We start from the raw sequence: 56,027 nt of genomic DNA, 5'->3' as shown, positions 1-56,027 counted from the left end.
CCGGCCACGAGGTTGGCGACCATGCCGCTGGCGCCCCAGAGCACGAGAAGGGCGCTGATCACCAGGGTGTCGTTACCGAGAACCCGGTCGAAGACGACGGCGAAGTAGGTGTAGGTGATGAAGTGACCGGTCTGGTAGACCAGGGTGGTGAGCAGGGTCAGGGCGACCCGCGGGTCACGGACGGGAGCGATCCGCTTCGCGAGGCTGATCGCGGGCGGCAGCGGGATGTGCGACAGCAGCGCCCAAACGCCCAGGCCGGAGACGGCCGCAAGGCCCGACACGAACACCATCGTCCAGCGCCAGTCGCCGAGGCCGCCGATGAGCGCGCCGGCGGGCGTGCCGAGGGCGGTCGAGGTGGTCAGCCCCGTGATCACCACCGCGAGCGCGAAGCCGCGCTTCTCCGGGGACACCATGGTGGCGGCGGCGCCGGTCGCGGTCGGAGCGAACATCGCGGCGCCGATGCCTGCCAGGACCCGCGTGGCGAGGGCGAAGCCGAAGGTCGGCGCAAGTGCGGTGGCCAGGTTGGCGACCACGAAGGTCGCGAGGCTCGCCAGCAGCAGGGCCTTGCGGGGCACATTCGCGGCGACCGCCGCGATGGTGGGCGCCATGAGCGCGTAGGTGATGGCGTAGACCGTCGTGACTTGGCCGGCCACGCCGATGGAAACGTCGAAGCTGCGAGCGATCTCGGGGAGCACCCCGGCCATCACGAAGCTGTCGGTCCCGAGGGCGAACATCCCTAAGGCGAGTACGAGCAAACGCCGATCCATGGAGACCTCCTCTGGCACTGCATCTTGACCCGCGGCCATCGCAGTTGCATGATGCAACTATCAGTGTCAGTTTTATGATGCAACTAATTTTTCGTGAAGGTCGCCATGCAGCGGAAGAGCTTCTCCGGCATGAACTGCTCCATCGCCCGGGCGCTCGACGAGGTCGGCGAGTGGTGGTCGCTGCTCATTGTGCGCGAGTGCACCCAGGGCGCACGCCGCTTCGACGAGTTCCAGCGCGAGCTCGGCATTGCCCGCAACATCCTCACGGCCCGCCTGCAACGCCTGACCGAGCTCGGGATCGTCGAGCGCTTCGAGCTGGAGGAGCGCGCCAACACCGAGGGCTACCGGCTGACCCCGAAGGGCGAGGATCTCTATCCCGTCATCGTCGCCTTGATGCAGTGGGGCGACCGCTGGCTGGCGCCGGACTGCAAGCCCCGGACGGCGCTCGTCGAGGACGCCACGGGCGAGCCGGTCGAGCCGATCGTCGTCCGCGCGAAGGGGGGACGGCCCCTGTCCTATCACGAGGTCCGCTTCGCTCCGGGGCCGGGAGCGACGGCGCATACCCATGAGGTGATCGACGGCAGGAACCGGAAGGTCCTCGGCCACGCCTGATCGGCATCGGGCACGGTCCCGCGGAGGCATGCCTTCAGCTCCCGCGACCTTTGGGATCTTCCACGGCCGGCTCGACCATGACGGGGCCGCGCGAGACGAGGCGTTGCACATGGGCGATCGGCGGAACGTTTGCATCGTCATCTATCCGGGCGTCGCCTCGTATGACGTGGCCGGCCCCGTGCAAGCCCTGCGCGCGACCGGGCTCGGCACGTATGCCGTCACGCTCGCCTCGGTCGGGGGAGGCTTGGTCGGAAGCGACTGTCCCGGCGTCGAATTCGGGAGCGTCCCGGCGGCGTCCGTCGCCGATCCGATCCACACGCTGATCATCCCGGGCGGGAACGCTGCGCTCGAAGCGATCGAGGATCCGGCTCTGGTCGGGTGGGTCGGAGAGCTCGCCCGCCGCGCGTCGCGGCTCGCGTGCGTCTGCACGGGCGCGTTCCTGGCGGCGAAGGCCGACGTTCTCGCGGCCGGACGCGCGGCCACGCACTGGCGCTACTGCGACGAGCTAGAGCGGCGATTCCCACACATCAAGGCCGATCGCGACCAGATATGGATCAAAGACGGTCGGGTCTGGACGTCGGCGGGGATCAGCGCCGGGGTCGACCTGACGCTGGCGCTGATCGAGGAGGATCTCGGCATCGAGGTCGCGCTCGAAGCGGCGCGGGAACTGGTGGTCTTCTTCAAGCGACCTGGCGGCCAGTCCCAATTCAGCACGTTGCTATCGGGCCAGATCGCGGACGCCGGAGGCCCGCTGCGCAAGCTCCTCGGCTGGATCGCCGACAACCTGGCGGCGGACCTGCGCGCCGAGACGCTGGCGGAAAAGGCAGGCATGAGCCTGAGGACGTTGGCCCGCACCTGCGTCTCCAGCACGGGCATGGCTCCGGCGAGGCTCGTCGAGAGCTTGCGTGTCCAGGCCGCCCGCGAGGCGATCGAGAAGAGCGGCACGCGGTTGGAGACGATCGCCGTCCGCTACGGCTTCGGCGACCTGCAACGGATGCGCCGGGCATTCGTCCGGCACCTGCGCGCGACCCCGAACGAGATCAGGAGCCGGTTCGGGCGGACGCCGGTGTCCGAGGAAGGTGCCGGTAGCAATCCGGCGCGCGTCTTGGCCGGCCGGCCGACGGGGTCCGGATCGCTTCGCCTGCGGAGCTCGCGAACCGACCCTAGCCGTCGGTCGGCCGAGAGGACCCGGACGAACCGATCGCCGACGTCCGCCTGCCGTTGGCAGAAATTGATGCGTAACTGGCCTTTGTGCCGTGGCCCTGAGAAGGGACAAACGCCCGGAGGTCGTCGCACGGACGACGCTCGCAGTCATGTCCGGGCCGCGTGCGACGGCCGGCACGCGCCGGACGCCGTCAGGCGCTCAACCGGGCGGGCATGCTTTCGAGACCGGCCCTCGCGATCCTCATGAGCTTCTCGCAGGTGGCGCCGTCGCGGGCCTGGACGGCCAAGCCGCGCAACAGCGTGTGGAGGAAAGCCGCATGACCTTCCACGTCGACATCGGCAGGCACGTCACCCTCCGTGACGCCCTTGCGGATGCGCTCGGCGAACTGGGTCTCCGTCCCCGCGCGGATGTCGACCATCATGTCGCGCAGAGACGTCAGGCTCGCGGATTGGTGCGTGCCGGACAGCGAGACCATGCAGCCGCGCGGCATGTCCTCCCTCGTGAACTGGGTCGCCGCCGCCGCGAACAGGTTCGAGAAGGCCGTGCGCGTGGTCACACCTTCCTCGAACAGGCTTTCGAGGATCCACTTCCGGGCTCCCTCGACGAAGCACTCGGTCGCCTCCCGGTAGAGGCGCTCCTTGCTGCCGAACGCATTGTAGAAGCTCGACGGGCTGATGCTCATCTTGCCGATGAGGTCGTCGAAGGTCGTGCCTTCGTAGCCGTTCTCCCAGAACAGCGTCATCGCGTCCCGCAGGGCCGCCTGCCGGTCGATCTTAGGGGGGCGACCGCGACCCCTCTTCTGCGGCTCGGACATTTTTCTAAGCCTTCGCTCCAAAAATGTGTTGACGGGGCCGTCCGCCTCGCCATATACATGTTTATAGGAGCTTTCGCTCCACAAATAAATACCCCTTGGGGTCCGAGCCTGAAGGATCCTCGGTCATGATCGACGTCGCCCCCAAATCCCTGAAGGACTTCGAGGCCATCCCGTCGAAGGGCACGAGGAAGCGGTCCGCTACGGGCCGGGTGCTGGCGCTGCCGCTGGTCGCCGTCCTCCTCGGTGGCGCCGGGTTCTACGGCTACACCCACTACGAGGCTCCGCACGCGGCGGCCCCGGTGGCGGCGCCGGTGCCGAACGTGACGGTGGCGAGCCCGCTGAGCCGGGAGGTCGACGTCCGCCTCTCCGGCCTCGGCCAGTTCTCGGCGATCAACCGCGTCGAGCTGCGCGCCCAGGTCGGCGGCACGCTGACGGAGATCCACTTCCAGGACGGGCAGATCGTGAAGAAGGGCGAGCTGCTCTTCGTGATCGACCCCCGCCCCTACGAGATCAAGCTCGCCCAGGCCAAGGCGCAGGCCGAGACGGCCAAGGCCCGGCTCGCTCTGGCCGAGAGCCAGCTGGCTCGAAGCCAGTCCCTGGCGCGCAGCCAGTTCGCGACGCAGGAGACCCTCGACCAGCGCTCGAACGAGGTCGCCGCGGCGCGAGCCGCCCTCGATGACGGACAGGCGCGCGTCCGCGATGCCCAGCTCGACCTCGAATACACCCGGGTCACGGCGCCGTTCACGGGCCGCATGAGCGCGCGGCAGGTCTCCCTCGGCGGCCTGATCGCCGGGAGCCGCGCCGCGGCGAGCGCCACGACGCTGCTCGCCACCATCGTCTCGCTCGACCCGATCTATCTCGACTTCGACATGAGCGAGGGGGACTGGCTCAAGTTCCAGCGGGAGCGCCGCGACCAGAACAAGCCGCTCTCGAAATCGGTCACGGCATCGCTCGGCGACGAGGCGGGCTTCGACCGCCAGGGCAAGCTCGACTTCGTCGACAATGTTCTGAATCGCTCCAGCGGGACCATCCACGCCCGCGCCACCTACGCGAACCCGGACCTGTTCCTCTCGCCGGGCCAGTTCGCCCGCGTCCGCCTCGCGCTCTCGGAGCCGGCGCCCGCGCTCCTCGTGCCCGACGCGGCGGTGCTGCCAGACCAGTCGGACTTCGTCGTCATGACGGTCGGTGCCGACGACGTCGTGGCGCCGAAGAAGGTCGAGGTTGGCGATCTCCGCGACGGGCTCCGGGTGATCCGCTCGGGGCTCGCCCCGACCGACCGCGTCATCGTCGACGGCATCGCGCTGGCGCGACCCGGGACGAAGGTCTCGGCGAAGCAAGCCACCGTCGCCGTCGCCCAGAACTGAACCCGGGTCCACGCACCGCCACGGCTTGGGGGCCGCCATGAAACTCGCGCACTTCTTCATCGACCACCCGCGCTTCGCCGTGGTGCTCAACGTCTTCATCGTGGTCTTCGGCTTGGCGACGATGATCTCGCTGCCCATCGCCCAGTATCCGAGCATCGTCCCGCCGACGGTGCAGATCACCGCCACCTATCCCGGTGCGTCCGGCGAAACCATCGCCAAGACCGTCGCGACCCCGCTCGAACAGGCGGTCAACGGCGTCGAGGGCATGGACTACATCTCCAGCCAATCGACCGGCAACGGCGCGCTCACGGTCACGGTGATCTTCAAGATCGGCACCAACGTGAACACGGCGCTGATGCTGACGCGCAATCGCGTCCAGGACGTGCTGAGCAGGCTGCCCCAAGAGGTCCAGCTCCAGGGCGTGCAGGTCAAGAAGACCATCCAGGCCCTGCTTCTCGGGGTCCACGTCTACTCGCCGGACGGGTCCCGCTCGCCCGAGTACATCTCCAACTACATGCTGCGCATCCGGGACGAGATCGCGCGCATCCCGGGCGTCGCCGACTTCCAGATCTACGGCGAGCGGCAATACTCGATGCGGATCTGGGTCGATCCCGACAAGGCGGCCTCCTACGACATCAGCGCCAACGAGATCCTGGCCGCCATCCGGTCGCAGAACGTGCAGGTCTCGGCGGGCGTGCTCAACAAGCCGCCGCTCGCCAGTCCCGCCGCCTACCAGATCAACGTCGAGGCCCTGGGCCGGCTGACCTCGCCCGAGGAATTCGAGAACATCATCGTCAAGTCGGACAACCAGGGCCGCGTCACCCGCATCCGCGACATCGGCCGCGCCGAGATCGGATCCGCCGACTACGGCTCCAAGGCCTACGCCGACCGGTACAATTCCGCCCCGTGGTTCGTGATCGCCACGCCCGACGCCAACGTCTACCAGCTGCACCACGCGATCTGGGACAAGATGGCGGAGCTGAAGAAGAAGTTCCCGCCCGGCATCGACTACATCAAGATCTACGACCCGACGAACTTCGTCGACCAGTCCATCGATGGCGTCATCCATACGATCTTCGAGGCGGTGCTGCTCGTCGTGGCCGTGGTCTTCCTGTTCCTCCAGAGCTGGCGGGCGACGATCATCCCGGTCATCGCCATCCCGATCTCCCTGATCGGCACCTTCACGCTGCTCGCCATTTTCGGCGCCTCGATCAACAACCTGTCGCTGTTCGGCCTCGTCCTGGCGGTCGGCATAGTGGTCGACGACGCGATCGTGGTGGTCGAGAACGTCGAGCGCAACATGGCCGCCGGGCTGTCGCCGCGCGACGCCGCCCATCGGACGATGACCGAGGTCTCGACGGCGCTGATCGCCATCGCGCTCACGCTCTGCGCCGTGTTCGTCCCGACGGCCTTCATCTCCGGCATCTCGGGGCTGTTCTTCAAGCAGTTCGCCATCACCATCGCGGCCTCGACGGTGATCTCCTGCTTCGTCTCGCTGACGCTGAGCCCCGCCCTGTGCGCGGTGCTGCTGAAGCCGCACGACCATCATGCGCGGAAGGGTTTCGTCGGCCGGATCGTCTCGGCCCTGTTCGGCCGCTTCAACGCCGGCTTCGAGTGGCTGTCGTCGGGCTACGGCCGGTTCACGGGACGCCTCATCCGGGCCGCCACCGTCGTCGCCATCGTCTATGTCGGGCTGATCGGCCTGACGGGCTTCCAGATGTCGCGGATGCCCTCCGGCTTCATCCCCGACCAGGACATCGGCTACCAAGCGGTCGTGGTGATGCTGCCGCCGGGCTCCAGCCTGGACCGGACCGACGCGGTGGTCCGTGAGGTCAACGCGATCATCTTGGACACGCCCGAGGTGAAGGGCATCACCCACACCTCGCCGGTCACCGGCTTCGACGTCACCACCAGCACCATCGCCCCGAACGTCGGCACGGTCTTCTACGGCCTCCCCTCGCTCTACGACAAGCACGTCCCGGGCATCAACGCAGCCTCCATGCTGCCGAAGATCCGCGCGCGTCTCGCCGGCATCCAGGGTGCGGTCGTGATCGTGGTCAACCCGCCGCCCGTGCAGGGGCTCGGCGCCGCGGGCGGCTTCAAGCTGATGATCCAGGATCGCGGCGACCATGGGCCCCAGGCGCTGGCCAAGGCGACCAACGACCTCGTCGCGGCGGCCAATAAGTCCGGACACTTCGCGGGCGTCTTCACGCTGTTCAACGCTGGTGCACCCTCGGTCTACGCCGACATCAACCGGCTGAAGGCCGAGAAGGTCGGTCTGACCCCGAGCGACGTGTTCTCGACGCTGCAGCTCTACATCGGCTCGCAATACGTGAACGACTTCAACTTCATCGGGCGGACCTACCCGGTCTTCGTCCAGGCGGACGAGCAGTTCCGCAGGACGGCGGACGACATCGCCCGGCTGAAGGCTAGGAACGCGAGCGGCGAGATGGTGCCGGTCGGCTCGGTGGCGACCTTCAAAAGCCAGACCGCTCCCTACCGCGTGCCCCGCTACAACCTCTATCCGGCCGCCGAGATCTTGGGTGCGGCGGGGCCCGGGGTGTCGTCGGGCACGGCCATCAAGGCGATGTCCGAATTGGCGAAGCAGGTGCTGCCGGCCGGCTTCGACTTCGAGTGGACCGACCTCGCCCACCAGGAGGAGCAGCAGGGCACGCCGACGATCGCGATCTTCGCCGCCGCGGGTCTGTTCGTCTTCCTCGTGCTGGTCGCCCAGTACGAGAGCTGGATGGTGCCGCTCGCCATCGTGCTGATCCTGCCGATGTGCCTGCTCGCCTCGGCGGCGGGCCTCGACCTGCGGGGCATGCCGATCGACATCCTCGCCCAGATCGGCTTCGTCGTCCTGGTCGGCCTCGCCGCCAAGAACGCAATCCTGATCGTCGAGTTCGCCCGGCAGGCCGAGGAGCACGGCGAGACGGCGGTGGAGGCGGCCGTCGAGGCGGCGCGGGTCCGGCTGCGCCCGATCCTGATGACCTCCTTCGCCTTCATTCTCGGCGTCGTGCCGCTGGCGATCGCCACGGGTGCCGGCTCCGAGATGCGGCAATCGCTCGGGACCGCCGTGCTGACGGGCATGCTGGGCGTCACGGTCTTCGGCCTGCTCTTCACGCCGACCTTCTACGTGATCGTGCGCCGGCTCGGTGCGAAGCGCCAGGCGGCGGCTTCGGCAGCGGCGAAGGCGCCCCACGCCGCTTGAGCCTGCCCCGCGGATCGGGCCGGCCGGCCCGATCCGAACACGTCCCCCCACCTGGAACATCAGGAGCTCGTCATGACCCAGGTCGAGAAGGCCAAGCTGTTCGCATCCCTGCACGAAAAGGGCACGCCGCTGATCCTCTACAACGTCTGGGACGCCGGCTCGGCCAAGGCCGTGCAGGACGCCGGCGCGAAGGCGGTCGCGACCAGCAGCTGGGCGGTCGCCGAGGCCCAGGGCTACCGCGACGGGGAGGATCTTCCGTTTTCCAACGTCGAGCAGGTCGCCGCACGCATCGCCGCCGTCGTCGACGTGCCGCTGACGGTCGACTTCGAGGGCGGATACAGTGAGGACGCGGACGAACTCGCCAGGAACGTCTCGCGGCTTCTTGCGCTCGGCGTCGTCGGGATCAACTTCGAGGACCGCGTCGTCAAGGGACCCGGCCTCAACGCCATCGACCGGCAAGCCCGCCGGATCGCGGCCATCCGCGAGGCCGCGGACAACCTCGGCGTCCCGCTCTTCATCAATGCCCGCACCGACCTTTTCCTCGGCCGCGGCCCCGACCCGGCGGTGGCCATCGCGGAGGCGCTGGACCGGGCGAAGGCCTACGGGGAGGCCGGCGCGTCCGGGTTCTTCGTCCCGGGCCTGCGCGACGAGGGCCTGATCCGGCGCGCCGTCGAGGGCGCCGGCCTGCCGGTCAACGTCATGGTCACCGAAGGAATCCCCGCGAAGCTCCGCCTCGCGGAGATCGGGGTCGCGCGCCTCAGCCACGGCGCCAATCCGTACGTCAAGGCGACGGCCACCCTCAAGGAGGCGGCCTGAGGCGCCGGCCGGCACGCGACGGAGACCCTCCGATGTACCCTGCAATCGTCTCCCAATGCACCCGGACGCTGAGGCTCGTCGACGGCCGGCTGGACCGGGCCGAGAGGCATGCTTTCGACCGGAAGTTCGACACCGACGTGTTGGCGTACGCCCGCCTTGGCGCCGCTCTCCTACCAGGTCACGAGCGCCTGCGACGCCGTGAAGGCGGGCGCGCGGCTCGCCGGCCTGACGCCGCCCCGGCACGACGATACCGAGACAACGTTCCCGGAGCCGCGCGCCCGCATCGCGAAGACCTTCTCTTTCATCGAGGGCGTCGCGGCGAACGACTATGCGGGTGAGGCCGAGCGCAAGATCACGCCTCCGTGGACGTCGAGCAAGTTCATCAGACCAAAGACTAGGATCCGCAGATCAGAACACAAACGTCTATTGCCACTTCAAAATTATCGAATATATCCTTTGGAACCACGAGTTTTATATAGGGAATATGGACTTAATTGGAGAAATCAACTTCGAGAGAGCATGACCGGACGGTCCGGAACGAGAATCTGAGACACCCAAACGATAGGAGTACCGACAATGTCGCTTCAAGGAAAACGCGCCCTCGTCACCGGCGCCAGCCGCGGCATCGGGGCGGCGATCGCCAAGGCCCTGGCCGCGGAAGGGGCCGACGTGGCCATCACCTACGAGAAGTCGGCCGACGCCGCCGCGGAGGTGGTCCGTGCCGTCGAGACGCACGGCCGCCGCGGCGTGGCCATCCAGGCCGACAGCGCCGACCCGGAGGCGGTCGGGGCCTCGGTCGAGAAGGCCGCCGCGGCGCTCGGCGGCCTGGATATCCTCGTCAACAACGCGGGCATCATCCGCCTCTCCGAGGTCAAGGACATGGCGCTGACGGACATCGACGCCCTGCTCAACGTCAACGTCCGCGCGCCCGTCCTGGCCAGCAAGGCCGCCATCCCGCACCTCGACGACGGCGGCCGCATCATCAACATCGGCAGCTACTTCGCCGACCGCGTCCCGGGAGGCGCCGGGCTGTCGGTCTATTCGCTGACGAAGTCCGCGCTGACCGCCTTCACCAAGGGCCTCGCCCGCGAGCTCGGGTCCCGCAACATCACCGTCAATGTGGTGCAGCCCGGCTCCATCGACACGGACATGAACCCCGCCCACGGCGACTTCGGCCCGGTGCTCAAGGCGCTGTCGCCCCTCAACCGGTACGGCACTGTCGACGACATCGGCAACGCGGTCGCGTTCCTGGCGAGCGCCAAGGCTCAGTACATCACCGGGACGGCGGTGACGGTCGACGGCGGCGCGAACGCTTGAGGGCGAGCCACGACCGGATACCCGACGAGCGGATCAGGCGGCCGGACCGGTCGTCTGATGTCGCCGGGGTTCCTGCCCCCCTTATCCCGGCGACGGCGGGTCGGGTTGCGCTCCCAAGGGCACCCGACCCGCCTCATCACCGGCGCGACCGGACCCGAGCCGCGGCTCGGTCGCGCCAACCGTCCTGCCCCGAGAGCGGCGTCGACGGAGCATCCCGAACGGAAGGAATCGAGCATGTCCACCAGCCGTCGCGTCGTCTTCGCAGAACCGGTCCGAACGCCGATCGGCACGCTCGGGGGCGCCCTCAGGGAGGTCGAGGCCGTGATCCTCGGCTCGGTGGCGGTGCGGGCCGCGCTGGAGCGGGCGGGCGTCCGTCCCGACGAGGTCGGCACGGCCGTGATGGGCAACGTGATCCAGGCCGGCAACAAGATGAACCCGGCCCGGCAGGCCGCCGTCCGCGGCGGGTTGCCCGTCGAGACGCCGGCGCTCACCGTGAACCGCGTCTGCGGGTCGGGCGCCCAGGCCATCGTCTCCGCCGCGCAAGAGATCCTCCTCGGCGATGTCGACGTCGCTGTCGCCGGCGGCATGGAGAGCATCGACCGCGCGCCGTACCTGATCGGCGGCGGGCGCTGGGGCTACCGGATGGGTGACGCGCAGCTGCACGACAGCGCGCTACGCGACGGCCTGAACGACGCTTTCTCGGATGCCGCGTCGGGCTGGCACACGGAGGATCTCGCGGAGCTGTTCCAGATCAGCCGGGGCGAGCAGGACCAGTGGGCCGCGCGCTCGCAGACCCGGTTCTCCGCCGCGCAGGCCGAGAGCCGCTTCCGGGCCGAGATCGCGCCGGTCGAGGTCGCCGGCCGCAAGGGCATGACTCTCTTCGACAGTGACGAGCACAACCGGCCGGACACGGCGGTGGAGACGCTGGCGCGGCTCAAGCCGGCATTCCGGCCGGACGGCACCATCACGGCGGGCAACGCCCCCGGGTTGAACGACGGGGCCGCCGCGGTGGTCCTGATGGCCGAGGCATGGGCCGAGCGCAGGGCCCTGCGGCCGGTAGCGCGCCTCGTGTCGTACGAGATCGGCGCCGTCGAGCCGGGCATGTTCGGCCTGGGGCCCGTGCCCGCGGTGCGGCAGGCGCTGGACCGTGCGGGCTGGGACATCGCTTCGGTGCAACGCTTCGAGATCAACGAGGCCTTCGCCGCCATCGTCATCGCCATCATGGACGAGCTCGGAATCCCGGAGGACGTCGTCAACGTCGAGGGCGGCGCCATCGCGCACGGGCATCCCATCGGGGCCACGGGAGCGATCCTGGTAACGCGCCTGATCCACTCCATGCGACGGGACGGCCTCGCCCGAGGTGTCGTGACCCTGTGCATTGGCGGCGGTCAGGGGATCGCGCTCGCTATCGAGGTCGCACGGTGACAGCCTTGGGCCCGTCGGCGGGCCGGACGCATTTGTTGCCGACTGCACGAACATAGGAGGAAACAGGCATGGCTCGTCTCGATCTCAGGCCGAATTGCGAATGCTGCGACAGGGATCTGCCGGGGGATTCCCGGGATGCTTTCATGTGCAGCTTCGAGTGCACGTTCTGCCGTGACTGCGCGGAAGGCATTCTCGCCGGCCATTGTCCCAACTGTCTCGGGAACCTGGTCGAGCGCCCCATCCGCCCGAAGGGCGGTCCGACCGGGGGGCTGAGCCGATTCCCCGCATCCCAGAAGCGCGTCCTGAAGGTCGGCGGCTGCCTCACCACGCCGGACCCGAGCAAGGCCGATGAGCTGCCTGTGCCGGCGTAGCCGGCATGGAGGTTGGGCGTCTTCCGACCGGCAGCATGGTCGCGGGCAGCCCGCTTTCGGCAAACCATTGGCCGGACCCGGCGTGGTCCGGCACGGGAGAGATCACATGAGCTATGCCTTCAAGACGGTCGCGTCGCCGGTCGGCGCGTTGAAGGTCGTCGCGAGTGAGCATGGCCTCTCGGCCATCCTCTGGGAGAACGACGACCCGAACCGGGTTCGGCTCGGGCCCCTTATTGAGGACACGTCCCATCCTGTGTTGCTGGAGACGGAGCGCCAGTTGGCGGCCTACTTCGCGGGGACGCTCAAGGCCTTCACGGTGCCGCTCGACTTCCAGGGGACCGAGTTCCAGAAGAGCGTCTGGGCGGCCTTGCTGACCATCCCCTTCGGCGAGACCCGGAGCTACGGCGACATCGCGCGCCAGATCGGGCGGCCGGGTGCCTCGCGGGCGGTGGGAGCCGCGAACGGGAAGAACCCCATCTCGATCATCGCGCCCTGCCACCGCGTCATCGGGGCAGCGGGTGCCCTGACGGGGTTCGCGGGCGGCCTGGATGTCAAGAAGCGTCTGCTCGGCCTCGAACGGTTCGGGGCCGGCGTCTCGCCCGGCCAGCTCTTGTAGACATGAGAGCTCTCACGGCCGGCGCGTCGGTGCGCGTCCTCGTCACGGGGCCGACCGGCTTTCATCGACGCTTCGACACCCCGATGGATTGAGCCGTGACCATCAAGCACAACGACCTCGCCAATATCGACCTGAACCTCCTCGTGGCGTTGGACGCCCTCCTGACCGAGAGCGGGGTGACACGCGCTGCCGTCCAGGTCGGGATCACCCAGTCCGCCATGAGCAACAGCCTTGCTCGCCTGCGGAAGCTCCTGGGTGACGAGCTCCTGACCCGCACGCCGGACGGCATGAGACTGACGCCGCGAGCCGCCGCCTTGGCCGAACCGGTTCGCACGGCGCTGCGCCAGTTCCAGGGCATCGTGCTCCAGGAGGACAGCTTCGACCCGGCAACGGTCGAGCGGTCATTCACGCTTGCCATCCCGAAGCGTCGAGGCGCGCGTGGTCCCCCGCCTCCTGGCCTTTCTCGGGCGTGAGGCGCCCGGCGTGCGCCTGGCCCTGCGCAACCTGGACTACGGCACCGTCCTCGGCGAACTGGATGCCGACCGGATCGACCTGGCCATCGGAGTCATTTCCCAGGGCCAGATGCACCACAAGGTCCGGCCGCTGTACCGGTTCGGCTTCCTCTGCCTTTTCAACCCGACACTGCTCGGCGTTAGCGGTCCGCTCTCGCTCGAGGACTACCTGCGGTTTCCCCACATCTTGACGGGCATGACCGGCACGGGCCCCGGCGTGGTCGACGAGGCCCTCGCCAGGATCGGCCGCAAACGGCGGCTCATGGTGACCACGCCACGCTTCACGACCGTGACCTTTCATGTGCAGGCCGCGCCCTTGATCGCGACGATGGTCGACAAGCTGGCGGTGACTTTCGCTGACCAACTCGGCCTGGCGACGAGCCCGGTTCCCGTGGCGCTTAACGAGTCCGCCATCTCGATGCTCTGGCATTCGTCCTACGACCATGACCCCGCGCATCGGTGGCTGCGCGAGGTCATGGTCGGGTTGGGCCGGGACACCGCGAACGATCTCGCGAGGGCCGCCATGTGACGATCGCCGCGAGCCGCGGCGCCTTCAGAGGGTACCGACCCTGACCCGATGCGACTTGGCTTCGGTCGCGGCCGGGGCGGAAGGCAGCCATCGGACGGCGGTGGCGGTGGCAAGGCCGCCCCGGCGACGCACCTCGGCGGGATTCGTCGCGACGCGGGCATCGTGATAGGCGGCCCCGATCACCGAGGGGACGTCGAAGACGGCGCCCTGAATCGACCGATCGTCCTCAATCCTCCACTGAACCGCGCCGGCCGTGGCGAACCCGCCTTGACGCCGGACCTCGGCCGCGTTCGTCGCGACGCGGGCATCGTGGTATGCGGCCCCGACGACGGTCAGTACATCGAAGCCCTGCCGGGCTCTGTCCGTGGACGAGGCTTCCGCGGCGCCAGCCTGACCAAGGTTCGCGAAGGTCAGGAACAGCGCGGTCGCGATGATTTTCTGGTGCTTGGACATCTTTCGCTCCTCTTTGGCGAAGACGGGTCGTTCCGTCGTCTCGTGAGGATGAGATGCTCCCGAGCGTCGTATTACTCAAACATATGCGGTCCATATTCGACATTGACGTCGTGAATGAGCTCGAGAGCGTTCCCTCTTCCGCGGAGGTCGGGCCACTCGGAGCTTGATGGACGAGGACAGGGAACGATTGCGACGGTGAGGGGCGGCCCCGGGTTGCGACCGATGAGAAGCGTGCCCGCAGCCGCAGGCGGAGCGTCACAAAGGTTTTCGCTGAAGGGCGCCGTTTCCGCAACGCGGAGGCTCTGTAGCCGCTCGCGGGCGCTGTCGGTGATGCGCAAGGCTACGAGCCGCCCCTGACAGCTCGGAAGGACGACAGGCTTCGACACGGAGCAAGGCGCCGGGGGTGGCCCGACGCCTTGGGCTAAATTTGTTGGGGAGGCCGCCTCAGTTCGCCCGCGACACCTCGACGAGGTTGTCCGAGAACGTCGGGGCGTGCCCCATGTCCGAGAAGGCGGCCGAGGAGATGCTGTTCACGGTGCCCTCGTTGAGCTGCCGCCAGTAGCCGAGCGTCGCCACCACGATGCCGTGCTTCACGTCGTCGGTGACGCGCGCCACGCCCTTGAAGGCGCCGCGCGCGTTGCCGACCTGGACGCGGTCGCCGTCCATAATGCCACGCGCTGCCGCGTCACCTGGGCTGATCATCACGAACTGCTCGCCTTGGCCCTTCTGCTTCTGCTCCATGTTCGCGTAGCAGGAGTTCAGGAAGTAGTGGCTCTTCGGCGAGACCATGTTGAGCGGGTAGAGCTTGGCCAGCTCGGGATCGTTCGTGTGCGACTCGCGCGCGCCGACGTAGTCCGGCAGCGGGTCGAGCGCCTCGCCCGGCTGGAACTGCTCGTACATCTGCCGGAAGGGCGGCGCGACGAAGTTCGTGGCGCCCTCGACCTTGAGCATGCACTTGCCGGTCGGCGTCGGGAAGTTGCCCTCCCGGTGCGGAGCCCGGTCGTCGGGCGTACCAACCTTGAGGCGGGCGAAGCCGTGCTCGCGCATGTAGGCCAGATCGTAGCCCTCGCAGGCCGGCGCATTCCAGTCGACGTAGTGCTCCAGGCACTCCGCGTCGGTCCACTTGAAGTTCTCCTCCTCGAAGCCGAGCCGGGCGGCGAGGCGTCGGAAGATCTCGTTGTTCGGGATGGCCTCGCCGGGCGCGTCCGCACACTTGGTGTTGTAGGTCAGGTACAGGTGCCCCCAGGACAGGATCATGTCCTCCATCTCGGCGCCCATCGTGGCCGGCAGAAGGATGTCGGCGTAGGAGGCGGTGTCGGAGATGAAATGCTCGGCCGAGACCATGAACAGGTCTTCGCGCATCAGCCCCGCGACGATCTTGTCCGTCTCGGGTGCCTGCGTGACAGGGTTCGAGTTCCAGCACATCATGGACATGATCGGCGGGTCGAGCCGCATCTCCCCGGTGAGGGCGCGACCGATCTGCAGGTTCGAAACGACGCGGGTCCCCTCCGGAATCAGGTCGGGCCGGCACATCACGTCGAACTTGTAGGGGTGCTCCCAGACCGGGAACTGCGTGACGCCGCCGCCGACATGCCGCCACGCGCCGGTCAGCGCCGGAATGCAGGTGACCGCCCGGATGGTCTGCCCGCCGCCGAAATGGCGCTCGAGCGCCACGCCCATGCGGATGCCGACGGGTTGGGCCGTCGCCATCTCGTAGGCGAGCTTGCGGATGTCCTCGGCCGGAACGCCGGTGATGGCCTCCGCCCATTCGGGCGTGCGGGCGGCCGCCCGCTCCTTCAGCTCCGCGAAGCCGACCGTGTGGTTGTCGACGTAGTCCTGGTCGACGAGGCCCTGCTCGATGATGGAGTTGATCAGCGCCATGGCGAGCGCGCCGTCGGTGCCGGGCTTCGGCGCGATGTGCCAGTCGGCGCCCTTGGCGGTGCGCGAGGCGTAGGCGTCGATGACGACGACCTTGGCGCCCTTCATCTGGGCGTCCTTTACGATGGCCCAATGGTGCAGGTTGGTGCTGACCGAATTGCAGGCCCAGATCACGATGTACTTGGAATGGATGTAGCTCTCAGGATCGAGACCCGCGGTCGGGCCGACGGTGAGGAGCCATGCGGTGCAGGAGCCCTCGCCGCAGAAGGTCCGCTCGCAGACCGTCGCACCGAGCCGGTTGAAGAAGGCGTCACCGCCGTTCAGCCCGTGCACGAGGCCCTGGTTGCCGAGGTAGCTGTAGGGGATGATGGCCTGAGGGCCGTGCTGGTCGATGATGGCCTTCCAGCGAGTCACGATCTCGTCGAGCGCCTCGTCCCAAGTGATTCGCTCGAACTGCTTCGAGCCCTTCGGGCCGACGCGGCGCATCGGGTAGAGCAGCCGATCCGGGTGGTAGTGGCGCTTCTCGTAGTCCTTCAGCTTCACGCAGAGACCGCCCCGGGTCATCGGGTGGTCGGGATTTCCACGGACGCTGAGTAGCTCGCCGCCCTTCACCTCGAACAGCATCGAGCAGGTGTCGGGACAATCGTGCGGGCAGGCCCCGTAGAAGACCTCCGGCTTGACGATCTCGTTCATGTCTTGTCCTTCCCAGTCGAGCGTCTGGCCTCTTGTTTTTGGCGGGCCGGCTCGGTGCTTCCTCCCGAGGTTGCACCGGAGCATAAACAATTCCAATTTTTGGCCCCGCGAAAGGGCCAAGCTGTCGCGGGTGCATGGTACCAAGTTGCCGACAGGCATCCCGGAGGCAAAGCCGCGGATTTCGGGTTTTGGTGTTCCCATCCCCTCGGCATCGGCCGTATCGATGGGGCCAATGAAGCAAACCCTTAGGGAGAGAGTGCGTGGACCTGACACTCTCGTTGGACACCGCGTCCGCCAAGTCCTTGCAGGCCCAGATCTTCGATCAGGTCCGGGAGATCATCCTCGACGGACAGCTGGGCGCCGGGATGGCGCTGCCGCCGAGCCGGCTGTTGGCGGAGCGACTCCAGGTCTCCCGCAATACAGTCCTGACGGCCTACGAGCGCCTCGCCGCGGAGGGTTACGTCAAGGCACGTGGCACGGCGGGCCTGTTCGTCGAGCGCATCCCGCCGGACAGCCTCCTGCTCATCCAGCGCGGAAGCCGGATCAAGACGAACGGGCCGATTCCCGATGCGTCGAGCGAGCCCCTGCTGTGCTTCGCGGGCTCGCCCGGCGGCGGCAGCGACCGGCCTGAGCTCGACTTCTGGGTCGGGCGCTCGGACGTCGAATCCTTCCCGCTGCGCATCTGGCGCCGGATCATCAACCGGCTCCTGGCGCGCGAGACCACCTACCTGACCGACTACTGCGATCCCGCCGGCCTTCCGGAGCTTCGCGCCGCCATCGGCACGCATCTCCGGCGTGCCCGCGGCGTCTCGGTCGCGGAGGACCAGATCATCGTGACCACGGGTGGGCAGGAGGCGCTGAACGTCGTGTTCAACCTGCTCAGGTCGCACACGCGGCAGCTCTGCATCGAGAATCCCTGCTACCTGGGAGCCTCGCTGATCTTCAACGCGACCAACCTGACCGTCCATCCGATCCCGGTCGACCGGGACGGCTTGCAGACGGACCTGCTGCCCAGGGTGCGGGGCAGCCTCCTCTACGTTACGCCCTCTCACCAGTTCCCGACCGGCGCCACCATGCCGCTCGCCCTGCGGCTAGCTCTGCTCCGGTGGGCGGAGGAGACCGACAGCTATGTCATCGAGGACGACTACGACAGCGACTTCCGGTACGACGGGCCGCCGCTGACGGCCTTGGCAGGCCTCGACGGGGGACGGCGGGTCTTCTACGTGGGCACTTTCTCGAAGTCCGTCGGCGCCGGCCTGCGCCTGGGCTTCGCCACCGTCCCGCGCATGTTCTGGGACGAGGCTCGCCTCCTCAAGGCCCGGATGAGCAACGGTCAGGCATGGCTGGAGCAAGCCGCGCTGGCGGCCTTCATCGAGGAAGGGCACTTCGACCGACATCTCCGCAAGCTGCGGCAGGTCTACAAGGCACGTCGCGATTGCTTGGTCGAGGCACTGAGAAGGAGCTTCGACGAACCGGAGCTTCTCGGGTGGGAGAGCGGCCTGCACTTGGTGTGGCGGCTGCCACGCGGTTTCCCGAGCGCGCGGGAGGTCCAGCTCATGGCGCGTGAGTGTGACGTGGGAGTCTATGCCCTTTCGAGCGGGGCGGCGTACGATTTCGATGCCGATGCACCGGACGATGTGCTGGTTTTCGGTTACTCGTCTCTTGCCGAACCCATGATCGAGGCGGCGGTAAGTAAGCTGCGCTTGATGCTTGAAGGCGGCGGCGCAACGTCCGGTCGGTAGTTATTGGTCCGTTGCCCACTTGACGACACCGTGCTTTCAGGAGCGCGGTTCGAGGGGTGGGTCGGTCGCTAATTTACCAACCTGCTGAGGATCTGCCCGCCTGCATGCCGTCTGCGCTCAGCAGCGAAGCGGACCTCCCCGAGCGTCCAGCGTGAGATCCGGAAGGAGTCACTCTGAGGCCTCCACCTGGGCCGCGCCGAATGTCCGCTTGCCGGCAGGTTGAGCCCCGAAGCGGACGGGCCGTTTTCGGCCAACCCCGGTCGGCAGCTATGCGCCCTTTTCGGCCGTTCAGCCGATTCCGGCGCCTCCTCCGAAGCGGACGTTGCGGAAGTTCAGCTTGTAAGTCTGTGTTGCGCCTTCTGCGGACCTTCGGCAGCCTGGTTGCAGGGAACCAGTGCTGCTTCATGAGCAGACGTTCGCAGGCTGGGCGTTATGGAGCGGCCCGGATCGCGTAAGGCCGTTTATGGAAACCGGCAGCCCTTGGACGTGCAGCGCATTCAGCCTTTCATATGGGGTTGAGTTCGCAGGTGCTGCCCACACGCTCCCCAATGGTCGTTAGAGCGTCATCGAGAGAGGCGTGGTGAGCGGGCACGCTGGAGAGGCGGCCTCCGGTTCGCGGCACGATGGTGACCGCGTTCGATCCCGGGATGGTCCGGATCCCGCCGAGAGGATGCCCGCGTCGGTCGGTGAGCCACCAAGCAGGCTCGTCCTCCCCAACCGGCGTGGCGACCACATCCATGAACCATTCTTGGAGGCGGAACAGGCTGCTCATCACGACCTCCCCGGATCAGGTCTGACCGCAGAGAGAGACGCCGCGATGGCCCGCTTATTCCCCAACTCCGCAGAAATTTTTCGCTCACGTTCGAGTGCGCACGGACGTTGGCGAGGCTGAAGCCGGCGAGGCAGTGCTAAATTCGCAGAAGTGTCATTATGGAGCCGAAAATCGGCCCTTCCGGAAGTGTTTGAAAGGTCTGAAGCGGGCCGTGCGGCGCCTCACAGATTAGGGCCAGTCGATCGGCCTCTCGCAGGGCCTCGCGGGCGCCTCGCATTACTCGCGACGACTGAGGGCCGATTCAGCCCCGGAGCCGCGCGTTCGGGACGATGCCAGCGAACGGACTGCGGCCCGACGCCATGTTGCAGGCTGGGTATTACGGAAGCTTCCGATCCTTCTCGGACGTTCGCCAGGACACCACTTCGGGTCCGCTGACGGACCTGTAGCGGACGCCGACGGCCTCGCGATCTCGATGGCCCGATGCGTTCGGCAGTGCATCGGATCTCGATCTACGAGGGCTCGTGATGGCGCGACCCTGACGGCTGCACCGCTGGATAGAACTGCGGGCTCTCGCGCCGGTCGAACATGCCGTAGTCGCGGATGACCCGCACGGTCCGCCTGCGCACGCCGTCTCCGGTCGCGGCCAGGACCGAGGCAGCGGCCTCCGGCCCCGACCAGGACAGGAGCACCAGGGCCTTCCCCTCGTTGTAGATCGAACCGAACACGTCGAATGCCACGAGGCCGTCAGCTCCTGGATCGAGCCCGAGCGACCGAGCCAGGTCACCGGTTTTGGCCGGGAGTGACCGGCCCTCCGCCGGCGTCGCTTCCACGAGTGTGCAGACCTTCGCCTCGCCGACCTCCGTCGCGTCGAAACGTTGCTCGCGCACCGCGTGCCCGGCCGGCGGATGGCTGTCCGCCGTCACCTCGCCGACGCGGAGGTGGTAGTCGGAGAACACCTCGAACCGGCCCTTCTCCTGGATGAGGTGATGGCCGGCATGCGTCCGCCATCGGATCACCGACTTCTCGTCGCGCCAGGTCGAGTGCGACAGTACCCAGCCCGGCCGGCTCCGGCTCGCGAAGCGCTCGTTGTCGATGAAGCCGTCGATGTCCTCCAGCTCCGGCTTCAGCACCTTGGCATGCTCAAGGTAGGCGTCCTTCTGCCCCTGGCCGGGATGGACCTCGAAGATGACCGAGAACATGGTTCCTCCTCCATAGATGGGTCGGTTCAAGCCGAGGTGGTCTCGCCCAGGAAGGCCGCGGATGCCTGCCAGAGCGCCCCGCGCATGGCTTCGAGGTGCATCAGGTGCGTGCCGCGCCCGATCTTGAGGTCGCGCCTGTCGGACGAGCCGGTGAAGGCGTCGAACAGCCAGCGCGCGTCGGTGTCGGTGGCGAGACCGTCCCAGGCCCCGCGGATGATGCACACGGGCGCCCGGACGAGGGCGGGATCGTAGGGCAACTCGCCGTGCCAAGCGCGCAGGATCTCGACGAAGGGACCGGAGGGGACCTTGACGCCCTCCGGCTCCCGCGCCCGGCCATCCGGATCGCTGTCGAGGTAGCGCTCCGCCCAGTCCTCGAACTCGGACCGCGACAGCACCGGTGGCTCGTCCGCGGGCACGTCCTCGACGAAACGGTCCCACTGCGCCTGCGCCGTGATCACCCGCCAGGCCGGCCCGTCCGGGCGCGGCACGTAATGCGGCGGGTCGCGGCTCGCGATGGGACCGAACAGGACGAGCCGGTCGATCAGGTCCGGATGCGTGCCGGCGAGCCGGCAGGCCGGCATGGAGCCCCAGGAGTGGGTGAGTAGGCTGACCCGCTTACCGTCGGTGCTGGCTCGGACGTGGCGGACTGCGGCTTCGAGCTGCCCGGCCGCCTCAGCTGCCAGCAGCAGGGGGCCGTTCGCCTCGGCTGGCTCGGACATGGCCGGCTGGCGGTCCGAGAGGCCAAAGCCCAGGAAGTCGAGCGCCCAGGCGTCGAGGCCGGCCCGGCAGAGCGCATCGCGCCACGAGCCTTCTGGAGAGCGATAGGCCACCGAGAGCGCGGACGGGAATGTCGCTCCGTGCACGTACAGGAACGGACGGCCTGTGCTGCCTGACGGCGAGAGGCGCCGGAGGAATAGGCTGAGCCCGGTCTCGGGGTCCGTGATTCTATGGTGCTCCTCGCGCGGGTCCATCGGTTCGGACGGCACGGTCGCCATGACGTCACCTCCTGCTGGATTGTTAGGATTAGGACGGGAAACGCGCGAGGGCAGAGGCGAACGCTTCGGTCCCGGCCGAAGCGTTCCGGCGTGATCGGCGGGAACGAACAGCCTTATGGTGCTCCGATGACGAACGCCGCAGGCCTGTCCGAACCCGCTGCCCTCGTCGGAGATCCCGCACGGGCCAACATTCTCACGGCCCTTCTCGACGGCCGCGCCCTGACGGCGACGGAGCTCGCCCGCACGGCAGGCGTCACGGCGCAGACCGCGAGCGGCCATCTCCGGAAGCTGGTCGAGGGGCACCTGCTGAGCGTCGCCGTTCAGGGTCGTCACCGCTACTTCCGGCTTGCCTCGCCCGAAGTCGCCCGAATGCTGGAAGCCATCTTGGTGGTGGCAGCGGCGCAGGAGGCAGGCGCGCCACGGGCAACGCCGCGGGTCAGTCCGGCCTTGAAGGAGGCCCGAACCTGCTACGACCACCTTGCTGGACGCCTCGGCGTCGGCATCGCCGATGCGCTCACATCGCGCGGCCTGATCGTGCTGGATGAGGAGGCAGGCGATGCGACGGAGGCTGGCCGCGTGTGGCTCGCGCGCTTCGGCGTGCCGGCCGAGCCCGTCGACAGGACCAAGCGGATGTTCTGCCGCCCATGTCTGGACTGGAGCGAGCGGCGGCCGCACCTCGCCGGCCGCCTGGGAGCCGCGCTGTGCCGCCGATGCGAGGATCTAGGGTGGATCACCCGCCTGAGCGACAGCCGCGCCGTGGTCGTGACGGAGCGCGGGCAGCGCGGCTTTGCGGAGACGCTCGGCCTGGATCTCAAAGTCCTCGCAACGCGTGGGTAGGTGCGTCTGTCACGCCCCGGCTCACGGTCCTGGTCGCGCTGAGCCAGGTCCTATGACGCAACCTCGACGGCCGCTGTCGGGCAAACTCTGCCAGTTGCCCGTGCATGCGTGAAAGGCAGAGAACCACCCGTAGCGGGCCTTCGGCAGGTGCCACGTTTCAATAGGGCCTTGCTCTACCGGAACTTAGCAGGGCTGCGGCGTCGCTCGCCGATTGGGCGTTATGGAGCGATGCCCGCCCCATGCTTGCCGCAGCACGGAGCGGGACTGCCTCACGGATTTGCCTGTAGAAGGTCCATGCCTCTCCTAGGCAAGCGCTAGGCTCAGAACGCTCCTTGAGCCATTTTGGACTTCTCCGCGTTCAGTGCCGAGAGAGACACGAGATCACCCTGGTTGGTCAGCTGCACGGCCTCGGTCTTGCCGCCGACCGGCCCTGGAACTGAGATGAGCGCGCTCTGGCGCGTTGCCAGGACCATCTCGAACCGCACCGGCAGACCCCCGCCCTCAGGCGCGAGCGTCACCACAACCCGCTTTCCTCCACCATCCTCCCGATAGTAGGCGATGCCAGCCACAGCGCCCAAAGCGAGGCTGCCACCCTGCATCGGTCTGCGGAGCTCAGTTTGGACCACAGTCTCGTCCTGTGCGAGCGCGGGCGAGAGGGTGCCGATCATCAGGCCGATCGGCAGAGCGGAGCGAAACATCTTCAACATGGCTGCATTCCTTCAACTTGCGAGTAATCTCCCAGGATTAACGTTTGTATCAACGTAATTGAACCGGGGCATCGATGCGAGCGCCCCAAACATTGATGGTGCGGCCGACCTGCTGGGTCGCATCTCGCGTGTCTACGCCCTGGCCTCCGGCTGAGGTGTAGCGAAGCGGCCCGTCAATGGAACCCGTGCTCACAACATCCTGGCTGCGACCTGCAGAGCGCACGAGACCGATAGCCTGCTGGCCAGGAACCCAGTACGCGTGGCCCTGGACATTGGAGGCACCGATCTGCTGGGCGTCAGCGGGCGCGACAGAGCCGCCAAGGCCTAAGGCGAGCAAGGCGGCGGAAGCGGAACGAATGGTCATCGCGGTTCTCCATCAGACTGTGAGCGGTCGGGTCAGGCTGGTCCGTGTTCGGAACAGACCGGGCTACTCAGCTGCGATAGAGTTGATATAAACCTTTTCGGCCGGAAGGGCGTGTGCTGTCGCACTTGAGTGGAGATCTACGGTTTTGGCGCTGTCAGCGCGGCAACAACGCTCTCGCTCTCGTGCAGGTCTACACGGAATCGGTTCCTGAGCCCATATACTTGGTATCAACGTTTCTCGAAACCTCGACCATGACCAAGCCTCTCGAACTCACATCGAATACGGCCGCCGCCGTCGAGGAGGCTTGCCTCTGCCTCGGCGCGCAGCGGATCGCCCGTGCCGTCGGGCGCCAGTACGACGCTGCCTTGCGGCCCGTGAGGCTATCGAACTGGCAGTTTACGCTGCTGATGATGCTGGTCCGTGATGACCCGCTGACCATCAGCGCTCTGGCCCACGCGCTGGCCATGGACCGCACGACCGTTACGGCCAATCTGAAGCCGCTCGAGCGACGTGGCCTGCTTATGGTCGAGGTTGACGCGGAAGACCGCCGTGTCCGCCGGGTCGTCCTGACGGACGCGGGTCGCATGCTCCTGACGGAGGCACTACCCTTGTGGCAGAAGGCACAGGCCGCCTGCACCAGGACGCTGGGCGATACCGGACGCGCAGCACTCCGCACCGCGATGGCCGCGCTGTCGACCTAGAGTGCTCAACAGCACTTGCCCTACCGGATCTTAGCAGAGGTGCCGTGGCGCTCCCGGGCGGGTGAACCCGTTGGGAGAACATCGCCTGTTGTCCCGATCGACGCATTGTCGGGTTTTTCGTGGCCCCGGCCGCGAGTGCCATCCACAACATTGGGTACTGCGACCCGATCATGAATCGGCGGGACAGACGCAGTGCCGTCGTCACGCTGTCGGAAACTGACGCCATGAGGGGGGGCCGTCGCAGGAGAGCCCCATGTCCCGGATCGTCTCCCCACATCCGTCGCGCCGGTCATTGCTGGTGGGAGCGGCCGCAGGCGCTTTCGGCTTCGGCACCGGCTTGTTCCGACCGTCAGTCAGCCGCGCCGCCGATCGCCCTCTTCTCACTCACGGCGTCCAGTCAGGCGATGTGTCGCTCGACACGGCCGTCGCCTGGGCCCGCGCGGATCGGCCGTCGCGAGCCAAGATCGAATGGTCGACGACGGAGAGCTTCAAGGACGTAAGAGGCGGCGTCTACGTCGACGCCCTGCCCGAGTCCGACCACGTCGCGAAGGTTCTGCTCGATGGCCTGCCGGCAGGGCAGGACATCTTCTATCGCGTGCAGCTCCAGGACCTTACTGCACCCACTATCCTCGGCGAGGCCAAGGTTGGCCGCTTCCGGACAGCGCCCGCAGACCGGCGGTCCGTCTCCTTCTGCTGGTCAGGCGATACGGTCGGACAGGGCTGGGGCATCGACGAGGCGCGCGGCGGCATGACGATCTATGCCGCCATCGCTGAGAACCGGCCTGACTTCTTCATCCATTCTGGCGACAACATCTACGCCGACGGGCCGATCTCGAGCGAGGTAGCGCTTCCGGACGGCAGCGTGTGGCGCAACACCGTGACACCCGAGGTCGCAAAGTCGGCCGAGACCCTCGCGGAGTTCCGCGGCCGCTACAAGTACAACCTGACGGACCGCAATCTGCTTGCGATGAATGCGGCCGTGCCGATCTTGGCACAATGGGATGACCATGAGGTCACGAACAACTGGTGGCCGGGCGAGCCACTGAGCCGTGCCGAGCACCTCCGCAAGGCGTACACAGATCGCAACGCTCTGGCGCTCCAAGTGCGAGCTGCTCGCGCGTTCCACGAATACGTGCCGATGCGCTTCGAGCCGTCGGAGCCGGACCGGGTCTACCGCAAAGTCTCCTACGGCCCACTCGTCGACGTGTTCATGCTCGATATGCGCTCCTATCGAGGTCCCAACGGCGAGAACCGGCAGACCGCCTATGGCCCCGACGCTGCTTTCCTCGGCCCCGTGCAGCTTGCCTGGCTCAAACGCGAGCTTCTCAGCTCAAAAGCCACCTGGAAGGTGATCGCGGCCGACATGCCGATCGGGTTGATCGTGGTCTACGACACGGACCGAAAGTTCGGCTCTGAGGCAGTGGCGCAGGGCGATGGGCCGCCGCTCGGGCGGGAGCTGGAGATTGCAAATCTGCTGCGCTTCATCAAGAGCGCGGGCATCCGGAACACGGTCTGGCTCACGGCCGATGTGCACTACACGGCGGCGCATTTCTATGATCCGAACCGTGCGCAATTCCAGGACTTCGACCCGTTCTGGGAGTTTGTGTCAGGCCCGCTGCACGCGGGCACCTTCGGACCGAACGCGCTCGACAACACCTTTGGACCGCAATTGAAGTTCATCAAGGCGCCGCCCGATGGGCAGTCGAACCTCTCGCCGGCTGCCGGCTATCAGTTCTTCGGCCACGTCGTCATCGATGGTCAGACTGAACAGATGACCGTGACGTTGAAAGACGCGTCGGACGCGGCGCTCTGGTCTGTGACGCTCAATCCGGCTTCCGCCTGACTGTTCTGCGGCTAGCAAACGGCGCCTTTTGGCTGCGTGAAGGCTCCTCGACGAATGACGCGGCCGACTGTGAGCCGCCCTCGAGGAGTGACGGAAATAGTGACTGACGCTTTCGTGTCATTCCGCGCGCGATATACTCCGGAAAGCTTCGGTGCTCGCGCGAAGCAATCAAATGGCTGGCCGCTGCTTGATGCTCGTCATAGCCCTGATGTGGGTCGGCGTTTTCACGCCAAGATACGCTCTGGCTTGGGGAGATGAGGGCCACCGGATCATTAGCGCCATCGCGCTCCCGCTGCTCACGCCGCAGGCTCGCGACCAAGCCGAGGCGCTCCTGGCTGCCGACGCCGACACGCTGACCGCGCCCGACTTCGTTAGCCGCGCAACCTGGGCCGACCGCTGGCGGGACTCGGATCGCAACGGCGCCAAGATTCGCTACAACGCCACGGAAGCGTGGCACTTCGTCGATGTCGAACTCACCGCCCCCGACCTGGCAGCCGCCTGCTTGGGCTTCCCGGCCGACCTCGACGAGACAGCCGCCGCAGCATCGCTGTTTGCTGGCCTCGCAGCGAGCGGCTGGCTCACGGCCGCGGTGACGATACGGTTTCTCGTCGAGGGCGGCGCGCCGATCGCCGAGGGCGTCGTGGGTGCTGGCGTAGAGATCTCGTGGCCGAGGCCGACCCGCCCTGGAGACGAACTCCAGGTGGTCAGCGAGGTGACGGAGATCACTCCCTCCCGGTCAAAGCCCGACCGCGGCATCGTCGTTCTCCGCAGAGAGACCCGTAACCAGCGCGGCGAGATCGTCCAGGTTCTCACCTCAAAGCTGGTGGTGCCGCGACGCCCCTCCGGTGCGGCGGATGGCCGAGGCACTTAAGTGCATCAGCCACAACTGCGCCGATGTCGCCTGCTGCTCTCGCTCCGTTCCTGCGCAGGCCCCTGTGCCAGGGCGAAGTTCAGGATCGTATTCACGAGCGCGACGTGCGTGAATGCTTGTGGGAAGTTTCCTACCAGCCGTCCCGCATGTACATCGTACTCTTCCGCAACCAGCCCGAGGTCATTGCAGACCCCTATCAAGCGCTCGATGAGCTCGCGCGCCTCCTCCCGCCGGCCGAGGCCGATGAGATTGTCCGCGTACCAGAAGCTGCAGGGGATGAAGGCGCCCTCGCCCCCCGGCAGGCCGTCCGTCTTCTGGCCCTCGGTGTCGTAGCGCAGGACGAAACCGTCCCGCATCAGGTGCTTGCCGATCGCCGCGACGGTGCCGACGACGCGGGGATCGTCCTGCGGCAGGAAGCCCATATGGGCGATGAGGAGCAGGCTCGCATCGAGCCTCTTCGAGCCGTAATACTGCACGAAGCTGCCGAGTTCCGCGTCGAACCCCTTCTCGCAGACCTCCCGGTGGATCCGGTCGCGGATCTGTGCCCAGCGCTCGATTGGGGCAGCCGGCGCATCGGGACTCTCCGAGTAGCCGCGGATCGCCCGGTCGAAGGCGACCCAGGCCATCACCTTCGAGTGCGTGAAGTGCTTGCGCCCGCCGCGCACCTCCCAGATGCCCTCGTCCGGCTCGCGCCACGCTTTGGCGAGAAAGTCCGTGAGGACGAGGCCGACTTGCCAAGCCGTGGCGTCGCTGGCGAGCCCGCGGCGCCGCGCCTGGTAGAGTGCGTCGAACACCTCGCCGTAGACGTCGAGCTGGAACTGCTGCATGGCCGCGTTGCCGACGCGCACGGGCTTCGAGCCCTCGTAGCCGGGCAGCCAGTCGAGCTCGATCTCGGGCAGCAGGCGCTCGCCCGCGATGCCGTAGAGGATGTGGGCCTGCTCCGGGTTGCCGGCCACCGCCCGCAGGAGCCAGTCGCGCCAGGCGCGCGCCTCCTCGACGAAGCCGGCATCCATGAGCGCCAGCAGCGTGAAGGTCGAGTCGCGCAGCCAGCAGAACCGGTAGTCCCAGTTGCGCACGCCGCCGAGCTGCTCGGGCAGCGAGGTGGTGGGCGCGGCCACGATCCCGCCGGTCGGCGCGTAGATCAGCGCCTTCAGCGTCAGGAGCGAGCGCCGGAGGATGTCGTCCCAGGGGGTGCCGCAGGCGCAGTGGCGCGACCAGTTCCGCCAGAAGCTGTCGGTGGCGAAGAGCATCTTGCGCGGCTCGACCGGGGCCGGATCGTCCTCGTGCGAGGCGGCGTAGCTGAGGGTGAAGGCCACGCTCTCGCCGGCCCGGACGGTGAATTCCGAGACCGTGGTCTGGTCCGAGCCCCACACGTGCGCCTGTGTCCTGAGCAGCACCTTTTGGGGCCCCGAGATGGCACGCAGGTTGCCCCATTCGCTGCGGGAGACCCAAGGCACGGCCGAGCCGTAATCGAACCGGATCGCCAGATCCATCCGCATGGCGACACGCCCGTGCACGCCCTCGACGAGCCGGATCAGATGCGAGCCGTCGCAGATCGGCATGTAGTCGGTAACGAGGACCTCGCCCTCGCGGGTCGCGTGGCGGGTCTCGAGGATGAGGGTGTCGTCGCGGTAGCGACGGCTCGTCTCGACATGCTTGGCGGCGGGCGCGAGGCGCCAGAAGCCGTGCTCGGGCGTGCCCAGCAGCGCCGCGAAGCAGGCGGAGGCGTCGAAGCGCGGCCAGCACAGCCAGTCGACGCTGCCGTCCCGGCTGATCAGCGCCGCGGTCCGGCAATCGCCGACGAGCGCGTAATCCTCGATCCTGGCTGCCATGGCGACCTCCGTTGTAGTCAGCCGGCTTCTGTCGGCGAAGGGAGTCACTCGAAATTCAGGCCACCGCCGATGAACAAAAGGGGGCTTGATGACCGCGTGCGCCGCTCGAAACGATGGCCGATCGCCTCGATCGAATTCCTAGTGCGCCATCAGGACCGGCAGCTTGGCGTGCCGCAGGATGTGGCTGGTCGCACCGCCAAAGAACATCTGTCGCAACCGGCTCTGCGTGTAAGCGCCCTTGATCAGCAGATCGCAGCCAAGCGCCTGAGCCTCCGCCAGAAATATCTCGCCGGACGAGATCCGGCTCGAGGTCAGGGTGCGCGCCTCGGCCGCGATCCCTGCGAGGCTCAAAGCTTCCGCGAGTTCCTGCGCGGAGGGACCGGGAACGCTGCTGCCCTCGATCGCCAGCACCCAAACGTGTTTCGCCCGCCGCAGGAAGGGCTCGGCAAGCGCGACGGCACGGGCCGTTTCCGTCGAGCCGTTCCAAGCGATCAGAATGGTTTCGCCGAGCGAAGCCGGCGCGACCGGTGGTGCGATCAGGATCGGCCTGCCGCCCTCGAACAGGAGCGTCTCGAAGGTCGCCATGTCCGGACTGGCGCCGGAGGATTCAGGCCGCCCGATCACCGTGGCGCCGAAGAGCCGCGCCTGCTGACCCAAGACGTGATCGCCGCGCAGGGGCTCGGTTCGCCAGCGGAAACTCGCCTCGGAGCCGGGCGCCGCTTCCGCGCGCATGGCACGCGTCTTCATGGCATCGGCAAAGGCCTGCTTGCGCGCGAGGTCTTCCGCGCGTGCGACCTCGCTGGCCCGGACCTGCTCCTCGAAGTGCCAGGGCAGATTGCCCGCCGCGTTGCCGCGCAGGTAATCCGCGAGCGCATGCTGGAAGCTGCATCCCTCGATGAGGCTGCCAAAGCGCAGCCCGGCCAGGCAGGCGGTATCGACGATCGCCCTCAGGCCATCAAGGCCCAGGACAGGCACCAGCAGCGTCTTCATCGCGGAACCCAACGATCAGCGTTCGCGATACGGCACAGAGCCGACCTTTCGGCGCACCGAGCCTAGCACAAAGGCGGCGATGCCGGATCAGATGTGCGCGGCGCGGCTCGGCTCGTGCGACTTGCGCGATCAAGCGTGGCACAGAGCGCAGGCCCAGGATGGCGAGAGCACAAAGCTGCGCGCATCAATGGGCTCCCCCTGCGGACGCACCAGGCTTCACCTTCTTCGCGAAGAGAAGCGCGGCAGCTGCGATGGCGAGGAGCACGCCAATGACCGCGAAGGCATCGCTGAAGCCCAGGATCAGCGCCTGCCGCCGAACGACCTGCCCCAATTGAACGATCGCCTTAGACTTAGCGGCTGCGTAGTCCGAAACGCCGTGGGACATGAAGTAGCTCGTCAATTGGTCAATCCGCTGGCGGACCTCTTCGCGGCCAATGTTCACCGCCTGGCCGATGATGTTCGAGTGGTACTGCTCGCGCTTGGTGAGGACGGTCGGAGGGTCGCGGTGCCAACTGCCCCGCCAAGGTTGCGAAGCATGTTCGAGAGGCCCGAGGCGGATCCCGCGTCCTGCGGCGTGATGTCCGCGGTCGAGATCGTGCTGATCGGGGTCAGCACCAGGGCCTGGCCGATGGCGCGGACGATGTTCGGGATGAAGAACTGATCACCCGCATTGTCCAAGGACAACGTCACGTTCATGAAGCAGCTCGCCGCGAAGATGCTCAGGCCCACCAGCCCAACGTAGCGGGCATCGAAGCGCTTCATCAGCATCGGAACGAGCGGGATGATGAGAAGCTGCGGAATGCCTGTCCACGCCAGCACGAAGCCGATCTGCTCGGCGTTGTAGCGCTGGACCTGACCGAGGTACTGCGGGAGCAGGTAGACCGCTCCGAAGAGCGCGAAGCCGACAAGGGTGTTGGCGAACGTTCCCACCGCGAAGTTACGCTGCTTCAGTAGCCGGAGGTTCACGAGGGGCTTCTTCGTCGTGAGCTCGATCCAGACGAAGGCCGCCAGAAACACGGCAGCGATGATCGCAAGCCGGAGGATGAAGGGCGACGCAAACCAGTCGTCCTTGTTGCCCTCCTCGAGGACTGTCTGGAAGGAGGCGAGACCGATCGCCATGGTGACGATCCCGAACCAGTCCCCCTCCTTGAGCAGTTCGAGCCTCATCGGGCTCGCCTCCAGTGTCACTGCGAGTGCCGCGACCATCACCGCGCTGGGAACCGAATTGATGTAGAAGATCGACTGCCACCCGTAGTTCTCGGTCATGTAGCCGCCGATCGTCGGCCCGATCGCCGGGGCGAAGGTCACCGCGACCGCGAACATGGCGAGGCCGATTGGCTGCTGCGCTTTCGGCAGCTTGGTCAGCGTCATGGTGAAGGCCATCGGGATCAGCACACCGCCGACGAAGCCCTGGAACCCGCGCATGACGATCATGGAGCCGAGATCGTGGCTGAAGGCGCAGGCGATCGAGAACAGCGGGAACAGGACGGAGTTCGCCAGTATGTATCGCCGGAACGAGAACACCCGGCTGAGGTAGTCGGTCAGCGGAATCACGAAGGCGCAGGCGATCGAGAACAGCGGGAACAGGACGGAGTTCGCCAGTATGTATCGCCGGAACGAGAACACCCGGCTGAGGTAGTCGGTCAGCGGAATCACGACGATCTCGCCGATCAGGTAGGAGGTCGAGATCCAGGCGCCGTTATCGATGCCCGTCCCGATGCCGCCCTCGATGTCGAGGAGGGAGGCGTTCGTGATCTGGATGTTCAGGATCGCCATGAAGGCACCGATCATCCCGGCGGAGACGGCAATCCACTCTCGCGGACTCGCCCCTTTGCGGGCCGAGATCGGAGCCGTGCTCATAGTGGCTGCTGCGGCAGACATGATCGCCTCCTCAGTTCGCCGTCGAGGCCGTGCGGGTCACCTTCGGCTTGGCGCGCGTGTCGATGCTGGGCACGACTGACATCCCGGGCCGGAGCTCACCCATGGCCTCGACGTCACCGTCGAGGGCAATGCGGACCGGAATACGCTGCACGACCTTGGTGAAGTTGCCCGTGGCGTTGTCAGGCGGCAGCAGCGAGAAGGTCTGCCCGCTCGCAGGCGCGAGACTGTCGACGCGGCCATGGAACACTCGGCCCGGGAACATGTCGACCTCGATGTCGACCTTCTGGCCGGCCTTCACGTCGGTGAGCTGCGTCTCCTTGTAGTTGGCAATCACGTAGGCCGCCGACAGCGGCACGACGGACATGAGCTGGGTGCCGGCCTGCACGTACTGGCCAACGCGCAGGGTCCGATTGCCGACCACCCCGTCGGCCGACGCAACGATCGCCGTGTAACTCAGGTCGAGTTCGGCTTGGCGCTCGGCGGCCTCGTCATGGAGGAGTTTGGCCTCGGCCTGGGCCAGGTCCGCCTTGAGTTGGTCGACCTGCCTGACCGCGGAGGACAGGGCCGCATTGTCCCGCTGCACGCTCGCTCGCGCCGCGGCGATCCGGGACGCCGCGTTCTGGGCGTTCTGGACGCTGCCGTAGCCGGTCTTGGCCAGATCGGCGTAGCGCTTGTTCTCCTGCTCGGCGAAGGTCTCGTTGGCCTGATCGAGAGCAATGGTCGCCCGGGCGCTCTCGATGACCGAGTCCTGCGTTGCGAGCGCGGCCTTCCTGCTCTGGATCGCGGCCCGAGACACGGCGACGTTCGAGCGCGCCTGATCGAGAGCAGTGCGGTAGTCGCGATCATCGACCCGGGCGAGCACCTGCCCAGTCTTCACGGGCTCGTTGTCGCCCACGAGCACGGCGGCGAGATAGCCGGAGATCTTTGGTGCGATCGTGACGTTGTCGGCTTGGACGTAGGCGTCGTCGGTCGAGACCTGGAAGCGACCGACTGTCCAGTAATCGTGGCCGTACCAGCCGCCCACGCCGAGCGCTGCAACTGTCGCAGCCGCCATCAAAATCCGCTTGAGGGGCTTGCGGGGTTTCGTAGGCGCCTGCGTCTCCGCGGAAGCTTCCATTGCGAGGCTTGCGTCCGCCGACGCGGGTGAGAGCCGGTTCGCCGCGTCTCTGAGGCCCTTGAGGGCCTCCTCGGCGCTGATCTCTCGCTCGACCGTAAGCTGCACAGAATGGCTCGTCATGATCGTCACTCCAGCTTGAGCGCGCTCGGAGGAGTGGAGGCTCGAATTAGGAAACTTGCTATTTTCCAAATAGCGCTCTATCGTTCGGTTTGTAAGTCCCCGGGGCGGGAAATTTTTTTATGGACACCGCGACCACACCGCGCCGGCCGCGTGGCAGGCCTCAGGCGAGATCTGATCAGGAAACCTTGGCCGTCATCGCCGAGGCAGCCCGCCACCGCTTCGTCGAGACAGGGTATTCGAACACGCCGATGGAGCAGGTAGCCAAGGCTGCGGGGGTCTCGACCAAGACGCTCTACCGCTTGGTTCCGACCAAGGCAGACCTGTTCAAGCTGACCATTTCCGAGCGAATCGGACGCTTCATGTTGGCGCTCGACGAAGGCTTGCTCGCTCGGCTTCCGTTCGCGGATGCGCTTGAGCGGCTGATGACGAAGTACGGTGAACTGGTACTCTCAGCAGAGGTCATCGCGGTCCAGAAGCTTGTCTTGTCGGAGAGCGACCGCTTTCCCGAGCTGGCGCAGGAATTTCAGTCCGGCGCGATCCAGGCCATGCAGGATGTGATCGCGCGCCTGCTTCGCCGGGGCTGCGCAGAGGGGATCATCGCTCTCGACGAACCGCGGGCCGCCGCCGGCATGCTGCGCGGGATGATGGCCTTGGAGCCGCAACGCGCCCTCATGACGGGCGCTCGGCGTCCGCCCGATCCGGATGAGATCGCCGAGCGGGCGAGGATCTGTGTCAGCTTGTTCTTACATGGCTGCGCAAAGGGCGCTGAGCAACGGTAGAAATGAGACGTTGCATGAAGGTGGCTGTGCGTCCAGCATCCGCACAAAACGGCGGGATACTACTGGAAAACTTGGCCGCTACGTTGTGAGCGCCTCACTCATTACTCTGTAGCCGAGGGCCCGGGGTCAGCCAATCCAGCAGACTTCAGTTATCTGAGGAACCCTGACCTTCCCCGGCCTGCATGGCTTGGCCACTTGCGGCCCGTTCTCTGTTCAAGATCGAGGTGCGCCCGTCCACCCGAGCCAGCTTTTGGTCGAGGTCACGGATCACCCGGTCGGCCACATCAAGCCGCTGCTCGATGACGTGCAGGCGACGCGACAAGCGCTCCTCCGCAGCCTGCGAAACCCGAAGGTCAGCACGCAGACGTTCCTCGATGCCTTCCCGTGTCAGTCAGGAGCTTGCGGAGCCAGCGCAGCATGGGACCTCACGACCTACTGGCCATGATGTAGCTCGAAGGTCCGTGCGCGCCAGAGCCGCCCCACGTCGCCCCAGCTGCAGCTCCTGCTTCAGCCTGTCACGAAACATGACTTGGCACGCCAGACCGGCCGGTGCCGAACGGCAGCCGTCTGCTCTGAGTGTTTCACGAACTGAGGGCACGATAGCGTGGTTCCGCAACTGCCTATTGTCCTCAGGCGATCCCGCCGGTGGTGCTCGGCCGCGATGACATCCGACACGGTGCGCCGGCCTATAAGTCTGCCTCTGCGCAGATCAGAGCAGCGCGCCTGCTTGCTTCCTTCAATGCTGCAAAGAAAGTCTCAGTTGGGTCGGCGCCAGCCTCAACAGTGACGTCCGCTTTTTGCCAGTTGGTGCTCAGAAGCGGACAGGCAGCTTCCGGCCAGGCTCAGTAATTCGGCATTGCGCCCATTACGGCCGTTCAGCCGGCCCCGGCGCCTCCTCCGTAGCGGACGTTGCAGCAGCTCAGCTTGTAAGTCTGAGTTGCGCCAAGAGCCGACGTTTATCCCTGTGCAGCAGCAGGTCCGCTCTGCAGGCATGAGCAGACCTTCCCGACAGGTCGCGGCATTCCTCAGCCAGAGCTGTCACACACCTCGGCATACTGAATGCTATGGTTGGGTCGTTGCGGTTGTCATCCTACCCGAGGTTTTTTTGCAGCAGCGGCGGGATGGGCGCGGCCAACCCTCTCCCCGCTCTGCCCGATACGCTCCTATTGAGGATGGCCATGGCCAAGACCGAGAAATTCAAGAAGGCCGCACAGGACGCTGCGGAAACGGAGGCCAAGATTGTGGCCGCCGTTCACAAGCTGGTTGCCAAGTTCCAAGCGAAGGCGCAGCGGGCCGCCGAGCGGCTGAAGACCGCCAAGGGTGACGACAAGCGCGCGATCTACCGCCGCCGGTTCGAGCTCTATGGTGACGTCGCGAGCGACCTGGAAGAGCGGGTCCGTCGGCTACGCAGCGGCCCGGAGGACAGGGACACCTAAGCGGCCTTGCGGCGGCCTTTGCGGTTCTTGCGCGGCGGCTCAACGGCTGACACGGCCTCAGTGCCCATCTCTTCGGTGCCGTCATCGCCGCGCGAAGCCAGCTCCTGCACGCGCCGCGCCTGGTCCGGGTCGATTTCGGCAGTGAGGATCATGGCCGTGAAGGCAGCCCGACTGACCTGCTTCTTGGAGGCTTCAGGGTGGTGCCGACGAACCGCTGCCAGGAGGTCCTTTGGCTTTATGTCCGGCGTCGCCAACGTCGTGATGGTCCGTGCGACCCCATCCAGTCCGCTCATGCGCGCCTCCTCACGTGATGGACGACAGGAAGAGCCACAGCTTATTGCGTCAAGGAGCTATTGCCACGAAAATATCATTATGTGCTGTATTTGGGCACGATGCGACCAAGTGGGATCTTACTGTATATCTCGAAACATGCGCCTCGTCTGTTAGTTGCTTGAACAGACTGAGAGCTATCCCGCAACTTCGTCCTGAGCTCGCATTTGCTCGTAGCGCTGGCGCATGAGCCGGTACTCGGTCGGGATGTCCCGCATGGAGATCATGCCCATGACCTGCGCCTCCTGCATCACGGGCAGGTGCCGGAAGTGGCCGTCGAGCATCTTCTGGAGCGCGTCGGCCAAGCATTCCTCGACGTCGATCGTCTGCGGATCTGATGTCATCACAGCCCGGACCGGCGTGAGTTGCGGGTCCAGCTCGACCGCGATGACCCGGGCGATCACGTCGCGCTCGCTGATGATGCCGATGAGGCCGCCCCCCTCCGTGACGGCGAGCGCGCCGACGTGATGCTCGCGCAACCTCCGGCACACCTCTGTAACTGTGGCCGCAACGTCGATGGCGTGGAGGGACCGACCACGCACTAGTTCACCAACGCTACGGATGATCATGACCGACCTCCACTGACGCAGTGCCAGGATAATCGGCAGGCGCGTCGGGAGGTTCACGAAACGGTCATATGGTGGGAGAGCCGGTCAGCTACCGCCAGAACGGCTTGGCATCGACCAGATCCTTGTGTGCGTCGGCGGCGGCCGCCAGGAGCTTGCGCGTGCGTGCCTCAAGGTCGGCGGCCGTGATGCCTGCCGCGAACAGGGCCGAGGCACCCGCATGCTCCCCCGCGATGTTCCGCACGACCTCATGGCCCGTGGCGATGTCGTTGAGGGCACCGAGGTGATCCTGCAGCTCGGAGAGCGCTTTGACGAAGGTGACGTGACGCTTCACCGCCTTCTTGGCCGGGTAGAGACCGGCGAAGAACTCGGCCCCGTAGCGCAATTTTTTGGCGGCGATGCGTACTTGGTGCCGGTCCACTGGGCTGAGTACGTCGAGATCGCGGCCGCGCCGCTTCACCTGACGTCGGCGTCGATCGAGTTCACGCGCCGCAAACTCACGTGCGGCCTCCTCGCGCAGTGTCACACGCTCTTCGGCCTCGTCTCCGAGCCAGGGGCCGGCGTTGATCCAGCCGACGAGATCGAGCAGCAGCGCGCGCCATTCCGCCGACTGCAGCAGCGTCCGGATGGACTCGTAGGCTTGTGTGCGCCGGCCTTCGAGCTGCGTCTCCAGGTTGAGCAGCCCGGGCTCGTCCGGGTGCCGCTCGCGCTCTGCCGGCAGCGTGGTGGCAAGGAAGACGTCGAGGTTGCGGGCATGGCCCAGCGGCTCCGTCATCCGCTTCAGCTCAACCCGGAGGCGGGCACCTTGCGGATCGTCGATGAGGTCTCCGAACAGCGAGAAGGCCGAGCGCAATCGCCGGATCGCGACGCGCACCTGATGCAGGGCGTTCGCGTCGCGGCCCAGCAGCAGAATGTCTTCGTTCAGCCGCATGTGGCGCAAGCAGGCATGTGACACGGCCTGGAACGCCTCGGCCGCGCTCATGTCCTCGCGCAGCGGCACAGGCTCGGCCTTGCGCACACGGTCGAGTTCGCTTGAAGCCAGCACGTAGCCGCGCTCGGCCTTGCTGCGGACCCCAAGGCGTAGCGGGATGAGAGAGGCGACCGCATGGGCCAGGGCGAACACGTCGCCGGCCACGCCGTCCTTCAGCTCCAGCTCCACCTCGCAGATCGGAATGGTCCTGTCGCCCGCAACCGGCGCCGTGATCCGGCCTGTGTCGAGGGCAACCTCGATGCGGGATCGGCCCTGCTCGACCAGGTACCTGCGCCGCGTCACGGCGGTGGTGAACAGAGGCTGCAGGGCGTCCTTGCGGGCGAGCACCTTGGCGAGGGGCGTGTCGGCCAAGACCCCGAGGTCCGGCTGCGGACCGGCAACCTCCTGCTCCCATTCGGGCCGGTCGAAGAGGCCATCACCCCCGGCCTTGAGGGTCTGGATGAAGCGCTCGCCGCTCCGGCGCACCCGCAGCCCGAGCCCGGCCTGGCGCAGGCTCTGGTCGGTCGTGTCGAAGTAAACCGATTCCAGATCCGCCTCGCCCTGCTCGGAAGCCTCCTGCAGGAGCGGGTGGCTCTGCAACGTGGTGAGGTCGGAGGGCTCGCATTCCAGCTTCAGCTCAATCTCGCGCGGTCCGGTCATCCAGTCCTTCCTGCTGCCATGATGGCCACAACACGCCCACACTGGTGCGCGCTGCGGTTTCGGATCAGCAACGCGCCGAGGGAGGCTCCGGATCAAACCCGAGCGCGTTCCATCACAAGGTAGGGATCCTGGCGGCACCGAAGAGCATAGACAGGGACATGGCAGGCGGAGAGCTTCGATAGCGCCGACCGAGTCCGGCAAGTTGGCCCATGCTTCTCAGGCTTGTCATGGAAGCCTGATCCTATCACCGACCCTCCATGCACCTTCGAGGTGGTGACGATGATGCCTGACGAACGCACGCCTCACGATGCCGACATTGAGGCGATCCGCCGCGAGCTCGCCGACAGCTACGACGAGGAGTTCGAGCTGGAGCTCGAAGATGAGCGCCTGGAGCGTCTTGAGGCGCGTTCCGACGAGGCGCGACCGGATGGCCTGAGCCGCAAGATCTACTTCCGCGAGCTGCTGCGGCTGCAGCACGAGCTGGTGCAGCTTCAGGACTGGATACAGGACCGGAAGCTGCGGGTGGTGGTGCTGTTTGAAGGCCGCGACTCGGCCGGCAAGGGCGGCGTGATTAAGCGCGTCACTCAGCGCCTCAACCCACGCGTCTGCCGGGTGGCCGCCCTGCCCGCCCCAAGCGAGCGCGAGCGCAGCCAGTGGTACTTCCAGCGCTACGTCGCCCACCTGCCGGCTTGCGGCGAGATCGTGCTGTTCGACCGCTCCTGGTACAACCGAACCGGTGTCGAGCGGGTCATGGGCTTCTGCAGCGAGGCCGATGTCGAGGAGTTCTTCCGCTCGGTGCCAGAGTTCGAGCGCATGCTGGTGCGCTCGGGCATCGTGCTGCTGAAGTACTGGTTCTCGATCACGGATGCCGAGCAGGAACTTCGCTTCCGCATGCGGATCGAGGATCCACTCAAGCAGTGGAAGCTCTCGCCGATGGACGTTGAATCGCGCCGCCGCTGGGAAGATTACACGAAGGCGAAGGAGGACATGCTGGCGCGCACCCACATCCCCGAGGCGCCCTGGTGGGTGGTCGAGGCCGTGAACAAGAAGAGCGCGCGCCTGAACTGTATCAGCCACCTCTTGGAACAGATCCCCTACGGGGAGGTCGAACACCCACCCGTCCAGCTGCCGCCGCGTGAGCGCCACGCCGACTACGTACGCGGGCCGGTCCCGGCCGAGATGTACGTGCCGTCCCGTTACTGAGAAGGTCGGGCGACGCGCATGAGATGGGTGGTCAGCGGATGCGCCGCCGGCTCCACCCCACAGGCTCTTTTTCCACATCCCGAAGAGCCGTGACGCTGCAGGCATGACAGGAGCATCCTGAGTTTTCATGGCTGGGCGCGCAGAACTGACATGAGGGGTGCAGACGCCAGGATGCCACGCAGCTTCTGCGCGTTAGGACGGCGATACGTTGGGCTTGCAGCACTGCTTGCGTCGAGCTCCGCGGCCATTGCGCAACCGACGCTTGACGTTCTCAGCGAGGCCACGCGCGTCGCCGCCGAGGGGGTAGCCATCGGCTCCGACGCGGGCGCGGGCGGCGATCCTCAGACCTCTGTCGCTCAGCCGGTTTTCTCGGCTCGGCGCTCGGCGGAGGTGACGACCTCGATCGAGGAGCTGCTGGGACCGGCCGGAGATCCGGGCGGGTTCCGAGCCTTCCTGCGCACGCGCGGCATCAACTACGACTTGATCTACTTTACTGAAGCCGTTCACACCGTGCGCGGTGGCATGTGGCGAGGCACCGCGACGCTCGGGCTGGTGGATGTCGATGTCGACGTCGACCTTGATATCCTGGCAGGCTGGCAGGGTGGAGCGCTTCACACGACCTTCTACCAGATCCACGGCACCGGCGCGTCGCGCTCCTTCGTCGGCAATCTGCTGACCGTTAGCGACATCGAGGCCCTGTCGTCCACCCGCCTCAACGAGCTGTGGTTCGAGCAGAGCCTGTTCGATGGCCGCGTCGCCGTGCGCGTTGGACAGCTCGCCACCGACACCGAGTACATGGTGAGCCAGACCGGTATCCTGTTCACCAACGGGTCGTTCGGCTGGCCCGCAATTCTGGCGACCGATATCCAGGGTGGCGGTCCCTCTTATCCGCTCGCCTCGCCGGGCGTGCGCGTGAAGGTTGTGCCCAGCGCCAATCTGTCGTTCCAGGCCGGCCTCTACGACGGTGATCCAGGCGGGCCCGACCGGTTCGGGCGCGAGCCCGATCCCCAGCGGCGCAACCGCACTGGCACCCGCTTCCCCTTGTCTGATCCGGCGCTCGCGATCGCGGAGGTGTCCTACGCCTACAACATCGAGCCGGGCGCCAAGGGTGAGCCCGGCACGGTGACGCTGGGCGGCTGGCATCATTTCGGCCGGTTCAACGCGCTCGGCCATGACACGAATGGGCGCTCCCTGGCTGACCCGGCGAGTTCGGGCCTCGGCCGTCGGCTGCGCGGTGACAGTGGCGTCTACGGCCTGATCGACCAGACTATCTACCGCGAACCGAATGACCCGAATGACGGCGCCAGCGTGTTCCTGCGCGCTTCGGGCTCGCCGGGCGACCGCAACCTGATCGATCTCTACCTGGATGGCGGCATCGCCTACCGAGGCCTCTTCCCCGGTCGCTCGGACGACACGATGGGGTTGGCAGTGGGCTACGCCCGCATCGCGCGTGCCGCGCACCGACTCGACGTCGAGGCGGCCGCCCTCGGCGATGGGCCGCGTCCTCGGCGCAGCATGGAGGCGGTGGTGGAAGCCACCTACCAGGCGGTGCTCGGGCCGGGCATCGCCCTGCAGCCCAGCATCCAGTACGTGTTCAAGCCCGGCGGCGGCATTCCTAACCCGCGCGATCCGGACGGCGCCAGGATCCGCAACGCCACCGTGTTCGGCCTGCGCGCCACGATCCGCTACTGAGGCCGCCGCTCAGTCCCGCGGCGGCCGGATGCCGAGCCCGCGGATCAGCGCGAAGGCAGCGAGCGCCGAGACGACGGCGACCGCGATGGCGATCGACGAGCCGCTGTCGTTCTCGGCGAGCGGCAGGCCCTTGGTGTTCATGCCGAACAGACCCGTCACGAGGGTCGGCGGCAGGAACAGGGCGGTCAGCACCGACAGGGTGTAGAGCTGACGGTTCGAGGCTTGCGCGAGGTAGGAGGCCAATTCCTCCTGCATCAGCCGGCTGCGGTCGGCGAGCATCACCATGTCCCGGTCGAGCGCATCGAGTCGCTGTGCGACGCGGGCCGCCGCGGCGATGGCGGCTGCTGGTACCTGCTCGTCACCGGCAGCTGTTTCGAGGCGGTGGAACACCGCGCGAAGTCCCAAGAGCTGACGGTGCAGGCGCACCGCGTCCCGGCGGATCGGCCCGAGCCGCCGGCGCTCACCGCGCACCCGCTCGTCGAGGATGTGGTCCTCGATCTCGTCGAGTTCGTCGGCCAGGCGACCGCCGGTCTTGGCCATCGCGGTCACCACATGGTCGACGATGCCTTCGAGCAGCTGGACAGGTGCGAGGATGCTCTGCCCCCCCGGCAGCAGCATCGCGGGCAAGGTCGGGCCCGACAACGGGGTGGCGCCGGCCGCTCGCGAGGAGGCGCGATCCCATCACGAAATGCAGGCGCCCGCCCGCATCGACCTTGGTGGGCTCGCCGGCCTCGCGGACGAGATCGGCCACGACGCCGCCGATATGGCCGTCCTCGACCATGAGGCGCTGGTGCGGATCGCTGGCGAAGGCAGCCGCCGTTAAATACCGTGGACCGAGCCGACCCTCGGCCACGAGGTCGGCGAGCCGCGCGTCATTCAGGTTGAAGTGCAGCCAGGTGAAACCCTCGCCGAAGCGTCCGGGAGCGGTCAGGTCCTCGTCGCGTCCGACGAGGTGCCCGCAGCCGCTCTCGTCGAAGCGCATGGCCCAGAGCAGGCCCGGCAGCGCCGGCTCGTCGCACAGCAGCCGGACCGGCGCGGTGGGAGCAGCCATCCTGCTTCAGAACACGTGACGCAGGATGAAGAACAGCGTGCCGGCAATCAGGATCGCGGCCGGCAGCGTCGTGACCCACGCCAGCGCCATGTTGCGTACGGTGGAGAGCTGCAGGCCCGAGCCATTCGCCGCCATGGTGCCGGCCACGCCGGACGAGAGGATGTGCGTGGTCGAGACCGGCAAGCCGTAGAGCTCGGCGAGCCCGATCGTCCCGGCCGCCACGATCTCGGCCGAGGCGCCCTGCGCGTAGGTCAGGTGAGTCTTGCCAATCTTCTCGCCGACGGTGACCACAATCCGCTTCCAGCCGACCATGGTGCCGAGGCCGAGCGCCAGCGCGACGCAAACCTTCACCCAGTCGGGAATGTAGCGGGTGCCGGCGTTCAGGAGCTCCGTGTAGCCCTTGAGCGTCTTGGCCTCAGTCTCCGAGAAGGCCGCGCCGGATTTCGGCAGCAGACGGATCGCGTCGGAGGCGAGGTACATGTCGTTACGCACGTTGGAAGTCGCACCTGCGGGGACCTGACGGATCGAACCGTAGTTCTTCACCACGTCCGCGATGTCCGCCGATAAGGCAGCCAAGGCGCCAAACACCTCCGGCCTGTTCAGCTCCTTCGCCTTCAGCGCACCGGCGACCGTCTTGCGAGCCTGGGCCGCATCAGGCTGCACCGTTCCGTCGGCACGAGCGGCGAACAAGGTGCTGGCAGCCTGCGAGTTCTGCACGAAGGCCGGCGTCGCATCCGCCGTCATCGTTCGGTTCAGCGCGTAGGCGGTGGGCGCCGCGCCGATCAGGATGAGCATGATCAGGCCCATGCCCTTCTGCCCGTCGTTGCCGCCGTGGAAGAAGGAGACGAGGGTGCAGGTCAGGATCAACAGGCCACGGATCCAGAGCGGGGGCGGCGTGTCGCCCTTCGGAGCTTCGTACAGGTCCTTACGGCGGACCGTGAACTTGAGGGCCAGCAACAAGAGCGCGGCAAGCACGAACCCACAGACCGGGCTGAAGGCCAGCGCCCTGAACACGCCGAGCGCCTGGTTCCAGTCGACGCCCGAGGTGCCGTCCTGGCCGCCCATGAATTGGTTGGCGAGACCGACGCCGAGAACCGAGCCAATCAAGGCATGCGAGGAGGAGTTCGGTAAGCCGAGGGCCCAGGTGCCAAGATTCCAGATGATGGCGGCGAGCAGCAGGGCGAAGATCATGGCGTAGCCCGCGCCTGAGCCGACCTGCAGGATCAGTTCGACGGGCAGCAGGGTCACGATGGCGTAGGCGACCGCTCCCGATGAGAGCAGGACGCCCAGGAAGTTGAAGGCGCCCGACCAGATCACCGCGACGAGAGGCGGCATCGAGTGGGTGTAGATCACGGTGGCGACCGCGTTGGCGGTGTCGTGGAAGCCGTTCACGAATTCGAAGCCCAGCGCGATCAGGAGCGCGAGGCCGAGAAGCACGAAGGCGCCAACGGCCAGGGGCTCCTGGTGGACAGCGTTCATGTCGGCGACCAGGCTGACGACCGCGTAGCCAAGTCCGGCGACGAGGACGAGTAAGAAGGCGATGACGCCGCTCGGGTGGATGCCGTGGTCAAGGCGAGGCTTGCCGGTTGGCGCATGGCTTACTGTTCCGCTCGGGGCCAGAGCTGCGTCGGACATCATCGCCTCAAGAAAATTTTGTGAACTAGACCGGGATTAAAGACGCCACATGACAAATGGGTGACATCTTGACTGCAATGAGATATATTAAGGATCTCGGCTGCTAGCTGCTGAGCTGTGGAAGTATTGCATCATTAACTGCGATTTTCCTCGGCGCGAGTGCGAATCAGGCGACCGCGGACTGGAAGGCTGTCCCGCTGCAAATTCGCTTGATCAACTGCGCATGACATTACAGCCGCCGTTGCCGTGTTGGCTTCTTCCTCAATAGCAGACCCTCTCTGCGACAAGGCGGAAGGTCCGGAAGGGGTCGTGATGAGGCTTTGGATGGGATCGCGCTGAAGGTCCGCTTCTTTGGTTTGAACGCTGAAAGCCGTCATTCAGCTTTCGGCCACCTTCGGTCGTTCCGCTTCGCTGCACGAGTGAACCTTCATCTCTATGCGTTGAGCGGAGGGCGGATCCAGCTCGCAATGCGGGACAGTCGCAACGCGATGAGCCCTGTCCATCCGGTTGGCTGCTCCGCACCACGGCCCGCGCCAGCGTCAGCATGGAAATAATCGTGGAACGGTACGAACAACACGCCGCTGCTGTCTGAACTTGTCTCAAGGCTGGGAAGCAACGTTATTGCTCGGCTGATTGCCGCCGAGGTGACCATGACCTCCAAAGAATCAGGCCTGGGTCACGCTGCTCCCATGCAGGGGGGCGGCTTCTACAACCAGCACGCGCAACTGCAAGCCTGCGGTGGCGCAATCGGCCTTGGTCTGCTCTCTCAAGCCGTCGATGCGCTGCAATCGCTCGAGCCACCTCTGACCATCGCCGACTTCGGGTGCGCCCAAGGGCGCAACTCACTATCGCCCCTGCGCATCGCGATCGAAAGGCTGCGCGAGCGCGCCGACAGCGAAATCCCGATCTCCGTCGTGCACACGGACCAGCCCGAGAACGACTTCACCTCGCTGTTCGTGCTTTTGAGGGACAGCCAAGAGAGCTACCTGAACTTGGATCATCCGATCTTCGCCTCGGCGATCGGGCGCTCGTTTTACGAACAGATCCTTCCGTCTGCATCGGTCACGCTGGGTTGGAGTTCGTTTGCCGCGCATTGGCTCAGCGCCAATCCGGTCCCGGAGCCCGGCCACATCTGGACGCGCCTGACGCCGCCCGGCGTGCGCGCCCACTTTGCGCAACAGGCTGCGAGCGACTGGCGAACATTCCTCTCGCGCAGGGCCTGTGAGCTGAGAACAGGTGGGCGCCTGGTTGTCGTCCAGCCGGCTCTGGAGGAGGCGGAGACGACATCGTTTTCAGTCCTGATGGGATGGGCCCAGGCGGAGTTGGAGCTATTGACGGAGACGGGCTTTCTGCAACCGGCGGAACTCTCCCGCATGGTCATCCTGCAGTACGAGCGTCACCCGTCAGAGGTGCGCGCACCATTCGGCGATGGTGCGTTTGCGGGCTTGGTTGTGGAGGCAGAGAACCTCAGCAGGCTTCCTGATCCGTTCTGGACTGCCTATCAAGCGAACGGTGATCGGGACGCGCTGGCGGAGCGCTATGTGCGGTTCTTCCAGGCACCATTTCAGCCGTCCCTGTTTGCGGCGCTCGACGAAAGTCGCAGCCCTGAGTTCCGCCAAGAGTTTGCCGCGCGCCTTGAGGCGGCCCTGCGTCAGCGTATCGTTGCCGAGCCCCGATGCCTGCTGACGCCGCTGATGGTCCACGCGATCCTCGTCACCAAGCGATGATGGCTGCATCCGGCATGCACCGGGATGCAAATGCCGGCTTCGTGCCCATAACGCTCGTACTCGCCGCCGTCCCGGCAGACCGAAAGCAGCCATTGCAACGGCTCGGCTCGAGGGCCGGATTGCGCCACTACCGGACCTTGGCTCCGAGCCGGGAAACGGACCTTCGGCTTCGCGCCCATTTCGGCCATCCAAACGACTTGGAGAGCGTCTCCGAAGCGGACGGTACAGCGGCCCAGCTTGGGGTCTGATTGGCGTCAATGCTGTTCTCTATTCGGCAAATCCGACATGCCGCCAGCCGGGATTCCCCACGGTAACACCGACGGCCGAGTCAAAGCCAACAGGCCAAAGCCGACACTGTTCGCGCGGCGCCCCGCATTGCCGATGATGCTCCCACAAAGAGCGACAGGTTCGAAAAGTGACGGCCATTTTTGAGATGATGGAGCATCAAATGGTGCCAAGGTAGCATTAATGATATCGTTTTCGGGCCGTACTGTGACCTTACGTTCGCAGCCGAAGCGAAGGAGCGTCACATGTTCCATACGGCTTTCTCATCCAACCGAGCCACTGGCCGCACCACTTCGTCGAGACTGGTCTCCGCTGCCGTCGCCACTCTCGTCCTCATCAGCACGGCGGTAACGCCGGCAGCGGCAGAGCACTTCATGTCGGAGTCGGCCGCCGCCTCGAAGCCGGTCCAGCTGCCACCGCTCCACACGACGACAGGTTTTCGGCGCGTGAGCTCCGTCGGCCAGACCAAGCCGCCGGGTGCAGCACTGGATTGGCGCGCCGGCACGACCACGGGTCTCGACGCTCAAAGTCGTCGCCTGGATCAGCTCATCAGTACCACGATTTGCAGTCGCTGCTGATCCGACGAATGCTAGCGCGACCGCAGCCGGAGGTGTCAGCCGGATTGCCGGAACGCGTTCTCGCCCGCCTCCACCGAGGCAGACCTTTGCGTACGCTTATTTCCGGAGCTGCGACCATGAGCGCGACTGACCCGTCACTCGACACACGTCCGGGGCACGAGCAGGCAAGGAATGCGGAGGCACGAGCCGCATCCCAGCCGGAACACTTCGACGTGCTGATCCTCGGCAGCGGCCAAGGCGGCAAGCTGCTGGCTTGGCATCTGGGGCGCGCCGGTCGGCGGGTCGCCGTCGTCGAGCGCCGCTGGGTCGGAGGCTCGTGCCCCAACATCGCCTGTCTGCCCAGCAAGAACGAGATCTGGAGCGCCAAGGTCGCGCACCTCGTGCGCCACGCCGCGCGTTTCGGGACCATCACCGGCCCGGTCACGACCGACATGGAGGCGGTCCGGCAACGCAAGCGAGCGATGGTCGAGGGTGAGGTTGCGTTCCACCTCAAGGCATACCACGAAGCCGGCGTCGACCTGAGCATGGGCAGCGGGCGCTTCGTCGCCCCGAAGACCCTGGAGGTGCGGCTCAACGATGGCGGCACACGCGTGCTGACGGGCGACCAAGTGTTCCTCAACGTGGGAACGCACGCGACCATCCCGGCCATTCCCGGGCTCGCGGAGGCCGCTCCTCTCACCCACATCGAGACCTTGGAGCTCGATGCCGTGCCCTCGCACCTGATCGTGCTGGGTGGCGGCTACGTCGGCCTGGAGATGGCGCAGGCCCTGGGTCGCTTCGGGAGCCGCGTGACCATCCTCCAGGCCCGGCCTCAGCTCCTGAGCAACGAGGATGCCGACGTCGCTACCGAGATGCGGGACATCCTGACGGCCGAGGGCATTACGGTCGTCACGCACGCCGAGACCCTGAGCGTCACGGGCCATTCCGGTCAGGCGGTCAGCCTTACCGTGCGCACAGGCGCCGGCGAACAGACCATCGACGGGAGCCACATCCTCGTCGCCGCCGGGCGTTCGCCCAACACTCAAGGAATCGGGCTGGAAGAGGCGGGCGTCACGTTGACCGACCGAGGCTACATCCGCGTGAACGAGCGTCTGGAGACCAGCGCGCCCGGGGTATGGGCGCTCGGCGAGGCGGCCGGCAGCCCGCAATTCACCCACGTCTCCGTCGACGACTTCCGGATCATCCGGGACAATCTCGCGGGGGGCCAGCGTAGCACGCAGGACCGCTTGGTCCCGGCCAACATGTTCACCGAGCCACCGCTCGCCCGCGTCGGGCTGAACGAGCGCGAGGCGCAGCGCCAAGGCGTGTCTGTCCGGGTGGCGCGGCTGCCGATGAGCGCCGTGCTGCGGACGCAGACGACGGGTGAGACTCAGGGCTTCATGAAGGCCCTGGTCGGGGACGACGACCGCATCCTGGGCTTCACCATGATCGGCTCCGAGGCCGGCGAGGTCCTGGCGGTGGCGCAGACGGCGATGCTGGCGGGACTGCCCTACCAGCGGCTACGGGACGCCGTCCTGGCGCACCCGACGATGGCAGAGGGGCTTGGTCCACTCTTCGCGGGCGTGCCGCCGCAATCCCCGTAGCGACGCGGTCCTCACGATGGGAGTGACGGGAAGGCAAGTTCCGCGGATTGTGTGCCCCGGCGCCACTGCGCCGGGGTGACGCCCATGCGCTGCTTGAAGGCGCGCTGGAAGGCGGCTTCGGACTGGTACCCGACCGTCTCCGCAACCGCACCCGTGCTCGCGGACGGCTTCCGCAACTCGTTCGCCGCCAGGGTCATGCGGATGTTCGTCAACAGCTCGCTGGCGGACTGGCCCAGTCTCTCCTGGAACTGCCGCGCCACGGTCGCCCTCGACATGTTGCAGAGGCGCGCCAGCTTGGGCAGCGTCCACGAGCGGCCCGGCTCGTTGAACATGGCCGACAGGGCCGGAGCCAGGCGGGCATGGCCCGCCAGGGCCAGCAAGCCGACCGGCGTTTCCCGGGCTTCGCTGGCCAGACGTAGCGTCAGCGTGAACAGCGCCGTGGAGAGCGCATCCAGCATGGCCCGGCCGCCCAGGCCATCGGACACCGCCTCATGGCGCATGAGCGACACGAGGCCGGTCAGCACGTCCCGGGTTCCGGATGACGTCCCGGACGCGGCCGAGTCGGCCGTTCGCACCACGAGCCGCGGCGGCAGGTAATCCCGCAGCAAGCATTCCTGGGGGCGCGCGAGCATGAAGTGCCCGCAGAGCATGTCGAGCCGCTCGCCCGCACCCGCGTTCTCGCTGATCAGCAGGTTGGAAGCCGTCCGCGTGTGCGCCGGCGTCGCAAGGGCTCCGCTGCCATCGTGGAGGACGTGCGCCTCCCGCCGCGGGAGCAGCAGGATGTCCCCGGCCGAGAGGCGTAGCGGCGGGCCACCCGTTGGGTCCTCAAGCACGGCCGATCCGGCGACGAGGGCGTGATAGGCCATCTCGCCGACTTCCGCGCGCGCTTGGTCGATGCGCCAGGGGGCACCATAGGTACAGTAGATGTCGAGGCGTCCGCGGACGGGGACAAGCGCGAGCAGGCGGCTCAGCCAGTCCTCGGGTGTTGCCATGGCGGACCTACGGGTTTGGAACGATAGGGCGGAATACCGCCTGTTTTCCGCACTAATCAGCTCGCACGAGGCCTGTAAACCGCTTCCGGCGCTGCTCAGGACCGTGGACGGGCGGCCAGCTCTTCTTTCATGAGATCGAGAAACCTGCGCACCCGAGCGGGCGTGTGCTGCCGGGTCGGCAGCATCGCCCAGATGGCGAGCAGTTCGGGCTCGGCGACCTCCAGGGTGACCACGACGAGCCTCCCGTCGGCCAGGTCCCGTGCCACGTCCCAGTAAGTCAGGAGCGCGACACCGGCGCCAGCAACGCAGGCGCCGCGAACCGTATCGACGCTGTTGGCCGCCAAGCGGCCGTCGATCCGCTTCGCGATGGGTTTCCCGCCCTGGGTGAACGGCCACGCGTCCATCGCGTGCAGCGTCAGACAGGTATGCTCGTCGATGTCGACGAGCCGTTCGGGGCATCCGTGTTCCGCGAGGTAGCTCGGCGCGGCGCAGAGGATGCGCGGGTTGTTGGCCAGCTTCACGGCGACCAGCTCGGATGCTTGCAACGTGGCGACCCTCAGCGCGACGTCGATCCCGGATGCCGCGATGTCCACGATCCTGTCGCTGAAGATCAGATCCACGTGCAGCAGGGGATTCTCGGCCATCAGCCGAACTGCCTGCGGCACGACGAGTGCGCGCCCGATCCGGTTGGGCGCGGTCACGCGCAGGACGCCGCTCAGGCCTTCTTGGCGCTCCGAGAAAGCCGCCATGGCGGCGGCCTTCGCGTCGAGCATGGATTGGGCGAGCGGGAGGAACGTCTCGCCGTCCGCCGTCAGGGCGATCGTCCGGGTCGTGCGATGGAGGAGGCGAACCCCGAGCTCCTCTTCCAGAGCAGCCAGGCGGCGGCTGACCGCCATCGGCGAATGACCCGATAGTCGGCCCGCGGCCGACAGGCTTCCGGCCGAGACGATGGAGCAGAAGAGGGCGACGTTCGACAGATCCATCAGCATATCACCATGCGATAAGATCCTTAACGTCCGACCTCGCTACCGCGTGGACGGCGGCAAATCTAGCTTCCGTTCATCGAAACAAGACACGCGCGCTCAGCCGGGCACTTCCGCGGGGACCGGCGTGTCGTATGGCAGGGTCGGATCATCATGAGCACGAGCGCAGGCCCCCTCTTCACGGCCGCCGATATAAACGGCCTCTCCCTCCGCAACCGGTTCGCGGTCGCCCCGATGACCCGCGTGAGCGCGAACGAGGACGGTACCGCGACGGAGAGGATGGCCCGCTACTACGAGCGCTTCGCCCGGGGCGGTTTCGGCCTGCTGATCACCGAGGGCATCTACACGGACCAGGCGTTCGCGCAGGGCTACCGTGATCAGCCGGGCATCACCGACGCGGCGCAGGCGCGCGCTTGGCGACCGGTCGTCAAGGCTGCCCACCGGCACGGCGCCCGCTTCTTCGCGCAGCTGATGCATGCGGGCGCGATCAGCCAAGGCAATCGCTTCCGCGACGGCACCGTCGGCCCCTCGGCCGTCCAGCCCCTAGGCAGCCAGATGGAATTTTATTACGGCAGGGGCGCCTACCCGGCACCGTCCGCCATGACGGACGGGCAGATCGCCGAGGTGATCGACGGGTTCGCCACCTCCGCCGAGCGTGCCGTCGCCATTGCGGGTTTCGACGGGATCGAGATCCACGGCGCGAACGGCTACCTCATCGACCAATTCCTGACGGAACACACCAACCGGCGAAGCGACCGCTGGGGCGGCGGCGCCCGCGCGCGCGCCGCGTTCGCGGTAGCCGTGTTCAAGGCCGTGCGCGCGAAGGTCGGCGGGAACGTGCCGGTCGGTATCCGGATCTCGCAGGGCAAGGTCAACGACTTCTCCCACAAATGGGCTGGGCGCAATCGGGATGCGGAAGCGGTCTTCGCCACGCTCGCGGACGCCGGCGTGGACTACATCCACGTCACTGATCATGAGGCGTGGAAGCCAGCCTTCGAGGGCGGCCATGACAGTCTCGTCGCCCTCGCCCGCCGCTTCGCCCCGAACCTCGCGTTGATCGCCAACGGAGGGCTCCACGATGCATCCAGGGCACAGGAGGTCGTCGAGGCCGGGGCGGACATCGTGGCGTTCGGCAAGGGTGCGCTCGCGAACCCGGACTTACCCAATCGCATCGGTGCGGTGCGGGAATTGATCCCGTTCGATCCTGCCCTCCTCGGTCCCATCGCCGACATCAAGGCGCAGGAGCTTGCCCTCTGATCGGTAGGACGCATCGAGACTCAGCGTAGCGGCCAGGATGCTGTCTCGCCCGAGCTCAGCACTCGTCACATCGCCGGGCCGATCGATTAGCCGGTTGCGCCGATCAGCCGACGCTGCGAACCAGTCCGCTATGAGACTTTTCAGCATATTTTAGACTGATATAGGCATTCAAGGTCGCAAGCTCCGTCGATATGAAGGACAAACTGGACGCAACGCCTACGGAGGGCACCATGAACTTCCTCATCGACAAGCTGGCTGGCTCGGGCCTGCTCCGGCGCGACCTCGACTATCACCTGCTCCGGGCCGCGATGGTCGTCATCTTCGCTTGGTTCGGGTACGATAAATGGTTCGAAGCCGAGATCAGGGGACTTCTCCCCTTGATCACGCACGGTCCGTTCACCTCTTGGACGATTCAGATCCTCGGCATTCGCGGTACGGCCATTTTCCTCGGCGCGTCCGAATGGACCTTTGGCACGCTGCTGTTCCTGGGCTTCTGGAATAAGAAACTGGGCGTGTTGGGCGCTCTCGGTTCCACGGCCACATTCATCTCGACTTTGACGATCCTGCCGTTCGTGCCCGATGCCTGGGATGCCGGCGCCGGCGGATTTCCGGCCATGGCGATGAACGCCGCCTTCCTCCTGAAGGATCTCATCCTGCTGGTCGTCTCGATCTACTTACTCCGGCAAGACGTGATGCGGGCGATCGCGGTTCCCGACTCTGGTGAAGCGCACGGTACTTTCGCCGACCGGCCGCATAGGGCCTAATCTGACAATGCCCCTGGGGGCCCCACTGCTGGGTTCAGGGGCGCTTTGGCTGAGCCTACGGCAAACCCGGATGCGAGCTGCTGAAGGACCTCTGCCGTTCCGCTTTCGCGCTTCGTTCGGTGCAGAAGCTCCGAAGCCCTGACGACCATAGGTCGGACCACGCTTGTGGAAGCGGATCGTTTCCTCAGTCCGCCGGGCGACGCGAACGAGGTCTGCAGCTAGGGCCTGAGGCGGCTTCTGTGGGCAGCCTGCTTCGCCCTGTTGCCGCAAACCGCCATGCTGCACCATCGCCGTGCTCGACTGCGGGTGTGATCGGCAAACAGCAACGTGCAGCTATGACCCTCGCACGCCTTGATGTGCGTGAAGTCCTCATCGCAGACGAGCCGGGCCAGGGCCTCGCCAATCGGCTGGAGCAGGGAGTCCGGCGTGCGCCAATGACGCGCGGTCCGCAACTCCAGGCATGGGACGCCGTCATGGTTCTCGAAGACGATCTGACTGAAGCTCTGATCCCGCTCGAGGAGCCTGTTAAGTGGCTTGAGGTCGGATAGATCCTCGGAGCTGAGAGGCCGGCCTTTACGTTCGTCGACGAAGCCTCGGAACCACTCCCGCAGCTGACGGGCCTGAGCTGCGACGTCGTCGAGTTCACACGAGGTCGCACGGTCCCGTACGACCCTGGCAGCTGCCTCTGATAGGAGGCCGGCCTGCTCCAGCCAGTTCAGCAGGCCCTCGCCGTCACTGATCCAATCGACGGGCGTGTCGACAGGCGTCGCGATCGAATTGAGGAAATCGAGGCCCGGCGCGTCAGCCACGAGGATCGCGGGCGTGTGGTGAAGGTCCATTCCATTGCCTTGAAAGTCACTGGCAGCCTCGTCCCATATGGCGCCTAACCTAACAGGTTGCACCATTCCGGTTAGGCAAATCGCGGCCAACAATCCCATCCCGCGGCTCTTTGCCTGCAACGCGAGGACATCTTGGATTCCGCATTCGGCGCCCGCGAGCGTCATAACCGTCTCGATAACTGTTGACAGGTTATTCGGTGTCTCTCATAACCTCCAAAATGCATGCAAGGCGGTTACAGGGAGGAATGCCATGTCCGAGATCCGCTATCGCTCAGCAGACGTCGACGGCTTCAGGATCGCCTTCCGAGAGGCGGGCCGCCCCAACGCACCGAAGCTGCTCCTCCTCCATGGTTTCCCGAGCGCGGGGCACATGTTCCGCGATCTCATCCCGTTGCTGAGCGACCGCTTCCACCTCGTGGCACCGGATCTGCCCGGGTTTGGTCTGTCAGACATGCCGGCGCGGGATCGCTTTACTTACAGCTTCGACAACGTCGCTTCGGTGATCGACCGCTTCACCGAGGTGATCGGCTTCGACCGGTTCGCAGTCTACGTCTTCGACTACGGGGCACCGACCGGCTTCCGGATCGCCGCGAAGCATCCGGAGCGGATCACCGGCATCATCTCGCAGAACGGCAACGCCTACGAGGAAGGGTTGAGCGAGGGTTGGAACCCCATCCGGGCCTACTGGCAGGATCCGTCGCAGGCCAACCGCGACGCTCTCCGCAACTTCCTGAAGCCGGAGGCGACGATCTGGCAATACACGCACGGAGTCGCCGATGCGACCCGCGTCTCGCCGGACGGCTACTCGCTCGACAACTACTACCTGGGCCGTCCCGGTGCCGACGAGGTGCAGCTCGATCTGTTCGGCGACTACAAGAGCAACGTCGCCCTGTATCCGGCCTTCCAAGAGTACTTCCGCAGCCACAGGCCGCGCCTCCTGGCGATCTGGGGCCGCAATGACCCGTTCTTCCTGCCGGCAGGAGCCGAGGCGTACCGGCGCGACATCCCGGATGCGCAGGTGACCTTCCTCGACACCGGCCACTTCGCGCTCGAGACCCACGCCGCCGAGATCGCTTCGGCGATCCGCATCTTCCTCGCCTGAGCCCGACGCTGGGACGCCGCGAAGCGTCCCGCTCCGCCCATCGTGCGCCCGAACGGCGCCCAGCAATCAGGGAAGCTGCCATGCGTGCCATCGTCCTGGACGGTTTCGGGGGTCTCGACGTCCTGACCTACAGGGATATCCCCGAACCTGAACCGTTGGCCGGGCACGTCGTCATCGAGATCAAGGCCTTCGGCATCAACCACGCCGAAGTGCACATGCGCCGAGGCGAATGGGCCGAGGCGGCGCCAGTCTCGGGCATCGAGTGCGTCGGTATCGTCAAGTCGTGTCCCGGCGGCGAATTTCCGGTCGGCGCCAAGGTGGCGGCGCTGATGGGCGGCCTCGGGCGAACCATCAATGGCAGCTACGCCCAGGTCACGCGCGCTCCCGTCGGCAACGTTGCACTGATCGAGGCGGACCTTCCCTGGGCTGAGCTCGCGGCCATCCCGGAGACGTACGCCACCGCCTGGACCTGCCTGTTCCGCAATCTCGATATCCAGAAGGGACAGCTTCTGCTGATCCGCGGGGCGACCTCGTCGTTCGGGCAGGCTGCCCTCAAGATGGCGGTGAACGCCGGCGCCCGCGTCATCGCCACGACGCGCAACCCCGATCGGTTTGCCAAGCTGAAGGCGCTGGGTGCCGAGCGCTGCGAGATCGAGCGGCCGGACCTGTCGAAGCACATCTCCGACGCGAAGCAGATCGATGCGGTTCTGGATCTTGTCGGCAACAGCGTCGTCCTGGACTCGCTCGCGATGCTCCGCCGTGGCGGCCGTTCGTGCCTCGCCGGCTGGCTGGGCGGCCTCGCCCCGATCCCAGATTTCAACCCGCTGCTGCAGATGGCGAGCGGCGTCTACCTGACCTTCTTCGGCAGCTTCGTGTTCGGCACGCCGGGCTTCCCGCTCGCCGACGTCCCGCTCGGGCAGATCGCTCAGGACGCCGCTGCAGGGCGGCTCGACGTGAAGCCCGTCCGCATCTTCGGCTTCGATGAGGTCCACGAGGCGCACCGCCTGATGGAAGCCAGTGCGGCCACCGGCAAGATGGTCGTCGTGCACTGAGCCCGATCCGATCGGAGGATATCGAGATGACGAAGACGGCGGCCATCGTGACCGGGGCCAGCCAGGGCATCGGTCGAGCCACGGCCGTGCGCTTGGCCCGAGACTTCTCCGCGCTTGTGCTGGTAGCGCGGAACCGCATCAAGCTCGAGGAGACGGCCGCGGCCGTGAGGGCAGCGAGAGCCGAGGCCCTCGTGATCGACCTCGACCTTGCCGAAACAGGCGCGGCGGCAACAGTCGCCGAACAGACGCTGTCCGCGTTCGGCCGCATCGACGCGCTGGTCAACATCGCCGGCGCGGTTCCCGGGCTGGACGTCTTTCAGATGACGGACGAGCAGTGGCATGCGGGCTTGGAACTCAAGCTTCACGCAGCTCGGCGCCTCACCGTTCAGGCGTGGAATGCCCTGAGCGTGTCTCAAGGCGCGGTCGTGTTCATGTCGGGCAACGCCGCCGTGATCCCGCGGGCGGGCGCAGCAGCTGTGGGCGCGATCAACGCGTGCATAGAGGCCTTGGCTAAGGCGTTCGCGGAACGCGGCATCGTGGATGACGTGCAGGTCAACTGCGTGTCGCCCGGCGCGATCATGACCGACCGTCGCACGGCGATGCTTCAGAGAGCCGCTGAGGCCAAGCAGATTGACATCGAGGACGCGAAACGGGGCTTCCTGAGACAGGCCGGAATCGCCCGCTTCGGGACAGCGGAGGAGATCGCGGATGTGGTGGCGTTCGTCGTCTCCCCGGCGGCGCATTGGATGACCGGGACCGTGCTTCGGATGGACGGCGGAGAGGTCAGGTCGGTCTGAGTTCAGTCCCATTCATCCAGGAGGCCATGATGCCCACGCCTGATATCCTGATCGGCGCCCGCGCCGTCGTCTTCGATGCCTACGGCACCTTGCTTGATGTCCATTCCGCCGTGCAGCGCCATGCCGGCTCGATTGGGCCCGACGCGAAGCCGTTGTCGGACACCTGGCGTCAGAAGCAACTCGAGTATTCCTGGGTGCTCTCCCTGTGTGGCCGGTACATGACATTCTGGACATTGACGGAGAGGGCGCTCGATTACGCGTTGGCCCGTCATCCAAATGTGGACCCGTCCTTGAGGCCGGCGCTTCTGGAAGCCTACCGAAGACTGGATGCCTACCCGGAAGTGCCCGCGACCCTGGACGTACTTCGGACACAAGGGCTCAAGACCGCGATCCTGTCCAACGGCGACACGGCGATGCTCGACATGGCGGTCAGGAGCGCCGCGCTTCACGATCACCTCGACGCGGTTTTGTCGGTCGACCCCGCCGGGGTCTTCAAGACCAGTCCGCGCGCCTACGACCTCGCGCTCGAGCGGCTTGGAGTCGATATACGGGAGATCGTGTTCGTGTCGTCAAATCGGTGGGATGTGGCTGGAGCGGCCGCCTACGGCTTCACGCCGGTGTGGGTGAATCGCACACGTCAGCCAGAGGAGTATCCCGACCTCGCGCCTGTGCAGGTGATCGACAGCCTCGGCGCGCTTCTCAGGTGACGTTGTGGCCGGAACGCGAGCACTCCGCAGCCTTGAGCTGATCCGGCGTTCCATAACCCTTCCCCCGCTGCTGCAAACCGTAGCGCGCCGAACTCCATCGGTGGGAAAATCGGTCTTCGTGATCCATCTGGAATGCAACGGTACGGCGCGTCCGCTTTGCGCATGAAAAGGTTTTAAAGCGGTCGGGCCGCTTTCGGCCAGGATCAGCCATGCGGCATTGCGCCCTTTTCGGCCGTTCGGCCGACTCCGGCGCCTCCTCCGTAGCGGACGTTGAAACAGCTCAGCTTGTAAGTCTGAGTTGCGCCATAAGCGAGTTTGGTCGTTCGGCTCACAGAGGCAGCTATTCCGTTGGGAGCGGACGTTCGCGGGTTGGGTGTTGTGGAGCTTCGGACAGCCGCTTGGCCGCTCAAAAACAATCCCCACCGGATGAGGGCGGGGTTGTAGCTCAACGACGATGAGGGTGAGAGTGGCTTGCAGGCTGCTTATGCGGCACGCACGGTTGCCAAGAAGCGGCTCACCTCGGCC

Annotated in this window: 51 protein-coding genes and 2 pseudogenes (1 of these 53 running past the window's edge); 29 read left to right on the top strand and 24 right to left on the bottom strand. The window is 66.5% G+C overall.

Going from position 1 to position 56,027, the window contains the following annotated elements; all coding sequences use genetic code 11:
- Positions 1-767, bottom strand: partial view of an MFS transporter gene (locus WDW90_RS15990; RefSeq protein ID WP_336488391.1) — the 5' portion only. Its footprint begins 415 nt before the window's first position; only the first 767 of its 1,182 coding nucleotides appear in the window; its start codon is at positions 765-767; its stop codon lies off the left edge, out of view.
- 105 nt (positions 768-872) lie between these two features.
- On the opposite strand from WDW90_RS15990, the gene WDW90_RS15985 reads away from it, so the two are divergent.
- A complete protein-coding gene (locus WDW90_RS15985; protein WP_336488390.1) occupies positions 873-1,379 on the top strand; it encodes a winged helix-turn-helix transcriptional regulator in 507 nt (168 codons plus the stop codon).
- 28 nt (positions 1,380-1,407) lie between these two features.
- A complete protein-coding gene (locus WDW90_RS15980; protein ID WP_336488389.1) occupies positions 1,408-2,790 on the top strand; it encodes a GlxA family transcriptional regulator in 1,383 nt (460 codons plus the stop codon).
- On the opposite strand, the gene WDW90_RS15975 is transcribed toward WDW90_RS15980, so the two are convergent.
- On the bottom strand, positions 2,735-3,358 hold the full coding sequence (locus WDW90_RS15975) for a TetR/AcrR family transcriptional regulator (RefSeq protein ID WP_336488388.1): 624 nt from the start codon (positions 3,356-3,358) through the stop codon (positions 2,735-2,737). The genes WDW90_RS15980 and WDW90_RS15975 overlap by 56 nt on opposite strands.
- A 125-nt stretch (positions 3,359-3,483) precedes the next feature.
- On the opposite strand from WDW90_RS15975, the gene WDW90_RS15970 reads away from it, so the two are divergent.
- The 9 genes and pseudogenes from WDW90_RS15970 to WDW90_RS15930 all read left to right on the top strand — a co-directional run bounded on the left by WDW90_RS15970 (position 3,484) and on the right by WDW90_RS15930 (position 13,519).
- Positions 3,484-4,722 (top strand): efflux RND transporter periplasmic adaptor subunit, encoded by a 1,239-nt coding sequence (locus WDW90_RS15970; RefSeq protein WP_336488387.1) that lies wholly within the window; start codon positions 3,484-3,486, stop codon positions 4,720-4,722.
- A 37-nt stretch (positions 4,723-4,759) separates the two neighbouring features.
- On the top strand, positions 4,760-7,933 hold the full coding sequence (locus WDW90_RS15965; RefSeq protein ID WP_336488386.1) for an efflux RND transporter permease subunit: 3,174 nt from the start codon (positions 4,760-4,762) through the stop codon (positions 7,931-7,933).
- Positions 7,934-8,005: 72 nt separating this feature from the next.
- Positions 8,006-8,749: an isocitrate lyase/PEP mutase family protein gene (locus WDW90_RS15960; protein WP_336488385.1), complete on the top strand. Its 744-nt coding sequence runs from the start codon at positions 8,006-8,008 to the stop codon at positions 8,747-8,749.
- Positions 8,750-8,857: 108 nt separating this feature from the next.
- The gene (locus tag WDW90_RS40730) at positions 8,858-9,298 is read left to right on the top strand and encodes a DUF1993 family protein (RefSeq protein WP_431311048.1); all 441 of its coding nucleotides are present in this window, start codon (positions 8,858-8,860) and stop codon (positions 9,296-9,298) included.
- 27 nt (positions 9,299-9,325) lie between these two features.
- A complete protein-coding gene (locus WDW90_RS15950) occupies positions 9,326-10,066 on the top strand; it encodes an SDR family NAD(P)-dependent oxidoreductase (protein ID WP_336488383.1) in 741 nt (246 codons plus the stop codon).
- A 234-nt stretch (positions 10,067-10,300) separates the two neighbouring features.
- Positions 10,301-11,491 (top strand): thiolase family protein, encoded by a 1,191-nt coding sequence (locus tag WDW90_RS15945; RefSeq protein WP_336488382.1) that lies wholly within the window; start codon positions 10,301-10,303, stop codon positions 11,489-11,491.
- A 68-nt stretch (positions 11,492-11,559) separates the two neighbouring features.
- Positions 11,560-11,862 carry a DUF1272 domain-containing protein gene (locus WDW90_RS15940; protein WP_336488381.1) on the top strand — a complete coding sequence of 101 codons (303 nt, stop codon included), beginning with the start codon at positions 11,560-11,562 and terminating at the stop codon, positions 11,860-11,862.
- 106 nt (positions 11,863-11,968) lie between these two features.
- Positions 11,969-12,478 carry a methylated-DNA--[protein]-cysteine S-methyltransferase gene (locus tag WDW90_RS15935; protein WP_336488380.1) on the top strand — a complete coding sequence of 170 codons (510 nt, stop codon included), beginning with the start codon at positions 11,969-11,971 and terminating at the stop codon, positions 12,476-12,478.
- Between the two features lie 95 nt (positions 12,479-12,573).
- A pseudogene (locus WDW90_RS15930) lies at positions 12,574-13,519 on the top strand (LysR family transcriptional regulator).
- Between the two features lie 24 nt (positions 13,520-13,543).
- Here the strand turns inward: WDW90_RS15930 and WDW90_RS15925 are convergent.
- Positions 13,544-13,972, bottom strand: coding sequence for a hypothetical protein (locus WDW90_RS15925; RefSeq protein ID WP_336488379.1), 429 nt, complete (start codon positions 13,970-13,972; stop codon positions 13,544-13,546).
- A gap of 444 nt (positions 13,973-14,416) precedes the next feature.
- On the bottom strand, positions 14,417-16,543 hold the full coding sequence (locus WDW90_RS15920) for a molybdopterin-containing oxidoreductase family protein (protein ID WP_336488378.1): 2,127 nt from the start codon (positions 16,541-16,543) through the stop codon (positions 14,417-14,419).
- A gap of 260 nt (positions 16,544-16,803) precedes the next feature.
- On the opposite strand from WDW90_RS15920, the gene pdxR reads away from it, so the two are divergent.
- Positions 16,804-18,285: a MocR-like pyridoxine biosynthesis transcription factor PdxR gene (gene pdxR / locus WDW90_RS15915; RefSeq protein WP_336488377.1), complete on the top strand. Its 1,482-nt coding sequence runs from the start codon at positions 16,804-16,806 to the stop codon at positions 18,283-18,285.
- A 505-nt stretch (positions 18,286-18,790) separates the two neighbouring features.
- On the opposite strand, the gene WDW90_RS15910 is transcribed toward pdxR, so the two are convergent.
- The 3 genes from WDW90_RS15910 to WDW90_RS15900 all read right to left on the bottom strand — a co-directional run bounded on the left by WDW90_RS15910 (position 18,791) and on the right by WDW90_RS15900 (position 21,251).
- Positions 18,791-19,057 carry a hypothetical protein gene (locus WDW90_RS15910; protein WP_336488376.1) on the bottom strand — a complete coding sequence of 89 codons (267 nt, stop codon included), beginning with the start codon at positions 19,055-19,057 and terminating at the stop codon, positions 18,791-18,793.
- Between the two features lie 509 nt (positions 19,058-19,566).
- A complete protein-coding gene (locus tag WDW90_RS15905; protein ID WP_336488375.1) occupies positions 19,567-20,256 on the bottom strand; it encodes an antibiotic biosynthesis monooxygenase family protein in 690 nt (229 codons plus the stop codon).
- A 26-nt stretch (positions 20,257-20,282) separates the two neighbouring features.
- Positions 20,283-21,251 carry an alpha/beta hydrolase gene (locus WDW90_RS15900; protein WP_336488374.1) on the bottom strand — a complete coding sequence of 323 codons (969 nt, stop codon included), beginning with the start codon at positions 21,249-21,251 and terminating at the stop codon, positions 20,283-20,285.
- Positions 21,252-21,377: 126 nt separating this feature from the next.
- Between WDW90_RS15900 and WDW90_RS15895 the strand changes: the two genes are divergently transcribed.
- The gene (locus WDW90_RS15895; protein WP_336488373.1) at positions 21,378-22,088 is read left to right on the top strand and encodes an ArsR/SmtB family transcription factor; all 711 of its coding nucleotides are present in this window, start codon (positions 21,378-21,380) and stop codon (positions 22,086-22,088) included.
- Between the two features lie 320 nt (positions 22,089-22,408).
- Here WDW90_RS15895 and WDW90_RS15890 read toward each other — a convergent pair whose 3' ends face one another.
- Entirely contained in the window at positions 22,409-22,795 is a 387-nt protein-coding gene (locus WDW90_RS15890) for a hypothetical protein (protein ID WP_336488372.1), read from the bottom strand.
- 49 nt (positions 22,796-22,844) lie between these two features.
- The gene (locus tag WDW90_RS15885; RefSeq protein WP_336488371.1) at positions 22,845-23,159 is read right to left on the bottom strand and encodes a hypothetical protein; all 315 of its coding nucleotides are present in this window, start codon (positions 23,157-23,159) and stop codon (positions 22,845-22,847) included.
- A 251-nt stretch (positions 23,160-23,410) separates the two neighbouring features.
- Between WDW90_RS15885 and WDW90_RS15880 the strand changes: the two genes are divergently transcribed.
- From WDW90_RS15880 to WDW90_RS15870, 3 genes are all read left to right on the top strand, one after another.
- Positions 23,411-23,860: a MarR family winged helix-turn-helix transcriptional regulator gene (locus tag WDW90_RS15880; protein ID WP_336488370.1), complete on the top strand. Its 450-nt coding sequence runs from the start codon at positions 23,411-23,413 to the stop codon at positions 23,858-23,860.
- Between the two features lie 253 nt (positions 23,861-24,113).
- Complete coding sequence (locus WDW90_RS15875; RefSeq protein ID WP_336488369.1) at positions 24,114-25,703, top strand: alkaline phosphatase D family protein; 1,590 nt, start codon at positions 24,114-24,116, stop codon at positions 25,701-25,703.
- 151 nt (positions 25,704-25,854) lie between these two features.
- A complete protein-coding gene (locus WDW90_RS15870; RefSeq protein WP_336488368.1) occupies positions 25,855-26,574 on the top strand; it encodes a S1/P1 nuclease in 720 nt (239 codons plus the stop codon).
- A 5-nt stretch (positions 26,575-26,579) separates the two neighbouring features.
- Here WDW90_RS15870 and WDW90_RS15865 read toward each other — a convergent pair whose 3' ends face one another.
- The 5 genes and pseudogenes from WDW90_RS15865 to WDW90_RS15845 form a co-directional block, all read right to left on the bottom strand.
- The gene (locus tag WDW90_RS15865) at positions 26,580-28,406 is read right to left on the bottom strand and encodes a glycoside hydrolase family 15 protein (protein WP_336488367.1); all 1,827 of its coding nucleotides are present in this window, start codon (positions 28,404-28,406) and stop codon (positions 26,580-26,582) included.
- Positions 28,407-28,544: 138 nt separating this feature from the next.
- Positions 28,545-29,396 (bottom strand): universal stress protein, encoded by an 852-nt coding sequence (locus tag WDW90_RS15860; protein ID WP_336488366.1) that lies wholly within the window; start codon positions 29,394-29,396, stop codon positions 28,545-28,547.
- A gap of 184 nt (positions 29,397-29,580) precedes the next feature.
- Positions 29,581-29,796 carry a hypothetical protein gene (locus WDW90_RS15855; protein WP_336488365.1) on the bottom strand — a complete coding sequence of 72 codons (216 nt, stop codon included), beginning with the start codon at positions 29,794-29,796 and terminating at the stop codon, positions 29,581-29,583.
- Positions 29,797-29,957: 161 nt separating this feature from the next.
- Positions 29,958-31,277, bottom strand: a pseudogene (locus WDW90_RS15850) (DHA2 family efflux MFS transporter permease subunit); the annotation flags it as partial.
- A 10-nt stretch (positions 31,278-31,287) separates the two neighbouring features.
- Entirely contained in the window at positions 31,288-32,514 is a 1,227-nt protein-coding gene (locus WDW90_RS15845; protein ID WP_336488364.1) for an HlyD family secretion protein, read from the bottom strand.
- 119 nt (positions 32,515-32,633) lie between these two features.
- On the opposite strand from WDW90_RS15845, the gene WDW90_RS15840 reads away from it, so the two are divergent.
- A complete protein-coding gene (locus tag WDW90_RS15840) occupies positions 32,634-33,293 on the top strand; it encodes a TetR/AcrR family transcriptional regulator (RefSeq protein WP_336488363.1) in 660 nt (219 codons plus the stop codon).
- Positions 33,294-33,438: 145 nt separating this feature from the next.
- On the opposite strand, the gene WDW90_RS15835 is transcribed toward WDW90_RS15840, so the two are convergent.
- Positions 33,439-33,615 (bottom strand): hypothetical protein, encoded by a 177-nt coding sequence (locus WDW90_RS15835; RefSeq protein WP_336488362.1) that lies wholly within the window; start codon positions 33,613-33,615, stop codon positions 33,439-33,441.
- Positions 33,616-34,471: 856 nt separating this feature from the next.
- Here WDW90_RS15835 and WDW90_RS15830 point away from each other — a divergent pair.
- Positions 34,472-34,729, top strand: a complete 258-nt coding sequence (locus WDW90_RS15830) for a hypothetical protein (protein WP_336488361.1) — start codon at positions 34,472-34,474, stop codon at positions 34,727-34,729.
- Here WDW90_RS15830 and WDW90_RS15825 read toward each other — a convergent pair.
- From WDW90_RS15825 to WDW90_RS15815, 3 genes are all read right to left on the bottom strand, one after another.
- Positions 34,726-35,022 carry a hypothetical protein gene (locus WDW90_RS15825; protein ID WP_336488360.1) on the bottom strand — a complete coding sequence of 99 codons (297 nt, stop codon included), beginning with the start codon at positions 35,020-35,022 and terminating at the stop codon, positions 34,726-34,728. The two genes, WDW90_RS15830 and WDW90_RS15825, sit on opposite strands and share 4 nt — an antisense overlap.
- A gap of 174 nt (positions 35,023-35,196) precedes the next feature.
- Positions 35,197-35,538, bottom strand: a complete 342-nt coding sequence (locus tag WDW90_RS15820) for a CBS domain-containing protein (RefSeq protein WP_336488359.1) — start codon at positions 35,536-35,538, stop codon at positions 35,197-35,199.
- A gap of 178 nt (positions 35,539-35,716) precedes the next feature.
- Complete coding sequence (locus WDW90_RS15815; protein ID WP_336488358.1) at positions 35,717-37,255, bottom strand: CYTH and CHAD domain-containing protein; 1,539 nt, start codon at positions 37,253-37,255, stop codon at positions 35,717-35,719.
- 279 nt (positions 37,256-37,534) lie between these two features.
- Between WDW90_RS15815 and ppk2 the strand changes: the two genes are divergently transcribed.
- On the top strand, positions 37,535-38,458 hold the full coding sequence (gene ppk2, locus WDW90_RS15810; protein ID WP_336488357.1) for a polyphosphate kinase 2: 924 nt from the start codon (positions 37,535-37,537) through the stop codon (positions 38,456-38,458).
- Positions 38,459-38,629: 171 nt separating this feature from the next.
- Positions 38,630-40,150 (top strand): carbohydrate porin, encoded by a 1,521-nt coding sequence (locus tag WDW90_RS15805; RefSeq protein WP_431311047.1) that lies wholly within the window; start codon positions 38,630-38,632, stop codon positions 40,148-40,150.
- Between the two features lie 9 nt (positions 40,151-40,159).
- On the opposite strand, the gene WDW90_RS15800 is transcribed toward WDW90_RS15805, so the two are convergent.
- The gene (locus WDW90_RS15800; RefSeq protein ID WP_336488355.1) at positions 40,160-40,768 is read right to left on the bottom strand and encodes a CorA family divalent cation transporter; all 609 of its coding nucleotides are present in this window, start codon (positions 40,766-40,768) and stop codon (positions 40,160-40,162) included.
- On the opposite strand from WDW90_RS15800, the gene WDW90_RS15795 reads away from it, so the two are divergent.
- Positions 40,743-40,973 (top strand): hypothetical protein, encoded by a 231-nt coding sequence (locus WDW90_RS15795; RefSeq protein ID WP_336488354.1) that lies wholly within the window; start codon positions 40,743-40,745, stop codon positions 40,971-40,973. The genes WDW90_RS15800 and WDW90_RS15795 overlap by 26 nt on opposite strands.
- 234 nt (positions 40,974-41,207) lie before the next feature.
- On the opposite strand, the gene WDW90_RS15790 is transcribed toward WDW90_RS15795, so the two are convergent.
- Complete coding sequence (locus WDW90_RS15790; RefSeq protein ID WP_336488416.1) at positions 41,208-42,836, bottom strand: inorganic phosphate transporter; 1,629 nt, start codon at positions 42,834-42,836, stop codon at positions 41,208-41,210.
- Between the two features lie 650 nt (positions 42,837-43,486).
- On the opposite strand from WDW90_RS15790, the gene WDW90_RS15785 reads away from it, so the two are divergent.
- Entirely contained in the window at positions 43,487-44,563 is a 1,077-nt protein-coding gene (locus WDW90_RS15785) for a class I SAM-dependent methyltransferase (RefSeq protein WP_336488353.1), read from the top strand.
- Positions 44,564-44,817: 254 nt separating this feature from the next.
- Here WDW90_RS15785 and WDW90_RS15780 read toward each other — a convergent pair whose 3' ends face one another.
- Positions 44,818-45,102 (bottom strand): hypothetical protein, encoded by a 285-nt coding sequence (locus WDW90_RS15780; RefSeq protein ID WP_336488352.1) that lies wholly within the window; start codon positions 45,100-45,102, stop codon positions 44,818-44,820.
- Between the two features lie 440 nt (positions 45,103-45,542).
- Here WDW90_RS15780 and WDW90_RS15775 point away from each other — a divergent pair, with 440 nt between their 5' ends.
- Positions 45,543-47,009 carry an FAD-dependent oxidoreductase gene (locus WDW90_RS15775; protein ID WP_336488351.1) on the top strand — a complete coding sequence of 489 codons (1,467 nt, stop codon included), beginning with the start codon at positions 45,543-45,545 and terminating at the stop codon, positions 47,007-47,009.
- Positions 47,010-47,020: 11 nt separating this feature from the next.
- Here the strand turns inward: WDW90_RS15775 and WDW90_RS15770 are convergent, their stop codons facing one another.
- Positions 47,021-48,001 (bottom strand): AraC family transcriptional regulator, encoded by a 981-nt coding sequence (locus WDW90_RS15770; RefSeq protein ID WP_336488350.1) that lies wholly within the window; start codon positions 47,999-48,001, stop codon positions 47,021-47,023.
- 95 nt (positions 48,002-48,096) lie between these two features.
- Positions 48,097-48,984, bottom strand: a complete 888-nt coding sequence (locus tag WDW90_RS15765) for a LysR family transcriptional regulator (protein WP_336488349.1) — start codon at positions 48,982-48,984, stop codon at positions 48,097-48,099.
- A 153-nt stretch (positions 48,985-49,137) separates the two neighbouring features.
- Here WDW90_RS15765 and WDW90_RS15760 point away from each other — a divergent pair, with 153 nt between their 5' ends.
- Both WDW90_RS15760 and WDW90_RS15755 read left to right on the top strand, forming a co-directional pair.
- Positions 49,138-50,241 carry an NADH:flavin oxidoreductase gene (locus tag WDW90_RS15760; RefSeq protein WP_336488348.1) on the top strand — a complete coding sequence of 368 codons (1,104 nt, stop codon included), beginning with the start codon at positions 49,138-49,140 and terminating at the stop codon, positions 50,239-50,241.
- 230 nt (positions 50,242-50,471) lie between these two features.
- Positions 50,472-51,005 (top strand): YkgB family protein, encoded by a 534-nt coding sequence (locus WDW90_RS15755; protein WP_336488347.1) that lies wholly within the window; start codon positions 50,472-50,474, stop codon positions 51,003-51,005.
- A 218-nt stretch (positions 51,006-51,223) separates the two neighbouring features.
- Here the strand turns inward: WDW90_RS15755 and WDW90_RS15750 are convergent, their stop codons facing one another.
- Positions 51,224-51,844, bottom strand: a complete 621-nt coding sequence (locus WDW90_RS15750; RefSeq protein WP_336488415.1) for a CGNR zinc finger domain-containing protein — start codon at positions 51,842-51,844, stop codon at positions 51,224-51,226.
- A gap of 250 nt (positions 51,845-52,094) precedes the next feature.
- Between WDW90_RS15750 and WDW90_RS15745 the strand changes: the two genes are divergently transcribed.
- The 4 genes from WDW90_RS15745 (at position 52,095) to WDW90_RS15730 (ending at position 55,502) form a co-directional block, all read left to right on the top strand.
- On the top strand, positions 52,095-52,946 hold the full coding sequence (locus WDW90_RS15745) for an alpha/beta fold hydrolase (RefSeq protein WP_336488346.1): 852 nt from the start codon (positions 52,095-52,097) through the stop codon (positions 52,944-52,946).
- A gap of 80 nt (positions 52,947-53,026) precedes the next feature.
- Positions 53,027-53,998 (top strand): zinc-binding alcohol dehydrogenase family protein, encoded by a 972-nt coding sequence (locus WDW90_RS15740; protein ID WP_336488345.1) that lies wholly within the window; start codon positions 53,027-53,029, stop codon positions 53,996-53,998.
- Between the two features lie 26 nt (positions 53,999-54,024).
- A complete protein-coding gene (locus WDW90_RS15735) occupies positions 54,025-54,795 on the top strand; it encodes an SDR family oxidoreductase (protein WP_336488344.1) in 771 nt (256 codons plus the stop codon).
- A 26-nt stretch (positions 54,796-54,821) separates the two neighbouring features.
- Positions 54,822-55,502, top strand: a complete 681-nt coding sequence (locus WDW90_RS15730) for a haloacid dehalogenase type II (RefSeq protein WP_336488343.1) — start codon at positions 54,822-54,824, stop codon at positions 55,500-55,502.
- Positions 55,503-56,027 lie beyond the last annotated feature (525 nt).

Origin of the sequence: Methylobacterium nigriterrae, assembly GCF_037106235.1 — a bacterium.
In the GTDB taxonomy this organism is placed as follows: Bacteria; Pseudomonadota; Alphaproteobacteria; order Rhizobiales; family Beijerinckiaceae; genus Methylobacterium; species Methylobacterium nigriterrae.
The sequence above is the reverse complement of the archived record's forward strand: the minus strand, read 5'-3'. Positions and strand labels throughout refer to the sequence as shown.

Bases quoted from the DNA above. Each gene is read 5' to 3' on its own strand.
- WDW90_RS15985 (WP_336488390.1), top strand. From the start codon at position 873: ATGCAGCGGAAGAGCTTCTCCGGCATGAACTGCTCCATCGCCCGGGCG.
- WDW90_RS15980 (WP_336488389.1), top strand. From the start codon at position 1,408: ATGCCTTCAGCTCCCGCGACCTTTGGGATCTTCCACGGCCGGCTCGAC.
- WDW90_RS15975 (WP_336488388.1), bottom strand. From the start codon at position 3,358: ATGTCCGAGCCGCAGAAGAGGGGTCGCGGTCGCCCCCCTAAGATCGAC.
- WDW90_RS15970 (WP_336488387.1), top strand. From the start codon at position 3,484: ATGATCGACGTCGCCCCCAAATCCCTGAAGGACTTCGAGGCCATCCCG.
- WDW90_RS15965 (WP_336488386.1), top strand. From the start codon at position 4,760: ATGAAACTCGCGCACTTCTTCATCGACCACCCGCGCTTCGCCGTGGTG.
- WDW90_RS15960 (WP_336488385.1), top strand. From the start codon at position 8,006: ATGACCCAGGTCGAGAAGGCCAAGCTGTTCGCATCCCTGCACGAAAAG.
- WDW90_RS40730 (WP_431311048.1), top strand. From the start codon at position 8,858: ATGCTTTCGACCGGAAGTTCGACACCGACGTGTTGGCGTACGCCCGCC.
- WDW90_RS15950 (WP_336488383.1), top strand. From the start codon at position 9,326: ATGTCGCTTCAAGGAAAACGCGCCCTCGTCACCGGCGCCAGCCGCGGC.
- WDW90_RS15945 (WP_336488382.1), top strand. From the start codon at position 10,301: ATGTCCACCAGCCGTCGCGTCGTCTTCGCAGAACCGGTCCGAACGCCG.
- WDW90_RS15940 (WP_336488381.1), top strand. From the start codon at position 11,560: ATGGCTCGTCTCGATCTCAGGCCGAATTGCGAATGCTGCGACAGGGAT.
- WDW90_RS15935 (WP_336488380.1), top strand. From the start codon at position 11,969: ATGAGCTATGCCTTCAAGACGGTCGCGTCGCCGGTCGGCGCGTTGAAG.
- WDW90_RS15925 (WP_336488379.1), bottom strand. From the start codon at position 13,972: ATGTCCAAGCACCAGAAAATCATCGCGACCGCGCTGTTCCTGACCTTC.
- WDW90_RS15920 (WP_336488378.1), bottom strand. From the start codon at position 16,543: ATGAACGAGATCGTCAAGCCGGAGGTCTTCTACGGGGCCTGCCCGCAC.
- WDW90_RS15910 (WP_336488376.1), bottom strand. From the start codon at position 19,057: ATGAGCAGCCTGTTCCGCCTCCAAGAATGGTTCATGGATGTGGTCGCC.
- WDW90_RS15905 (WP_336488375.1), bottom strand. From the start codon at position 20,256: ATGTTCTCGGTCATCTTCGAGGTCCATCCCGGCCAGGGGCAGAAGGAC.
- WDW90_RS15900 (WP_336488374.1), bottom strand. From the start codon at position 21,251: ATGGCGACCGTGCCGTCCGAACCGATGGACCCGCGCGAGGAGCACCAT.
- WDW90_RS15895 (WP_336488373.1), top strand. From the start codon at position 21,378: ATGACGAACGCCGCAGGCCTGTCCGAACCCGCTGCCCTCGTCGGAGAT.
- WDW90_RS15890 (WP_336488372.1), bottom strand. From the start codon at position 22,795: ATGTTGAAGATGTTTCGCTCCGCTCTGCCGATCGGCCTGATGATCGGC.
- WDW90_RS15885 (WP_336488371.1), bottom strand. From the start codon at position 23,159: ATGACCATTCGTTCCGCTTCCGCCGCCTTGCTCGCCTTAGGCCTTGGC.
- WDW90_RS15880 (WP_336488370.1), top strand. From the start codon at position 23,411: ATGACCAAGCCTCTCGAACTCACATCGAATACGGCCGCCGCCGTCGAG.
- WDW90_RS15875 (WP_336488369.1), top strand. From the start codon at position 24,114: ATGTCCCGGATCGTCTCCCCACATCCGTCGCGCCGGTCATTGCTGGTG.
- WDW90_RS15865 (WP_336488367.1), bottom strand. From the start codon at position 28,406: ATGGCAGCCAGGATCGAGGATTACGCGCTCGTCGGCGATTGCCGGACC.
- WDW90_RS15860 (WP_336488366.1), bottom strand. From the start codon at position 29,396: ATGAAGACGCTGCTGGTGCCTGTCCTGGGCCTTGATGGCCTGAGGGCG.
- WDW90_RS15845 (WP_336488364.1), bottom strand. From the start codon at position 32,514: ATGACGAGCCATTCTGTGCAGCTTACGGTCGAGCGAGAGATCAGCGCC.
- WDW90_RS15840 (WP_336488363.1), top strand. From the start codon at position 32,634: ATGGACACCGCGACCACACCGCGCCGGCCGCGTGGCAGGCCTCAGGCG.
- WDW90_RS15830 (WP_336488361.1), top strand. From the start codon at position 34,472: ATGGCCAAGACCGAGAAATTCAAGAAGGCCGCACAGGACGCTGCGGAA.
- WDW90_RS15825 (WP_336488360.1), bottom strand. From the start codon at position 35,022: ATGAGCGGACTGGATGGGGTCGCACGGACCATCACGACGTTGGCGACG.
- WDW90_RS15815 (WP_336488358.1), bottom strand. From the start codon at position 37,255: ATGACCGGACCGCGCGAGATTGAGCTGAAGCTGGAATGCGAGCCCTCC.
- ppk2 (WP_336488357.1), top strand. From the start codon at position 37,535: ATGATGCCTGACGAACGCACGCCTCACGATGCCGACATTGAGGCGATC.
- WDW90_RS15805 (WP_431311047.1), top strand. From the start codon at position 38,630: ATGCCACGCAGCTTCTGCGCGTTAGGACGGCGATACGTTGGGCTTGCA.
- WDW90_RS15795 (WP_336488354.1), top strand. From the start codon at position 40,743: ATGCTCTGCCCCCCCGGCAGCAGCATCGCGGGCAAGGTCGGGCCCGAC.
- WDW90_RS15800 (WP_336488355.1), bottom strand. From the start codon at position 40,768: ATGCTGCTGCCGGGGGGGCAGAGCATCCTCGCACCTGTCCAGCTGCTC.
- WDW90_RS15790 (WP_336488416.1), bottom strand. From the start codon at position 42,836: ATGTCCGACGCAGCTCTGGCCCCGAGCGGAACAGTAAGCCATGCGCCA.
- WDW90_RS15785 (WP_336488353.1), top strand. From the start codon at position 43,487: ATGACCTCCAAAGAATCAGGCCTGGGTCACGCTGCTCCCATGCAGGGG.
- WDW90_RS15780 (WP_336488352.1), bottom strand. From the start codon at position 45,102: ATGGAACATGTGACGCTCCTTCGCTTCGGCTGCGAACGTAAGGTCACA.
- WDW90_RS15775 (WP_336488351.1), top strand. From the start codon at position 45,543: ATGAGCGCGACTGACCCGTCACTCGACACACGTCCGGGGCACGAGCAG.
- WDW90_RS15770 (WP_336488350.1), bottom strand. From the start codon at position 48,001: ATGGCAACACCCGAGGACTGGCTGAGCCGCCTGCTCGCGCTTGTCCCC.
- WDW90_RS15765 (WP_336488349.1), bottom strand. From the start codon at position 48,984: ATGGATCTGTCGAACGTCGCCCTCTTCTGCTCCATCGTCTCGGCCGGA.
- WDW90_RS15760 (WP_336488348.1), top strand. From the start codon at position 49,138: ATGAGCACGAGCGCAGGCCCCCTCTTCACGGCCGCCGATATAAACGGC.
- WDW90_RS15755 (WP_336488347.1), top strand. From the start codon at position 50,472: ATGAACTTCCTCATCGACAAGCTGGCTGGCTCGGGCCTGCTCCGGCGC.
- WDW90_RS15750 (WP_336488415.1), bottom strand. From the start codon at position 51,844: ATGGACCTTCACCACACGCCCGCGATCCTCGTGGCTGACGCGCCGGGC.
- WDW90_RS15745 (WP_336488346.1), top strand. From the start codon at position 52,095: ATGTCCGAGATCCGCTATCGCTCAGCAGACGTCGACGGCTTCAGGATC.
- WDW90_RS15740 (WP_336488345.1), top strand. From the start codon at position 53,027: ATGCGTGCCATCGTCCTGGACGGTTTCGGGGGTCTCGACGTCCTGACC.
- WDW90_RS15735 (WP_336488344.1), top strand. From the start codon at position 54,025: ATGACGAAGACGGCGGCCATCGTGACCGGGGCCAGCCAGGGCATCGGT.
- WDW90_RS15730 (WP_336488343.1), top strand. From the start codon at position 54,822: ATGATGCCCACGCCTGATATCCTGATCGGCGCCCGCGCCGTCGTCTTC.